The organism is Vibrio sp. 2-2(8), assembly GCF_963888495.1.
GTDB lineage: Bacteria > Pseudomonadota > Gammaproteobacteria > Enterobacterales > Vibrionaceae > Vibrio > Vibrio anguillarum.
In genome coordinates this window covers 57,672-115,342 of the sequence record NZ_CAWPJM010000001.1, presented here as the reverse complement: position 1 = coordinate 115,342, position 57,671 = coordinate 57,672, and the positions used below count along the sequence as shown (strand labels likewise).

The 57,671-nt window shown below is 43.3% G+C and carries 49 protein-coding genes and 5 tRNA genes (1 of these 54 only partly in view); 34 read left to right on the top strand and 20 right to left on the bottom strand.

Annotated features, from left to right (window positions below; genetic code table 11):
- The 7 genes in view from rmuC to tatC are tightly spaced (at most 60 nt apart) and all read left to right on the top strand, a layout consistent with a single transcriptional unit that may run on beyond the window.
- On the top strand, nucleotides 1-550 hold the 3' portion of the coding sequence (gene rmuC, locus AACV12_RS00520; protein ID WP_013855636.1) for a DNA recombination protein RmuC. The gene continues 995 nt to the left of window position 1, outside the view; the window shows 550 of its 1,545 coding nt (coding positions 996-1,545); the start codon falls outside the window, past its left edge; it ends in the stop codon at nucleotides 548-550.
- Between the two features lie 49 nt (nucleotides 551-599).
- Entirely contained in the window at nucleotides 600-1,382 is a 783-nt protein-coding gene (gene ubiE, locus AACV12_RS00515; protein ID WP_010319838.1) for a bifunctional demethylmenaquinone methyltransferase/2-methoxy-6-polyprenyl-1,4-benzoquinol methylase UbiE, read from the top strand.
- 9 nt (nucleotides 1,383-1,391) lie between these two features.
- The gene (locus AACV12_RS00510; RefSeq protein ID WP_026028263.1) at nucleotides 1,392-1,997 is read left to right on the top strand and encodes a ubiquinone biosynthesis accessory factor UbiJ; all 606 of its coding nucleotides are present in this window, start codon (nucleotides 1,392-1,394) and stop codon (nucleotides 1,995-1,997) included.
- A complete protein-coding gene (gene ubiB, locus AACV12_RS00505) occupies nucleotides 1,994-3,628 on the top strand; it encodes a ubiquinone biosynthesis regulatory protein kinase UbiB (RefSeq protein ID WP_013855638.1) in 1,635 nt (544 codons plus the stop codon). Before AACV12_RS00510 ends, ubiB begins: the two co-directional genes overlap by 4 nt.
- Nucleotides 3,629-3,679: 51 nt before the next feature.
- Complete coding sequence (gene tatA, locus AACV12_RS00500; RefSeq protein ID WP_010319841.1) at nucleotides 3,680-3,916, top strand: Sec-independent protein translocase subunit TatA; 237 nt, start codon at nucleotides 3,680-3,682, stop codon at nucleotides 3,914-3,916.
- Nucleotides 3,917-3,919: 3 nt separating this feature from the next.
- Nucleotides 3,920-4,327, top strand: coding sequence for a Sec-independent protein translocase protein TatB (gene tatB, locus AACV12_RS00495; protein WP_013855639.1), 408 nt, complete (start codon nucleotides 3,920-3,922; stop codon nucleotides 4,325-4,327).
- A 60-nt stretch (nucleotides 4,328-4,387) separates the two neighbouring features.
- Nucleotides 4,388-5,140 (top strand): twin-arginine translocase subunit TatC, encoded by a 753-nt coding sequence (gene tatC / locus AACV12_RS00490; RefSeq protein WP_010319843.1) that lies wholly within the window; start codon nucleotides 4,388-4,390, stop codon nucleotides 5,138-5,140.
- A 281-nt stretch (nucleotides 5,141-5,421) separates the two neighbouring features.
- Here the strand turns inward: tatC and AACV12_RS00485 are convergent, their stop codons facing one another.
- On the bottom strand, nucleotides 5,422-6,183 hold the full coding sequence (locus AACV12_RS00485; RefSeq protein WP_026028801.1) for a TatD family hydrolase: 762 nt from the start codon (nucleotides 6,181-6,183) through the stop codon (nucleotides 5,422-5,424).
- 188 nt (nucleotides 6,184-6,371) lie between these two features.
- On the opposite strand from AACV12_RS00485, the gene hemB reads away from it, so the two are divergent.
- From hemB to AACV12_RS18075, 4 genes are all read left to right on the top strand, one after another.
- Nucleotides 6,372-7,418 carry a porphobilinogen synthase gene (gene hemB / locus AACV12_RS00480; RefSeq protein WP_026028265.1) on the top strand — a complete coding sequence of 349 codons (1,047 nt, stop codon included), beginning with the start codon at nucleotides 6,372-6,374 and terminating at the stop codon, nucleotides 7,416-7,418.
- Between the two features lie 582 nt (nucleotides 7,419-8,000).
- Complete coding sequence (locus AACV12_RS00475) at nucleotides 8,001-8,168, top strand: hypothetical protein (protein ID WP_156117117.1); 168 nt, start codon at nucleotides 8,001-8,003, stop codon at nucleotides 8,166-8,168.
- The gene (gene polA / locus AACV12_RS00470; protein WP_170901231.1) at nucleotides 8,152-10,944 is read left to right on the top strand and encodes a DNA polymerase I; all 2,793 of its coding nucleotides are present in this window, start codon (nucleotides 8,152-8,154) and stop codon (nucleotides 10,942-10,944) included. Before AACV12_RS00475 ends, polA begins: the two co-directional genes overlap by 17 nt.
- Before the next feature lie 194 nt (nucleotides 10,945-11,138).
- Nucleotides 11,139-11,186: a hypothetical protein gene (locus tag AACV12_RS18075; RefSeq protein ID WP_438356636.1), complete on the top strand. Its 48-nt coding sequence runs from the start codon at nucleotides 11,139-11,141 to the stop codon at nucleotides 11,184-11,186.
- A gap of 510 nt (nucleotides 11,187-11,696) precedes the next feature.
- Here the strand turns inward: AACV12_RS18075 and yihA are convergent.
- Nucleotides 11,697-12,395: a ribosome biogenesis GTP-binding protein YihA/YsxC gene (yihA, locus tag AACV12_RS00465; RefSeq protein ID WP_170901229.1), complete on the bottom strand. Its 699-nt coding sequence runs from the start codon at nucleotides 12,393-12,395 to the stop codon at nucleotides 11,697-11,699.
- Nucleotides 12,396-12,562: 167 nt separating this feature from the next.
- On the opposite strand from yihA, the gene AACV12_RS00460 reads away from it, so the two are divergent.
- The 5 genes from AACV12_RS00460 to hemN all read left to right on the top strand — a co-directional run bounded on the left by AACV12_RS00460 (nucleotide 12,563) and on the right by hemN (nucleotide 16,613).
- Nucleotides 12,563-13,180: a c-type cytochrome gene (locus AACV12_RS00460; protein ID WP_013855644.1), complete on the top strand. Its 618-nt coding sequence runs from the start codon at nucleotides 12,563-12,565 to the stop codon at nucleotides 13,178-13,180.
- A 216-nt stretch (nucleotides 13,181-13,396) separates the two neighbouring features.
- Complete coding sequence (locus AACV12_RS00455; protein WP_013855645.1) at nucleotides 13,397-14,035, top strand: class I SAM-dependent methyltransferase; 639 nt, start codon at nucleotides 13,397-13,399, stop codon at nucleotides 14,033-14,035.
- Nucleotides 14,035-14,589 carry a Der GTPase-activating protein YihI gene (yihI, locus tag AACV12_RS00450; RefSeq protein ID WP_170901227.1) on the top strand — a complete coding sequence of 185 codons (555 nt, stop codon included), beginning with the start codon at nucleotides 14,035-14,037 and terminating at the stop codon, nucleotides 14,587-14,589. Before AACV12_RS00455 ends, yihI begins: the two co-directional genes overlap by 1 nt.
- A gap of 8 nt (nucleotides 14,590-14,597) precedes the next feature.
- Nucleotides 14,598-15,086 carry a DUF2489 domain-containing protein gene (locus AACV12_RS00445; protein ID WP_013855647.1) on the top strand — a complete coding sequence of 163 codons (489 nt, stop codon included), beginning with the start codon at nucleotides 14,598-14,600 and terminating at the stop codon, nucleotides 15,084-15,086.
- Between the two features lie 138 nt (nucleotides 15,087-15,224).
- Nucleotides 15,225-16,613 (top strand): oxygen-independent coproporphyrinogen III oxidase, encoded by a 1,389-nt coding sequence (gene hemN, locus AACV12_RS00440; protein WP_013855648.1) that lies wholly within the window; start codon nucleotides 15,225-15,227, stop codon nucleotides 16,611-16,613.
- Between the two features lie 65 nt (nucleotides 16,614-16,678).
- Here hemN and ilvY read toward each other — a convergent pair whose 3' ends face one another.
- Nucleotides 16,679-17,569 carry an HTH-type transcriptional activator IlvY gene (ilvY, locus tag AACV12_RS00435; protein ID WP_013855649.1) on the bottom strand — a complete coding sequence of 297 codons (891 nt, stop codon included), beginning with the start codon at nucleotides 17,567-17,569 and terminating at the stop codon, nucleotides 16,679-16,681.
- Between the two features lie 143 nt (nucleotides 17,570-17,712).
- Between ilvY and ilvC the strand changes: the two genes are divergently transcribed.
- Nucleotides 17,713-19,197, top strand: a complete 1,485-nt coding sequence (ilvC, locus tag AACV12_RS00430; RefSeq protein WP_013855650.1) for a ketol-acid reductoisomerase — start codon at nucleotides 17,713-17,715, stop codon at nucleotides 19,195-19,197.
- A 192-nt stretch (nucleotides 19,198-19,389) separates the two neighbouring features.
- Here ilvC and ubiK read toward each other — a convergent pair whose 3' ends face one another.
- The 4 genes from ubiK to AACV12_RS00410 all read right to left on the bottom strand — a co-directional run bounded on the left by ubiK (nucleotide 19,390) and on the right by AACV12_RS00410 (nucleotide 24,634).
- A complete protein-coding gene (ubiK, locus tag AACV12_RS00425; RefSeq protein ID WP_010319855.1) occupies nucleotides 19,390-19,641 on the bottom strand; it encodes a ubiquinone biosynthesis accessory factor UbiK in 252 nt (83 codons plus the stop codon).
- A 122-nt stretch (nucleotides 19,642-19,763) separates the two neighbouring features.
- On the bottom strand, nucleotides 19,764-22,886 hold the full coding sequence (locus tag AACV12_RS00420; protein WP_013855651.1) for a multidrug efflux RND transporter permease subunit: 3,123 nt from the start codon (nucleotides 22,884-22,886) through the stop codon (nucleotides 19,764-19,766).
- A gap of 11 nt (nucleotides 22,887-22,897) precedes the next feature.
- Nucleotides 22,898-24,004, bottom strand: coding sequence for an efflux RND transporter periplasmic adaptor subunit (locus AACV12_RS00415; RefSeq protein WP_013855652.1), 1,107 nt, complete (start codon nucleotides 24,002-24,004; stop codon nucleotides 22,898-22,900).
- An 18-nt stretch (nucleotides 24,005-24,022) separates the two neighbouring features.
- Nucleotides 24,023-24,634, bottom strand: coding sequence for a TetR/AcrR family transcriptional regulator (locus AACV12_RS00410; protein WP_013855653.1), 612 nt, complete (start codon nucleotides 24,632-24,634; stop codon nucleotides 24,023-24,025).
- Between the two features lie 139 nt (nucleotides 24,635-24,773).
- Between AACV12_RS00410 and rep the strand changes: the two genes are divergently transcribed.
- Complete coding sequence (rep, locus tag AACV12_RS00405; RefSeq protein WP_170901225.1) at nucleotides 24,774-26,792, top strand: DNA helicase Rep; 2,019 nt, start codon at nucleotides 24,774-24,776, stop codon at nucleotides 26,790-26,792.
- A gap of 69 nt (nucleotides 26,793-26,861) precedes the next feature.
- On the opposite strand, the gene AACV12_RS00400 is transcribed toward rep, so the two are convergent.
- On the bottom strand, nucleotides 26,862-27,269 hold the full coding sequence (locus AACV12_RS00400) for a c-type cytochrome (protein WP_088718017.1): 408 nt from the start codon (nucleotides 27,267-27,269) through the stop codon (nucleotides 26,862-26,864).
- 298 nt (nucleotides 27,270-27,567) lie between these two features.
- Here AACV12_RS00400 and AACV12_RS00395 point away from each other — a divergent pair.
- The 10 genes from AACV12_RS00395 to AACV12_RS00350 all read left to right on the top strand — a co-directional run bounded on the left by AACV12_RS00395 (nucleotide 27,568) and on the right by AACV12_RS00350 (nucleotide 35,815).
- Nucleotides 27,568-27,644: transfer RNA gene (locus AACV12_RS00395), tRNA-Arg, on the top strand.
- Nucleotides 27,645-27,687: 43 nt separating this feature from the next.
- Nucleotides 27,688-27,763, top strand: a tRNA-His gene (locus tag AACV12_RS00390).
- A gap of 149 nt (nucleotides 27,764-27,912) precedes the next feature.
- Nucleotides 27,913-27,989 (top strand) — tRNA-Pro (locus AACV12_RS00385).
- Between the two features lie 75 nt (nucleotides 27,990-28,064).
- A tRNA-His gene (locus AACV12_RS00380) sits at nucleotides 28,065-28,140 on the top strand.
- Between the two features lie 56 nt (nucleotides 28,141-28,196).
- Nucleotides 28,197-28,273 (top strand) — tRNA-Pro (locus AACV12_RS00375).
- Nucleotides 28,274-29,223: 950 nt separating this feature from the next.
- Complete coding sequence (locus AACV12_RS00370; RefSeq protein ID WP_019281822.1) at nucleotides 29,224-30,939, top strand: dipeptide ABC transporter ATP-binding protein; 1,716 nt, start codon at nucleotides 29,224-29,226, stop codon at nucleotides 30,937-30,939.
- A gap of 108 nt (nucleotides 30,940-31,047) precedes the next feature.
- Entirely contained in the window at nucleotides 31,048-32,604 is a 1,557-nt protein-coding gene (locus AACV12_RS00365; RefSeq protein ID WP_026029171.1) for an ABC transporter substrate-binding protein, read from the top strand.
- Between the two features lie 199 nt (nucleotides 32,605-32,803).
- Entirely contained in the window at nucleotides 32,804-33,781 is a 978-nt protein-coding gene (locus AACV12_RS00360) for an ABC transporter permease (RefSeq protein WP_013855660.1), read from the top strand.
- Nucleotides 33,782-33,783: 2 nt separating this feature from the next.
- Nucleotides 33,784-34,722 carry an ABC transporter permease gene (locus AACV12_RS00355; RefSeq protein ID WP_017046673.1) on the top strand — a complete coding sequence of 313 codons (939 nt, stop codon included), beginning with the start codon at nucleotides 33,784-33,786 and terminating at the stop codon, nucleotides 34,720-34,722.
- A gap of 166 nt (nucleotides 34,723-34,888) precedes the next feature.
- A complete protein-coding gene (locus AACV12_RS00350; RefSeq protein ID WP_017043951.1) occupies nucleotides 34,889-35,815 on the top strand; it encodes an SPOR domain-containing protein in 927 nt (308 codons plus the stop codon).
- A 34-nt stretch (nucleotides 35,816-35,849) separates the two neighbouring features.
- Here the strand turns inward: AACV12_RS00350 and AACV12_RS00345 are convergent, their stop codons facing one another.
- A complete protein-coding gene (locus tag AACV12_RS00345) occupies nucleotides 35,850-36,599 on the bottom strand; it encodes a chromosome partitioning protein ParA (RefSeq protein WP_170901223.1) in 750 nt (249 codons plus the stop codon).
- A 97-nt stretch (nucleotides 36,600-36,696) separates the two neighbouring features.
- Between AACV12_RS00345 and AACV12_RS00340 the strand changes: the two genes are divergently transcribed.
- On the top strand, nucleotides 36,697-37,593 hold the full coding sequence (locus AACV12_RS00340) for a response regulator (RefSeq protein ID WP_170889621.1): 897 nt from the start codon (nucleotides 36,697-36,699) through the stop codon (nucleotides 37,591-37,593).
- 189 nt (nucleotides 37,594-37,782) lie between these two features.
- On the top strand, nucleotides 37,783-38,547 hold the full coding sequence (locus AACV12_RS00335; protein WP_170901221.1) for a substrate-binding periplasmic protein: 765 nt from the start codon (nucleotides 37,783-37,785) through the stop codon (nucleotides 38,545-38,547).
- A 277-nt stretch (nucleotides 38,548-38,824) separates the two neighbouring features.
- On the opposite strand, the gene AACV12_RS00330 is transcribed toward AACV12_RS00335, so the two are convergent.
- The 5 genes from AACV12_RS00330 to AACV12_RS00310 form a co-directional block, all read right to left on the bottom strand.
- Nucleotides 38,825-39,613 (bottom strand): SIR2 family NAD-dependent protein deacylase, encoded by a 789-nt coding sequence (locus AACV12_RS00330; RefSeq protein ID WP_170901219.1) that lies wholly within the window; start codon nucleotides 39,611-39,613, stop codon nucleotides 38,825-38,827.
- Nucleotides 39,613-40,167: a non-canonical purine NTP pyrophosphatase gene (locus AACV12_RS00325; RefSeq protein ID WP_017047501.1), complete on the bottom strand. Its 555-nt coding sequence runs from the start codon at nucleotides 40,165-40,167 to the stop codon at nucleotides 39,613-39,615. The genes AACV12_RS00330 and AACV12_RS00325 overlap by 1 nt, the downstream gene beginning before the upstream one ends.
- Entirely contained in the window at nucleotides 40,168-41,145 is a 978-nt protein-coding gene (locus tag AACV12_RS00320) for an amidohydrolase family protein (protein ID WP_017047500.1), read from the bottom strand.
- Nucleotides 41,146-41,499: 354 nt separating this feature from the next.
- Nucleotides 41,500-43,005, bottom strand: a complete 1,506-nt coding sequence (locus AACV12_RS00315) for an anti-phage dCTP deaminase (RefSeq protein WP_234782746.1) — start codon at nucleotides 43,003-43,005, stop codon at nucleotides 41,500-41,502.
- Between the two features lie 136 nt (nucleotides 43,006-43,141).
- Nucleotides 43,142-43,459, bottom strand: a complete 318-nt coding sequence (locus tag AACV12_RS00310) for a helix-turn-helix domain-containing protein (protein WP_170901217.1) — start codon at nucleotides 43,457-43,459, stop codon at nucleotides 43,142-43,144.
- 102 nt (nucleotides 43,460-43,561) lie between these two features.
- On the opposite strand from AACV12_RS00310, the gene AACV12_RS00305 reads away from it, so the two are divergent.
- The 3 genes from AACV12_RS00305 (at nucleotide 43,562) to AACV12_RS00295 (ending at nucleotide 47,570) form a co-directional block, all read left to right on the top strand.
- Nucleotides 43,562-44,083, top strand: coding sequence for a hypothetical protein (locus tag AACV12_RS00305; RefSeq protein WP_017048229.1), 522 nt, complete (start codon nucleotides 43,562-43,564; stop codon nucleotides 44,081-44,083).
- A gap of 164 nt (nucleotides 44,084-44,247) precedes the next feature.
- The gene (locus AACV12_RS00300; RefSeq protein ID WP_017048230.1) at nucleotides 44,248-45,348 is read left to right on the top strand and encodes an AAA family ATPase; all 1,101 of its coding nucleotides are present in this window, start codon (nucleotides 44,248-44,250) and stop codon (nucleotides 45,346-45,348) included.
- Between the two features lie 17 nt (nucleotides 45,349-45,365).
- Nucleotides 45,366-47,570: a S8 family peptidase gene (locus tag AACV12_RS00295; protein ID WP_017048231.1), complete on the top strand. Its 2,205-nt coding sequence runs from the start codon at nucleotides 45,366-45,368 to the stop codon at nucleotides 47,568-47,570.
- Nucleotides 47,571-47,605: 35 nt separating this feature from the next.
- Here the strand turns inward: AACV12_RS00295 and AACV12_RS00290 are convergent, their stop codons facing one another.
- The 6 genes from AACV12_RS00290 to AACV12_RS00265 all read right to left on the bottom strand — a co-directional run bounded on the left by AACV12_RS00290 (nucleotide 47,606) and on the right by AACV12_RS00265 (nucleotide 55,401).
- A complete protein-coding gene (locus AACV12_RS00290; RefSeq protein WP_017048232.1) occupies nucleotides 47,606-48,034 on the bottom strand; it encodes a hypothetical protein in 429 nt (142 codons plus the stop codon).
- Complete coding sequence (locus AACV12_RS00285) at nucleotides 48,006-50,120, bottom strand: hypothetical protein (RefSeq protein WP_017048233.1); 2,115 nt, start codon at nucleotides 50,118-50,120, stop codon at nucleotides 48,006-48,008. Before AACV12_RS00285 ends, AACV12_RS00290 begins: the two co-directional genes overlap by 29 nt.
- Before the next feature lie 11 nt (nucleotides 50,121-50,131).
- Nucleotides 50,132-51,811 (bottom strand): hypothetical protein, encoded by a 1,680-nt coding sequence (locus AACV12_RS00280; protein ID WP_017048234.1) that lies wholly within the window; start codon nucleotides 51,809-51,811, stop codon nucleotides 50,132-50,134.
- A complete protein-coding gene (locus AACV12_RS00275; protein WP_170901214.1) occupies nucleotides 51,808-53,010 on the bottom strand; it encodes a tyrosine-type recombinase/integrase in 1,203 nt (400 codons plus the stop codon). The genes AACV12_RS00280 and AACV12_RS00275 overlap by 4 nt, the downstream gene beginning before the upstream one ends.
- Nucleotides 53,011-53,098: 88 nt before the next feature.
- Nucleotides 53,099-54,451, bottom strand: coding sequence for a glutathione-disulfide reductase (gene gorA / locus AACV12_RS00270; protein ID WP_026028187.1), 1,353 nt, complete (start codon nucleotides 54,449-54,451; stop codon nucleotides 53,099-53,101).
- Nucleotides 54,452-54,561: 110 nt separating this feature from the next.
- Nucleotides 54,562-55,401 (bottom strand): 23S rRNA (adenine(2030)-N(6))-methyltransferase RlmJ, encoded by an 840-nt coding sequence (locus AACV12_RS00265; RefSeq protein WP_013855685.1) that lies wholly within the window; start codon nucleotides 55,399-55,401, stop codon nucleotides 54,562-54,564.
- 205 nt (nucleotides 55,402-55,606) lie between these two features.
- Here AACV12_RS00265 and prlC point away from each other — a divergent pair, with 205 nt between their 5' ends.
- Nucleotides 55,607-57,649, top strand: coding sequence for an oligopeptidase A (gene prlC / locus AACV12_RS00260; protein WP_094125857.1), 2,043 nt, complete (start codon nucleotides 55,607-55,609; stop codon nucleotides 57,647-57,649).
- The last annotated feature ends 22 nt before the right edge of the window (nucleotides 57,650-57,671 follow it).

Here is a 57,671-nt window from a genome sequence, read left to right as displayed (position 1 = left end):
GCGTGCCCATATAAAAGGACTCGGTCAGAAAGATTATCATCAGCTCAAAGGGCTACAAAGCCTGGATTACGTGCTGATGTTTATTCCCGTCGAACCTGCATTCCAAGTGGCGATTCAAGCTGATCCCAGCTTGGTAAAAGAGGCGATGGAGCAAAATATTTTGCTGGTTAGCCCAACCACCTTGTTGGTTGCGCTGCGTACGATCGATAATTTATGGCGCAATGATCGACAAAACCAGAACGCGAAGTTGATCGCTGAGCGGGCCAGCAAATTGTACGATAAATTACGCTTGTTTATGGAGGACATGGAAGGGCTTGGTGGCGCGTTAGACCGTGCAAACCAAAACTATCAAGGGGCGATGAATAAGCTCGCGACAGGGCGTGGCAACGCACTGCGTCAAGCCGAAAGTTTTAAACAACTTGGCGTCGAGATAAAACGTTCCATAAACAGTGAATGGGTCGAACAAGCACAAAATGAGGCATGGGCAGACAGTGCGGTGGAAAATGCACCTTTAGTAGAAAGACATCACGCTGAGGATAAAGTAAACTGATCGCTCGCAGTCGCCTTTAACAAAACAGTGCTGCCCAAGAGGAACCTTCATGACGGATACCAGCGTGCAATCAAAAACAGCATTAGAGACACAAAATACCACTCACTTTGGTTTTGAAACCGTAGCGAAAGAAGAAAAAGTCGCCAAAGTCGCGCAAGTTTTTCACTCGGTTGCGGCCAAATACGACATGATGAATGACCTGATGTCTGGTGGCATTCATCGCTTATGGAAGCGTTTTACCATTGATTGCAGTGGCGCTCGCCCGGGCCAACGTATTTTGGATCTTGGTGGTGGTACGGGCGATCTAACCGCCAAATTTTCACGCATTGTGGGCGAAAAAGGTCATGTTATTCTAGCTGATATCAACAACTCGATGCTCAATGTCGGACGCGATAAATTGCGTGATAAAGGTGTAGTGGGCAACGTACATTACGTGCAAGCCAATGCCGAAGAACTGCCTTTTCCTGATAACTATTTCGACTGCATTACCATCAGTTTTTGCCTGCGTAATGTAACCGATAAAGATAAAGCGCTGAGCTCGATGTTCCGCGTTTTAAAACCGGGTGGTCGTTTGTTGGTACTTGAGTTCTCCAAGCCAGTGCTTGAGCCATTATCCAAAGTATACGATGCGTATTCGTTCCATCTATTGCCGAAAATGGGCCAAATCATTGCCAATGATGCCGACAGCTACCGCTATCTTGCGGAATCTATCCGCATGCATCCCGATCAAGAAACCTTAAAAGGGATGATGGATCAGGTTGGTTTTGAACAAACGAGTTACTACAACTTAACGGGCGGTATTGTTGCGCTGCACCGTGGTTACAAATTCTAAGGATTGGGCATGCCGTTTGAGCCTTTAGTTACCGCCGCGATTGAGACCACACTCAACACCTTAATTCAAGACGATCCTGAATTGGTGCGCCGATTATCACGCCTGAAAGGGCAAGTCATCCAAGTGCATCTCAAAGAGTTCAATAAAACGCTGACCTTCATTTTTAGCCAGCAAATTGATGTGTTAGCGGCTTACGAAGGCGAGTCGAATTGCTACCTGTCGCTCAATGTTTCCATTTTGCCCGAGCTACGTGAGCAAGCGAACATCACCCAACTGATCAAACAAGATAAGTTGGTGCTGGAGGGCGATATTCAACTGGCGCAAAAATTTGCCCAGTTGATCACCGATTGCAAGCCGGATGTTGAAGAGTGGTTGTCACGCCTGACGGGCGATGTGCTGGCTCACGCTTTAGTGCAGGGTGTGAGAGACATAGGCCAAGCGCTGCAATCACAACGAAGCAAGCATCAAAACCACCTCAGCCAAGTGTTAACGGAAGAGTGGCGTTTATTACCTAGCTCGCTCGAGGTGGCCTATTTTTGTGACCAAGTGGATGATCTCAATAGCCAAGCGGCGCGTATCGAAGCCAAAATTCAACACTTGTTGGAGCAAGCATGACGCCAACTGAACTCAAGCGGTTGTACCGAATTATCAAGGTACAATTGGAATATGGTCTAGATGAACTGTTGCCAGAACATCAACTCACCAAAGCGCCAATATTAGCGCGCAAAGGATTGTTCTGGATTAAAAATCAGCATGCGGACAAACCATTAGGTGAGCGCTTGCGCTTAGCCTTGCAAGAGCTTGGTCCAGTGTGGATTAAGTTTGGTCAGATGATGTCAACGCGGCGTGACCTGTTTCCACCGCACATCGCAGACCAACTTGCGTTACTGCAAGATAAAGTCGCTCCGTTTGATGGTGTACTTGCTAAAACTCAGATGGAAAAAGCGTTGGGCGGCGCTTTAGAAACTTGGTTTGATGAATTTGATATTGAACCACTTGCTTCTGCGTCGATTGCTCAAGTCCATACCGCCAAACTCAAATCATCTGGCCGGGAAATCGTACTCAAGGTGATTCGGCCAGATATTCGGCCAGTGATTGATGCCGATATCAAACTCATGTATCGCATGGCGAAAATTGTTGCCAAAGCATTACCTGAAGCAAGGCGACTGAAGCCCGTTGAAGTGGTACGTGAATACGAAAAAACTCTGCTTGCTGAACTCGACCTACGCCGAGAAGCAGCCAACGCCATTCAACTGCGTCGTAACTTTGAAAATAGTGAAGAGTTATACATTCCAGAGATAATTCCTGACTTTAGTAATGAAACTGTCATGGTTTCTGAGCGAATATACGGCATTCAAGTTTCTGATATTGAAGGTTTAGCGGCCAACGGCACTAATATGAAGTTGCTTGCTGAACGCGGAGTGAGCGTATTCTTTACCCAAGTGTTCCGCGACAGTTTTTTCCATGCCGATATGCACCCGGGCAATGTCTTTGTTAATCCCGCGCATCCTGACAATCCACAATGGATTGGCTTAGATTGTGGTATTGTCGGTACCTTAAACAGTGAAGATAAACGTTATTTAGCCGAAAACTTCTTAGCTTTTTTCAACCGAGATTACCGCCGAGTGGCACAATTGCACGTTGATTCTGGTTGGGTTCCACGTGAAACCAACATCGATGAATTTGAGTTTGCTATTCGTGTGGTCTGTGAGCCAATTTTTGCCAAGCCATTGTGCGAAATCTCATTTGGTCATGTGTTGCTAAACTTGTTTAACACGGCTCGTCGCTTCAATATGGAAGTGCAGCCGCAATTGGTCTTGCTGCAAAAAACGTTATTGTATGTCGAAGGGTTAGGGCGTCAGCTTTATCCTCAATTGGATTTGTGGCAAACCGCTAAACCATTTTTAGAAAAATGGATGATGAACCAAGTTGGGCCGCAAGCGTTTATCCGCGCAGTGAAAGAGCGAGCTCCGCTTTGGGCTGAAAAATTACCTGAGTTGCCAGAGCTGCTTTACGATAGCCTCAAACAAGGTAAAGCAATGAACCAAAGGTTGGATCAGTTGTACCAAGGTTATCGAGCCAGTAAGCGTCAACAGGCAACAGGAAAGTTTTTATTTGGTATTGGCGCCACTTTGGTCGTATGCTCGGCGATATTAGTGACCAGTGCTTATCAGCCGTTTGCAATAACCAGTGCGATTGCAGGTGTTGTATTTTGGCTACTCAGTTGGAGTGCTTACCGTCGTTAAGCGGTCTTTTATTTGAAATCAATTTGTTGAGAAATTCCTGAGGTGTAGAGAATGGGTGGTATCAGTATTTGGCAACTTCTAATTATTGCCGTGATTGTTGTATTACTATTTGGAACCAAGAAACTGCGTGGTATCGGTAGCGATCTCGGTGGTGCGGTTAAGGGGTTCAAAAAGGCGATGAGCGATGAAGAGCCAGCCAAGAAAGACGCAGATTTTGAACCTAAAAATATAGAGCAGCAGAAGACAGAAGCGACTGCTGAGACTAAAAAAGATAAAGAGCAGGCCTAACACGTGTTTGATATCGGTTTTTGGGAGCTGGTATTAATATCGGTTGTCGCGTTGGTCGTTCTTGGCCCTGAGCGTTTACCTCATGCTATTCGCAGTGTGGCAAAATTTGTTAGCACAGCAAAGAACATGGCGAACAGTGTCAAAGATGAATTAGCACATGAGCTCAAAATTCAAGAGCTGCAAGAAAACTTGCGTAAAGCAGAGCAAATGGGAATGGAAAATTTATCTCCAGAGCTGAAATCTTCTGTGGATCAGCTCAAGCAGGCTGCGCAAGATGTACAACGCCCTTATGCGAACTCATCGCCCTCTGAAACAAAAACAGAGCACGATGAACAAAGCGTTGAAGTGATTCCCGCTACAACGATTTCGTCGCCTGAAACGGCCGATAAGAAAGCCGACTCATCTCTGTAGGAGGAGTTATTGTTACCACTGTAACTCCTCCTCTTATGCTCTATTTATACGAGGTTCGATATGTCTTCCGTTGAGCAGACACAGCCTTTAATCAGTCACTTGCTAGAACTACGCGATCGTTTATTGCGTTCAATAGCTGCGGTGATCGTGATTTTTATCGGCTTAGTCTATTTCTCTAGCGACATCTACGATTTTGTCTCCAAACCATTGGTTGAGCGTTTGCCTGAAGGGGCGACGATGATTGCGACCGATGTTGCCTCGCCCTTTTTCACGCCACTCAAACTTACTTTGATCGCGTCCGCTTTTCTCGCGGTGCCTTTTATCCTTTATCAAATCTGGGCCTTTGTCGCTCCAGGTTTGTATAAGCATGAACGCCGTTTAGTCATGCCATTGATGTTTTCAAGCTCATTGTTGTTCTATTGCGGTGTGGCGTTTGCGTACTTTGTGGTATTTCCACTGGTGTTTGGCTTTTTTACGGCCATCTCTTTAGGCGGTGTTGAGTTTGCAACGGACATTGCCAGTTATCTCGATTTTGTGCTTGCGCTCTTTTTCGCTTTTGGTATCGCCTTTGAGGTTCCCGTCGCCATCATTTTACTGTGTTGGACGGGGGCGACGACGCCGAAAACCTTGAGTGAGAAAAGGCCTTATATCGTGGTTGGGGCATTTGTGGTGGGGATGTTACTGACGCCGCCTGATATGGTGTCGCAAACCTTGCTCGCCATTCCGATGTGTTTATTGTTTGAGGTTGGACTTTTCTTTGCTCGTTTTTATGTGCGCAAAGATGAGGAAGAGCCGGAAGATGAAAGTCATTAATACATGAAAAAAGCGGCGAATAGCCGCTTTTTTTTGTACCTATGATAGTGGACTATTTAATCTTCAAAAGATAACCGCACTGAGAGCATCGATAGACTTCCTTGATGCCCAGAAGTTTTTGCCAGAAGGTTCGATGTTGACGTTGTAAGTGATTACCATGTTCACACATATTAGCCACGTTTATGTATTAAAATTTTGCCGCATACTATAGTGTTTGCATAATTATTTTTGTGATATAGATCACGCTGATGTGTATGTCACTCTATCTATAGTTCTATAAATTATAATTTAAACAGTGAGTTAGCATTAGTGTTTGTAATGTTATTCACTTCAACCAACGAGAGTTCGGTGAGTTCTGCGATGCGTTTGGCAACTAGCGTTGTGTAAGCTGGTTCGTTGCGCTTACCTCTGTGAGGGACAGGGGCTAAATAGGGACAATCTGTTTCTAGCAGAACAAAGTTCATATCGAGATGCGGTAATACTTTATCCATGCCGCCATTTTTAAACGTTGATACACCACCAATCCCAAGATGAAACCCTAGCTCATTAATTGCTTTAGCTTCTTCAAGCGTGCCGCCAAAACAGTGGAATACACCGCTAAGTGAGCCATTTTGCTCTTTTTCCAGCAGTTGTAGAGTTTGAGTGATGGAATCACGGGTGTGGATGACAACAGGCAAATCGCGCTCTTTGGCCCAATTAAGTTGAGTGACGAAAGCCATCTCTTGTTCGGCCTGAAAGGTTTTGTCCCAATATAGATCAATGCCAATTTCACCAATGGCGATAAAGGGGTGTTTATCTAGCCAAGATTCGATAACCGTTAGCGTTTGCTTCACATTTCCATCCACATAGCATGGGTGCAGCCCCATCATCGATCGGCAAAGTTCAGGGTAAGCCGCTTCGGTTTTAAGCATAGGCTCAATGGAGGCAAGATCGATATTGGGCAACAAAATAGCCTCAATGCCTTGCGCCTTAGCGCGTTGCACGACCTCATCTCGATCGTGATCAAATTCAGCGGCATAAATGTGAGCGTGAGTGTCAATCATGGTATGTCTCGATAAACAGAGAATGGGAGAACAGTATACGGAAGTGTGAGCCTGAGGTCATTTTTCTGATTTTTGTCGATTGGCGCTAGCGTCAAAAAGCGAGAGTGATATGATTTCGCCACACTTGAGCGATAGCGGTAGTGAAGAAAGAATGCTTTCTCACACCGCGTATAAACAAGGAGAAGAGAGTGTCAGTATCCATTCAAGGTCAGTTCCCAGGGCGTCGCATGCGTCGCTTACGCAAGCATGATTTTAGCCGCCGTTTGATGGCTGAGAATCAGTTATCGGTTAATGATTTAATTTATCCCATGTTTATTTTGATGGGTAAAGATCGCCGCGAGCCAGTGGAGTCTATGCCCGGTATTGAGCGTCTCTCTATCGACTTAATGCTCGAAGAAGCGCTGTATTTGGCTAATCTCGGCGTGCCAGCCATCGCACTTTTTCCAGTGGTTAACCAAGATGCTAAAAGTTTGTGTGCTGCTGAAGCGCATAATCCTGACGGCTTAGTGCAACGTGCGGTGAAATTATTAAAAGAGCATATACCACAAATGGGTGTCATTACCGACGTCGCGCTGGATCCTTTCACGACCCATGGCCAAGATGGCATCATCGATGAAAGTGGCTATGTGATGAATGATGAGACCACCGAGGTGTTGATCAAACAAGCGCTGTCTCACGCTGCAGCCGGTGCCGATGTGGTTGCCCCTTCCGATATGATGGATGGACGAATTGGTAAGATCCGCGAAGCGCTTGAAGAGGCGGGTTTTATTCATACACAGATCATGGCTTACTCTGCGAAATACGCGTCATGTTATTACGGCCCATTCCGCGATGCGGTTGGTTCCTCTTCGAACCTGAAAGGGGGAGACAAGAAAAACTATCAGATGGATCCGGCCAACAGCGATGAAGCCATTCACGAAGTGGCGATGGATATCAATGAAGGGGCTGACATGGTGATGGTGAAGCCCGGCATGCCATACCTTGATGTAGTGCGCCGCGTGAAATCTGAATTACAAGTTCCTACGTTTGCGTATCAAGTGTCTGGCGAATATGCGATGCATAAAGCGGCCATTTTAAATGGTTGGCTTAAAGAACGTGAAACCGTAATGGAGTCATTATTGTGCTTTAAACGCGCTGGGGCAGACGGCATTTTAACCTATTTTGCTAAAGACGTTGCGCAGTGGCTGGCAGAAGATAACGCCAAAACGGCACAATATTTACATCAAGATAACTAAGTTGTGAATTTAGGCTGGGGAGCGATTTTTCTATCTATTTGAAAATCAATTAAAAAAAGATTTCATGAAATAGATGGGTAGGTGTTTTTAGCATGATTAGAAAATAAATGAGATTTTTTCTCATTTAGGGGTTGATAATTAAATGAGAATCATTATTATTAACCATGTCTTAGGGAATGGCGAAGTTCACAAGGACGTCGAGTTTACGATTAACGAATTGCTAGGTGTTAAAAGTAACAAGACAAATTGGCGACGAACTTGCGCAAGTTCTTTTTGACACGACATTGCTCACATTGCTTCCAGTGTAATTTATAGCTTTATCGTAAGGCTGAATGAATCACTTCACTTAGTTTTACCTGTTTTTGCTAGGCGACATCCTCGGGTGTCGCTTTTTTTATCGCTCATTTTCAAGAGGATGCTTTTGTTGTGAATAAAAGGCCATCGATAGTCTTTTCCACAATCAATGATCGTAAAAAGATCATGATAGGAATGTTCGATCTTTGTTTTATTCATTTATAAACAATAAGTTAATGCCATTGTTTTCCTCGTTAATCACTGTTTAATAACCAGTGGATAAAAACTATGAACAGAGTTATCCACAGAATGTCATTTGCGGTGGTGGACAAATCAGCAAAATGTTTCGTTGCTCAAGGTGCATTGGCGTGGAATCCTCAAGACAGTCATGGCATCCTTAGTCATTACATTTCGTACTCGCTTTGGATTGCAAAAGACTATGGCTCGCATACCTGACAACCCGTTCATTCTGATTGATGGCTCTTCTTACCTTTACCGTGCATTTCATGCCTACCCAGGCACCATGAGTAATGGCGAAATTCCAACTAATGCTGTCTATGGCGTGGTCAATATGCTCCGTAGCATGATGCGCCAGTTTTCCGCTGAGCGTATGGTGGTTATTTTTGACGCGAAAGGAAAAACCTTCCGCGATGATATGTACCCACAATACAAAGCTAACCGTCCACCAATGCCTGATGATCTACGTTGTCAGATTGAGCCGTTGCACAATGTCATCCGTGCGATGGGACTACCGCTGATATCGATTGAAGGTGTCGAAGCCGATGACGTGATTGGTACGCTAGCCTCTCAAGCATCACAAGCCGGCATGCCAGTGCTGATCAGCACTGGTGATAAAGACATGGCACAGCTGGTGGACGAGAATGTCACCTTGATCAATACCATGACGAATGTGGTACTTGACCGTGAAGGGGTGATTGAAAAATTCGGTATCCCTCCTGAGCTTATCATCGATTATCTGGCCTTGATGGGCGATAAAGTCGATAACATTCCTGGTGTACCGGGTGTCGGTGAGAAAACAGCGATTGCGTTACTACAAGGCATTGGCAGCCTAGAGCTAATTTACGATAACCTCGATAAAATTGCGCAATTGGGTTTTCGCGGCTCTAAAACCATGGCGCAAAAACTGGCGGATAACCGTGAAAAAGCTTTTCTCTCTTACCAATTAGCCACCATCAAGCTGGATGTCGCTTTGGAAGAGAAACCAGAAACCTTGTGCAAAACCCAGCCCAATATTGATGAGTTGATTAAACTTTATGGTCAGCTCACGTTTAAATCTTGGTTAACAGAATTGCTGGATGGTGGTAATGGGGTGATTGACGCTGATGAAAAAGTGGGTGCGGTAAACACTTCTTCTTCACAAGCAAGGGAGATGGATACAACCGCCGCCACGATTGATCGCAGCCAATATCAAACCATTTTAGATGAAGAGACATTTAATACTTGGTTAGAAAAACTGAAAGCGGCAGAAGTGTTTGCGTTTGATACGGAAACCGACAGCCTCGATTATATGGTAGCGAATTTAGTTGGCCTCTCTTTTGCGACCGAAGAGGGCGTTGCAGCGTATGTACCTGTTGCGCATGACTATCTTGATGCACCAAAGCAACTGGACCGTGATTGGGTACTCGCCCAACTTAAACCCATTTTAGAAGATGAAAGCCAAGCCAAAGTGGGGCAGAACCTAAAATACGATGCCAGCATTGTTGCGCGTTACGGTATCAATATGAAAGGCATCAAGCACGATACGATGCTCGCATCTTATGTGTACAACAGCGTCGGTGGCAAACATGATATGGACAGTTTGGCGCTACGATTCTTGCAACACAGCTGTATTTCATTTGAACAGGTGGCGGGCAAAGGTAAAAACCAGCTGACCTTCAACCAAATTGAACTTGAGCAAGCGGCACCGTACGCTGCGGAAGATGCTGATGTGACTTTGCGACTTCATCACCGTTTGATGAGTCATATTGAGCAAGATGAGAAGCTCAATCGCATCTACCAACAGATAGAAGTACCTCTTGTTCCCGTGTTGTCACGTATGGAACGCACAGGCGTGATGATTGATGATATGTTGCTTGGCGCGCAATCGCATGAAATCGCTGCTCGTTTAGAGCAACTAGAACAACAAGCGTTTGATATCGCAGGTCAACCTTTCAACCTAAGCTCACCAAAACAGCTGCAAACCATTTTGTTTGAACAGATGGGGCTACCGGTGATTAAGAAAACGCCAACAGGTACACCTTCCACCAATGAAGAAGTACTGCAAGAGTTGGCACTCGACGGTTATCCTCTGCCTAAAGTGATCATTGAACATCGTGGTTTAGCTAAGTTGAAATCAACCTATACCGATAAACTGCCTAAAATGATCAACCCAACCACAGGGCGAGTGCATACCTCGTATCACCAAGCTGTAACCGCCACTGGTCGTTTGTCTTCAACCGATCCAAATTTGCAAAACATTCCGATCCGTAACGAAGAAGGACGCCGGATCCGTCAAGCCTTTATCGCTCCTCATGGCTGGAAAATTCTGGCCATCGATTACTCGCAAATTGAGCTGCGGATTATGGCGCATTTGTCCGGCGATAAAGCGCTGCTTGAAGCATTCCAGCAAGGGAAAGATATCCATGCAGCGACCGCGGCTGAAATTCTTGGAGTGAGTATTGAGCAAGTCAGCAGTGAGCAACGTCGCCGTGCGAAAGCGGTTAACTTTGGTTTGATTTACGGGATGAGCGCCTTTGGTTTAGCCAAGCAGCTCGGCATTCCTCGTTATGAAGCCCAAGAATATATGGATAAATACTTTGAGCGTTATCCTGGTGTGATGCAATACATGGAAGATACACGCTCTACGGCTAGTGAACTTGGCTATGTTGAAACTTTATTTGGTCGCCGTTTGCATCTGCCTGAAATTAAATCGCGTAATGGGATGCGCCGCAAAGCCGCTGAACGTGCTGCGATCAATGCTCCAATGCAAGGTACGGCTGCGGATATCATCAAAAAAGCGATGCTATTAGTCGATGCTTGGATTGAGGAGCATGGACAGGGACGCGTTAAACTCTTGATGCAAGTGCACGATGAACTGGTGTTTGAGGTGCAAGAGACGGCTTTAGCCGAAATTGAAATTAAAGTACAACAATTGATGGAATCAGCGGCAACGCTAGCGGTGCCATTGGTCGCGGATACTGGTCATGGAGACAACTGGGATCAGGCGCATTAGTTGTTTTTTGAGCAGAATTAGCTAATTTATATGAGCCGACGCACAAATGTCGGCTTTTTTATGGCCTAGAAACAAGTGTTCTTGATTTTAAACTTTGTGTTGTTTAATAAAATTTTCATGAAAAAAAACTACAAAAATAGTTTTCATTTCTGACCATTTGTTATACATTAACTCTCGTAGGGTACAGAGGTAAGATGTTCTATCTTTCAGACCTTTTGTTTCACGTTATTGGATTAGGCTGATTCAGCCGCCCCAGTCAGTATTTGACTGGGGCGTTTTTTATTGGGCCAAAGAAAATATTCATCACTGTTTTTTACGAGAATTTAGGTGATAAAAACACACTATTCTATTGCTGAGTAGTTACTTTATTTCTTTTATAAACACCCAATTCTGTAACTGGCTAACAGTCACACTTTGATTATTTCTAATGAGAAATCAAGTTCGCCTCAAACACAAAGAATATGTTTAAATATCATTAGTATTCATTATGTTATGTTGATTTTATTGGGATGAGCCAGAGGAGTGTTCTGTGGGTGAGTGAATTGATGACTCTTTGACCTATTGAAAAGTTGGAGGGATTAAGGAATGCTTAGCAAAACAATAATAAATTACCTCCTACTTCTCTCCCGTTGCCCCACCAGGATGGTGGGGATTTTTCTCTTTGCCGTTCGCATTTGGATTTAAAGCCTATAAAAAAGCCCCACGATTAGGTAGGGCTCTGTTGGAGTCACGATTTTTAGTGTTCTTCAGAATTAGTGTTGTGCAGAATGGTCTGGATTCTCTTCTAAGTGAGTTGAGTCACACTCATCCATCTCTTCCACTGCTTCTTGCTCGGCTAAATGTGCGAGTGCGGGTGCAAACCACGTATCCAATTTGTTACGCAGCACATCGACGCCTAAGCCTTTCAATGATGAAAAAGCATCGACAGTGACATCGCCGCCAAAAGAGCGTGCCTCTTCACGAATTTTTAACACTTGAGCTTTACGTGCGCCACTTTTTAGCTTGTCCGCTTTAGTCAGTAGTACTAGTACTGGGATGTAGCAATCGACAGCCCAAGAAATCAATTGTTGGTCGAGATCTTTCATCGGATGGCGAATGTCCATTAGCACAACCAGCCCTTTTAAGCTCTTGCGCTTTTGTAGGTATTCACCTAATGATTTTTGCCATTTTTTCTTTAGTTCCAAAGGAACTTGAGCAAAACCATAGCCCGGTAAATCCACAATATGACAACCTTCAGTGACTTTAAATAGGTTGATCAGTTGGGTTCGACCCGGAGTTTTACTGGTTTTAGCCAAGCTCTTCTGATTCGTTAAGCGATTCAACGAACTCGACTTACCTGCATTGGAGCGTCCTGCAAACGCAATTTCGATCCCTTCATCATCAGGTAGATGACGAATGTCAGGCGCACTGGTAATGAAATGCGTGTTTTGATAATGAATTTTTACGCTCACTGTTAACTCCATCTCGACTTTGTGTAGTCGATTGATTACTTTTTTGTGAAATTGTGTAAAATAACCGTGCTCGGCATAAGGTCGCCTATTGTACCATGAGTCGCCACTGAGAGTGAGTAGCAACTGCAAAGTGGTACTGGAAGCTTGATAATTATAAATGGAATGTCATGAAGAAATTAGCGCTAATCTTGAGTCTTTTAGCCAGCTGCTCAGTGTGGGCCCAAGGCAGCATTGAAGCTGGTAAAGCAAAATCCCAAACGTGTGTTGCCTGTCACAGTGCTGATGGCAATAGTCTACTTACAATTTATCCTAAAATTGCTGGTCAGCATGAGAAATACATAGAGAAGCAATTGCATGATCTCAAGCTGGGAATGACAAGCGGTGGCAAACAAGGTCGTTACGATCCCGTAATGAGTGCCATGGCGATGCCTCTTAGCGACGAAGATATAGCTGATCTTGCAGCGTATTTTGCATCACAAACTATTTCAGCGAACTCAACGCCTGAAGACGTTGCAGTGAAAGGAAAAGCACTTTATAGCGCAGGTGATGCAGAGCGTGGTTTAACCGCTTGTATTGCGTGTCATGGTCCACGTGGTAATGGTACTGAGCTTTCAGGTTTCCCTAAAATTTCTGGTCAGCATGCTGACTACATCAAAGCTCAACTGCAAAAATTCCGCGATGACGCTCGTAATAATGATATGAATGCCATGATGCGTGATGTCGCGAAAAAGCTCAGCGACACTGACATCGAAATACTTTCTAAATACGTTGGCGGCCTTCACTAAACCCTACACCGTTCGAGCACTGTTGTTTGAAAACGCCTTAGCACTGAGCTAGGGCGTTTTCTTTTGTGCTGAAGAAAACGTAATTTTTTGCTCAATGATCGGCTTACCTATCGCTTTTTTTATCTTTTTTTGCCTAGCTGGTGAAAAAATACGCGCTGACTCTCCACTCTAATGCCACTTTCTGGTATGTTGCGCATCCCTGTTTGAGGATGTTACATGCACATTTGCCCATTATGTTTTAGTGAACAAATAGTTCCTTATTTTGCCGATAAAGTTCGCCCTTATCTGCAGTGCCAACACTGTGCACTTGTGTTTGTTAGTCCTGAACATCGTCTTGACGAAAAAGCGGAAAAAGCATTTTATGATTTGCATGAAAATAACCCGCAGGATAGGGGTTATCGCCAGTTTTTGTCACGCGTTTGTGCGCCGATGTTGGAGAGGCTTTCTCCGGCATCTAACGGGTTAGATTTTGGTTGTGGGCCGGGGCCAACCTTATCCATTATGTTGGAAGAGGCTGGGCACACAATGTCGTTATACGATATCTTTTTTCATCCAGATGAAAAGGTGTTGCAGGCGACCTATGATTTTATGACTGCCACTGAAGTGATTGAGCATTTACATAAGCCGCACCAAGTTTGGCAGCAATGGTTAAATTTAGTTAAGCCAGGAGGCTGGATTGGGTTAATGACCAAACTAGTCAAAGACGTGGAGGCGTTTGCTGGGTGGCACTACAAAAATGATCTCACACATGTGATCTTTTTTAGTCGTGAAACCTTCCAGTACTTGGCCAAGCGGGATGAGCTTGAACTTGAATTTATTGGTAATGATGTAATTTTACTGAGGAAACCCCAGTAATGAGCCGTAGTAAAAAATCGAGAAAACCGGGTTCAGCCGGTGAAGGCGACGTGATTGTCACGCGTAATCGCAGTGAGGCAGATGTTGAAGGCCGTTTGCGTAAGCGAGTTAAAAAACAGAAAGGTCTGAAAGCGGGTAGCCGCCATTCCGATGGTTCAGATCAGCAGCAGCGAGAAGCCGCTAAAGCGCGCGATCCACGTTTAGGCAGCAAGAAAAAAATTCCTCTGGTGGTTGAGCCAGCGAAGAAAATGACCAAGCAAGAGCGTCGTTTGTCGGCTGAGCAAGAGCTCGAAATGCTGGAAAATGATGCGCAATTGAACGTGTTGCTCGATCGTATTGATAATGGCGAAAACCTAGGTGCCGGCTTGCAAAAATACGTTGATGAGAAACTCGATCGTATTGAAGCACTGATGAAGCAACTTGGTCTGTATGCTGAAGAGCAAGAAGATGTTTTCGAGCCAATCGTGACTGGCGGTAGTGTCAAAAAATCACGTTCAGATGATGATTTATTATCAGATTTTGAAGGCTTCGACCTAAATGATTTAAAAGGATAGAAAGTGCCATGAATGTAACCTTGTTAGCCATTGCTGGTGGAATCATTATTCTCGGCTTAGCGTCTTACGCTGGTTACCTTCTGCTGCAACTGAAAAAGCAAAAGGATTTGCAGCTTCAACATCAAACATTGGCCATTGAAAAACGCAATGCAAATATTTTTGATAGCGTAAATACGCTTTGCATGGCTGGGATTCAAGGCCAATGTGATCTCTCCGAGATCAGCATCCGTGTCTACTGCATTATGGATTATGTTCAAGGCGAACAGAGAATCGACTTTGATAGTTCGTATCCCGCTATTTCCGAACTGTATTATATAGTGAAGGATATGCCGCGTGGCGAAGAGCGCAGCCAACTCGCTAAACAAGAGCGAATGAAGCATAACTTAGTGCGCCAAAAGGCGGAGGCCCGTTTAATGGATGCGATTGTTGAAGAGTTAAAAGTTCTGCAAAAACGCATTGCCCCTTTGAATAGTCAAATTCCGATTCAAATGATGTAATGGCTCGACTGCCTCTTTCGAGTGAGTGATCGCGTTAGCAGTTTAGAACATTTATACACAAATTTCGTTTTGTCACCCGACGTCCATCATTGTCATGTGGCAAAATAGCCCGTCAAAGTTTCGAACGGAAAGCACAGCATGTCTTCGCAAGTCGTACCCAGCCAACAGATCGTATGGGATCAAGCTGTTTTAGATAAGTATAACTATTCAGGCCCGCGTTATACCTCTTATCCTACAGCACTTGAATTCCATGAAGCATTTACTATTGCCGATTATGATATGGCGTGTGCCCAATACCCTGACAGGCCACTTTCGCTTTATATTCATATCCCGTTTTGTCACAAACTTTGTTACTACTGTGGTTGTAATAAGGTGATTACCCGTCATTCGCATAAAGCCGACGACTATTTGGATGTGCTCGAACATGAGATTCGCCAACGAGCCTCTTTGCTGCATGGCCGTAGAGTCACACAACTGCATTTCGGTGGCGGCACACCAACCTTTTTAACTCAATTGCAAATTAGCCGTTTAATGGCCATTTTGCGTGGTGAGTTCCGCTTTGAAAATGACGCAGAAATCAGTATTGAAGTTGATCCGCGTGAAATTGAGTTAGAGATGCTTGATCACCTGCGCAGCGAAGGATTTAACCGCCTGAGCATCGGCGTACAAGATTTCAACAAAGAAGTGCAAAAGCTGGTGAACCGCGAGCAAGATGAAACCTTTATTTTTGCTATGGCGGAACGAGCTAAACAACTGGGTTTTCGCTCAACCAACCTTGATCTCATATACGGCTTGCCTAAGCAGACTAAAGGCTCTTTTGCTAAAACATTAACGCAAGTGTTGGAGATGAAGCCGGGTCGATTGTCGGTATTTAACTACGCACACATGCCGCAGCTGTTCGCTGCGCAGCGTAAGATTAAAGATGAAGATCTACCTACGGCGGAAGAAAAACTGGCCATATTACAAGACACGATCGCGACCTTAACGGGTGCTGGTTATCAGTTCATTGGCATGGACCATTTTGCTCTGCCCAATGATGAGTTGGCCGTCGCGCAGCGTGAAGGCATTTTACATCGCAACTTTCAAGGTTATACCACGCAAGGTAACTGCGACTTAGTTGGCTTTGGTGTCTCAGCCATTTCAATGATTGGGGATGCGTATGCGCAGAACCAAAAAGAGCTGAAAAAATACTATGAGCAAGTCAATGAGTTACGTCATGCACTCTGGAAAGGGGTGGCACTGGATAGTGATGACTTACTTCGTCGTGAAGTGATCAAGCAGCTTATCTGCAATTTCAAATTGGATAAAAGCCAAATTGAAGCACAGTTTAACGTGACGTTTAATCACTACTTCAAGCAAGATCTTGAGTTACTACAAACTTTTATTGATGATGAGTTAGTGGAAGTCGATGAAAAAGAGATCCGCGTTACTTTGCGCGGGCGGTTGTTGATCCGCAACATCTGCATGTGCTTTGATAAATACTTGCGTGTGCGTGCTCGTCAGCAACAATTTTCGCGGGTAATTTAATGCCCTTACCATGAATCAAAAAGCCACTGCTCGTCAGTGGCTTTTTCTTTGAAAAGAGGGATGAGTTATGGCGTCAGGTATTTATTCGCTGCAACATCCCACAATGCTTTGATTAATGGGTTATCAAGCTGTGAGCGTTTGCAGCACACACCGAGCTGAAATGGTTTTACGGGGGCTAATTTAAGGCGCTGGATCTTATCTCTCACCGGGCTATTGTTGATCACCACATCTGGCGCAATGCCGATACCACAACCGAGCGCGACCATGCTGACAATCGCTTCATGCCCTGAGCTCTGCGCGTAAATATTGGGTTTGATCTTCATTTTTTTAAACCATGCATTGGCTCTATCTCTTGCCGTTCCCGCTTCAGGAACAATAAAAGGGACAACTGACCAATCGGGTGTGTCATTTTGCAGTTGTTCGATAAAGCTACTGATCCCGAGCGGCGCGATCACCGATAAGGGTATTTCACCAATCGTTTCAAATTCAACGCGAGCTGGTAGCTGTTCGGGCATGGCTGAAATGGCAATATCCGCTTCATCATTCAAAATCTTATCAATCGCTTGAGCAGGATCGCCAGTCAAGAGTTTGAACTCAATATACGGATGACGAACTCGAAAATCGGACAGTAACTGAGGCAGGTGACTATAGCTGGCGGTGACTGAGCAAAACAAACGAATTTCCCCTTGTAATACGCTGTTTTGGTTTTTCATTTGTACGTTATATTGCTGCCACTCTGTAATGATTTTGAGTGCAACAGGAACCAGTTTACTGCCTGCTGGCGTTAGCTCAACGCTACGATTATCACGCACAAATAAGCTTTGGCTAGTTTCTTCTTCCAGCTTCTGGATCTGCCGGCTGAGCGCGGATGGGCTGATGTGCATCGCGGCGGCAGTCTTACTGAAGTTTTTACTCTCACACAGATGGATAAACATCTGCAGGTTTTTAATGTTCATAAGTTAATCACATCACGTTGCATAAATTGCAATAACTAATTGTGAATATATCACTTTAAGCAACTTGATGTCTGCTTTAGTATCAGTTTATTCGGTTCTAGAAACCGACCTGATGGAAAGAATCTTTAAAGGAGAGCGCTAACATGGCTAACTATTTCAATACCCTAAATCTACGCCAACAACTTGACCAACTTGGTCGTTGCCGCTTTATGGATCGCTCTGAGTTTGAAAGCGAAGCCGAGTACCTCAAAGGTAAAAAAGTAGTGATTGTCGGTTGTGGTGCACAAGGTTTAAACCAAGGTCTAAATTTACGAGACTCTGGCCTTGATGTCTCTTATGCATTGCGTCAAGCAGCGATCGACGAACAGCGTCAGTCCTATAAAAATGCTAAAGAGAACGGTTTTGAAGTGGGTAGCTATGAAACGCTTATCCCTCAAGCAGACTTGGTCATTAACCTAACGCCAGATAAACAGCACAGCAATGTTGTCGAAACCATCATGCCGCTGATGAAAAAAGGTGCAGCATTGGGGTATTCTCACGGCTTCAACGTGGTTGAAGAAGGGATGCAGATCCGTAAAGACATCACGGTTGTGATGGTGGCGCCTAAGTGTCCGGGAACCGAAGTGCGTGAAGAGTATAAGCGTGGTTTCGGCGTGCCGACTTTGCTTGCTGTTCACCCAGAAAATGACCCTCAAGGTGAAGGTTGGGATATCGCAAAAGCTTGGGCGGCGGGAACGGGCGGTCATCGTGCTGGCTGTTTGGAATCCTCTTTCGTTGCCGAAGTAAAATCGGACCTTATGGGCGAGCAAACCATCTTGTGTGGCATGCTACAAGCGGGTTCGATTGTGTGCTATGAGAAGATGGTAGCAGAAGGTATTGACCCAGGTTACGCAGGTAAACTACTGCAATACGGTTGGGAAACGGTAACCGAAGCGCTGAAATTTGGTGGCATCACTCACATGATGGATCGCCTATCAAACCCAGCAAAAATCAAAGCGTTTGAGCTGTCTGAAGAGCTTAAAGACTTGATGCGCCCACTGTACAACAAACATATGGATGACATTATTTCTGGTCATTTCTCTAGCACTATGATGGCTGACTGGGCCAACGATGATGCTGATTTGCTGGGCTGGCGTGCTGAAACCGGTGAAACTGCGTTTGAAAACTACCCACAGTCTGATGTACAGATCACTGAGCAAGAGTACTTCGACAAAGGTATTTTGATGATTGCCATGGTTCGCGCTGGGGTTGAGCTGGCATTTGAAGCTATGACGGCTTCCGGTATTGTTGAAGAGTCAGCTTACTATGAATCTCTGCATGAGCTGCCACTGATTGCCAACACAGTAGCACGTAAGCGTTTGTATGAAATGAACGTGGTTATTTCTGATACAGCAGAGTATGGTAATTACCTGTTTGCCAATGTCGCAACACCGTTACTGCGCGAAAAGTTCATGCCAAAAGTATCTACTGATGTGATTGGTAAAGGCCTTGGTGAAAGCTCGAATTTCGTTGATAACGCGACCTTGATTGAAGTGAACGAAATTCTTCGTAACCATCCGGTTGAGTACATCGGTGAAGAGTTGCGCGGTTACATGACAGATATGAAACGCATTGCTGTCGGTGGCTAAAGGCTAATTAACCTTCCGGTGGTTAAGAAGGGGCCGAGAGTTCGCCCCTTTTCAATGACGAGAATGATGACGTAAAGCTCCAGACTGACTGGAGAGAATAAATACAAAAGCAAACACAATATAAAACAAAAGGCTTGGTCGCCGTTGACCAAGCCTTTTTTATTGGGAAATTTTTATCTCAACCGGGCAATATTATTTGGCGGTGATTTTCGCTTCTAGCTCGGCCAATTTTTGCTCCATTTCAGTGAGCTTTTGGCGAGTACGCATCAATACTTGAGTCTGTACATCAAATTCTTCACGGCTCACCACGTCCAATTTATTTAATTGGCCTTGGATCACTTGGCGGATTTTTTGATCAACGTCGGCACCCAAATCTTTTACGGGTTGAGGCATTGAATCGTGAATTTGTTTGGCAATTTGCTCAAGTTTTTTAGGGTCAAACATAGCGGCTTACACTCCTGTCAGTTTGTCTCCATTCTAAGCAATTGAGCTGAGAATGTCGTTATTCAAGGTAAGAAAAAGGCCACTGAGGTGGCCTTTTTTGAAGCAGTCTTAATTATATTGTGTTATTTATTTTCAGCGAGTCGGCGTTGTGCTGCTTTGGCCTCGTCAACTCTGGCTAGCTTTTCGAGGTCTTTATCCTCAACAAACACAGGCAGTGGCTTATGTTTTTCGGCTAGATAGCTGTAAATCACAGGCAGTACGAATAGCGTAAATAGTGTACCAATCGCAAGACCTGCCACAATCACAATACCAATACTAAAGCGCTGAGCTGCACCTGCACCCGTTGCGTACATCAACGGGATCAAACCTGCAATCATCGCTGCTGTCGTCATTAGAATTGGGCGAAGACGCACTTTGGCTGCCTCCATCACCGCTTCGATGCGAGACTTGTTATGGTGTAGCTGCTCTTCTTTCGCCACTTCACAAATAAGAATACCGTGCTTGGTGATAAGACCAACCAGTGTAATCAACCCTACTTGCGAGTAGATGTTCATGGTTGCTGCGCCCCAAGCTAGTGCAATTAATGCTCCGCAAATGGCGAGAGGAACAGATACCATGATAACCAATGGATCTTTTAACGACTCAAATTGAATCGCCAGTACCAAGAAGATGATGGCGAGTGCCAAACCAAAGGTTGCGTAGAGTGCGCTTCCCTCAGTCACGTATTGACGTGCTTCACCCATATAATCGTGGTTGTAGCCAGCGGGCAGTTTAGTCGCGGCAACATCCTCAAACCACGTAATCGCATCACCCATTGCAACTCCTGGGCCCGGTACACTTCCGACGGTTGCCGAGTTTAGCTGGTTAAAGTGCGGCAGTGAGCGTGGCTCTGCAATCACATCAATGGTAATTAGGCTCCCTAATGGGATCATTTTTCCGTCAACGGCACGCACAAAGTAGTGATTCATCGATTCAGGGTTGAGGCGATATTTACGTTCAACCTGCGGGATCACTTCATAAGAGCGGCCATTGAGATCGATGCGGTTGACATAGCCATCCGCCATCATGGTCCCTAATGTCGTGCCAATATCCTTCATCGTGATGCCATAAACCCCAGCTTTATCTTTGTCGATATTAATTTTCATCGTCGCAGAATCGTAATTGAGGTCTAAATCGGAGTACACAAACATCGGGCTTGCTTTCACTTCTGTTAGCACTTCAGTGGCAATCGCAAACAAACTTTCAAAGCTATTGGGTGTAGTGATGACAAATTGAATTGGCAATCCAGAGCCTGCGCCGGGAAGTTCAGGCATTTGGAAGGCCGTCACGGCCATGCCTGGAATATCTTGCACTAAGGTGCCGACTCGAGTAGCAACCTCAGCTTGGCTTGCCTGGCGTTCACTCCAAGGTACCATCGAGGCAATACCAAACGCTTGGTTGGAGCTTGGAACACCGGTAAAGACTTGAGCAAACTGAACTTCTGGCTGTTCAGACAGAATCGTATTCACGTCATTCATGGTGTTTTGTAAATAGTCCAAGTTCGCATTCGAAGAACCCGTACCAATTAACATGACCACGCCTTTATCTTCAGAAGGGGCAAGCTCACTTGGAATGAATTTGAACAGCATAGGCAGGCTGGCAAACACGATCACCGCAAAGGCAATCACGACAGGACGGCGCTGCATTACTTTCTCGAGTAATTTCGCGTAGCGGTTACTCATTGAATCAAGTAATCCATGCACTTTTTGTTCAAACTTGTTGGGCTCTTCGTGCGCTTTAAGCATTTTAGAACACATCATGGGTGAAAGTGTCAGTGCAACAATACCTGAAACAAATACAGCACCAGCCAGTGTGAGTGCAAACTCTTTAAAGAGTGAGCCTGTTATGCCACCCATCATCGCTATCGGTGCATAAACGGCGCCCAGTGTCAGCGTCATCGCAATTACCGGAACGGCGATTTCACGAGTACCAATAATCGCGGCACGAAATGGTGATTCACCCAGCTTAATGTGGCGGTCAACGTTTTCTAGTACAACGATTGCATCATCCACCACAAGGCCGATAGCCAATACCATCGCTAGCAGTGTCATCAAGTTCCATGAGAAGCCCATTCCCTGCATTACCATAGCAACACCAACTAAGGAGAGTGGAATGGTAACAATCGGGATGATAACGGCACGTAAAGAGCCTAGGAATAGGGTAATGACGACAAGTACGATCAAGGCGGCTTCAGCGATGGTTTTTATGACCTCGTGGATCGATTCATTGATCGCCACCGTGGAGTCATACATCACGTTCATTTCGATGTTACTTGGTAGATTACGCTTTAACTGCGGTAACAGATCCAGCACATCTTGAGCAATGTTGATTGGGTTTGCGCTAGGTGCTGCGTTGATGGCTGCTACAACCGCTTCTCGGCCGTTTGCACTTGCGCGGTAAACATCATGGCTTTTTTCTAGCGTGACGTTTGCAATATCACCTAGGCGAATAACATTGCCGTCGCCCGTTTTAACCACCAGGTTTTTCAGCTCATCGACATTTGACACTTGCGTATCGGCACTACCGTTATACAGCACGAATTCGCCAGTGGCTTGTCCTGTTGCTGATTGATAGTTGTTGGCATTCAGCACGTTCATCACATCGCCCGCAGTGAGCTGTAGTCCTGCCATTTTTGCTGGATCAAGCCAAATGCGAAGGGCGTATTTCATGCCACCATACAAGTCAATCTTAGAGACGCCGTTGACGGTGAATATTTGAGGGTTAAATACACGCTCAAGATAGTCAGTAATTTGGCTTGAACTAAGTTCATCACTAGTGAAACCAATATACAGCACCGCGGTGGTTGAGCCGGTAGACATAGTTACCGTCGGATCTTCGGCCTCTTTAGGAAGCTGTGAGCGTACCGAGTTCGTTTTTGCTAACACATCTGAAAGTGCAGCGTTGGGATCGGTATTGAGCTTCATCGTTACGGTAATCGTTGATTTACCCAATACCGAAGAAGAAGTCATATAATCAATGTTGTCGGCTTGTGCGACTGCTTGTTCCAAAGGTTGAGTGATAAAACCTTGGATTAAGTCGGCACTTGCACCGTAATAGCCTGTACTCACTGTAACAACGGTATTCGTCATTTCAGGGTATTCACGAACCTGCATTTTGAAAATAGCTTGAAAACCAAGCAGAGCTATCAAAAAGCTGATCGATACCGCGAGCACTGGACGTTTTATAAAAACATCAGTAAAACGCATGATTCCTCCAATTACAGCATCGGTGTTTCAGCAGGTGGTGTAGTCGCATTACTTTCGACTACCCGAACTTTCGAATGGTTACTTAAGCGCACTTGACCTGAAGTGACCACGATGTCTCCATCTTGTACACCCTCTAAAATATGCGCCACAGCACCTTTGCGTTCACCTACTTTTACAACGCGCTGCTCTACTCGTTTAACGCCATCTTCTTCTTTCAACACGTAAACATTATCACCATACAGGGTGAAGGTAATGGCGGTTTGAGGAAGCGTGACTTGGTTTTCTAATTTCGGCAGGATGATGTTGGCACGAGCAAACATACCGCTGCGTAGTTTACCGTCACTATTTGGAATATCGGCTTGCACTTGGATTAAACCACTTTGAACGCTAACGGCAGGCTCAATCGCAGTAATGGATCCTGTAAACGCTGCATTAGGATAAGCATCGATAAAAATATCCACTTGCTGGCCTAATGAAATACGTGAAATATCCGTTTGTGGAACGGTAAAGCGCAGACGCATTACACTGGTATCTTCCAAGCGAACAATATCGGTGCCTGGCTGTAGGTATTGGCCTAAATACACATTACGGATACCCACCACACCAGCAAAGGGAGCTTTGATTTCACGACGATCAATGGAAGCTTTTAAACTTTCAATATCTGCAGACAAAGAGTAGTAGTTTGCTTCGGCGTCATCATAAGCTTCTTTTGAAATCGACCCTTTAGCGAATAGACCTTTATAGCGTTCGTATTTCGCTTTTGCAGCAGGTAGGCGAGCTTGTGAGCTTTTTAAATTCGCTTTCTCAACCGCAGAATCAAGCAAAACTAAAGGTTGGTCTTCCTCAACTTGTGTCCCTGATTCAAATGAAATCTTATCGATCACGCCGCTGGTTTCAGATGTTAGTGTCACGCCTTGATTGGGTTCAATAAAACCAATCGCTTCAATCACTGGGATCCAATCAACAGGAGTTACATCAGTCACTGTCACTGGAAATTCAGGTTCAGGACGGTTGGCCATGAATTCGGCAATTTTTTGTTGTTTAAACAGATTAAAACCTATCACGCTACCAAACAGTAGGAAGGCGATAAGTAACATAAAGAATGTCCACTTTTTCATTCTAGTCAGAACTCCAAGTTAGTGTTGAGTAATTGCATCCCAACTGGCGTCAATCACAGCACTGAGTGCGCTGTCATCCAGTTGATAACATTCCATCGCTTTTTTACGGGCAAGGGCGACCGTTGTTTCGAAGCTTAAAGCAGACAAAATCTGATTATCCAACGGCTTGAATAATCCCTGCTCTTTACCTTGATCAAATAGTAAATCCACTTTGGCAAACATTTTTCGCTCAAGTTCCTTAACATTGCAACTGATTGTTGTTGGCAATGATTCATATTGAACTCGGTTGCTGAGTGTTGCACTGCTTGATTGTGCTAATTCCCAGATATTAAGCCACATCATTTTAAAGCGTTCTTTCAAAGGCATCTCATCATCAATATTGGCTTGCACCGCGTCAGCAATGTGCTGACAAACGTGTAAGCGAACTGTCACGAGAAGATGATCTTTGTCATCAAAGTAACGGTAAATTGTTCCCGTTGCGACACCGGCTTCTTTGGCTAATTTGTGCATCGATAAGCCTTGAAATCCAGATTCAGCGATCAGCTTTTCAGCGGCCACCAATATCTGCTGGTACTTATCCACGTGAATACAGTTAGACATGCTGACATCCCACAGTGAATGAACGTTCATTCATTATAGACCAAACTATAGCCCCTTATGCAATACACTAGTGTAGTAAAATGACAAAAATCTTATGGTGAATGACGTAGTAATCAGTAAAGCGCGGCATTATCATAGACGGCCCAAATAAAAGTGATACGAGTACCTCATGAAGCTGAATCCAAGACAAGACGAAGCCGTCAAATATGTATCGGGCCCATGTCTAGTATTGGCGGGGGCTGGCTCGGGTAAAACGCGCGTAATTACCAACAAGATCGCTTACTTGGTTCAACAGTGTGATTATAAAGCGCGCAACATTGCTGCCGTTACATTTACTAACAAAGCCGCTCGAGAAATGAAGGCGCGGGTAGCACAAACGCTTGGAAAAGCTGAGTCAAAAGGGCTGCTCGTTTCCACATTTCATACTTTAGGCCTCAATATTATCCGTCGGGAATATAAATTTTTGGGCTTGAAAGCGGGGTTCTCTCTGTTTGACGACCAAGATCAGCTTGCGCTGCTCAAAGAGTTGACAGAGAAACAGCTCGAGGGCGATAAAGATCTGCTGCGCCAATTACTCAGCACCATCTCCAACTGGAAGAACGACATGTTGACGCCAGAGCAAGCGAAAGGTTTTGCTCAAGGTGAACAACAACAGCTGTTCGCTTACTGCTTCGATCTTTATCAAAAGCAAATGAAAGCGTATAACGCGCTCGATTTTGATGATCTTATTTTAATGCCGGTGCTGTTATTGCAAAACAACGCCGAAGTTCGTCAGCGTTGGCAAAACCGCATTCGCTACTTGCTGGTGGATGAATATCAAGATACCAATACCAGTCAATACGAGTTAGTGAAATTGTTGGTTGGAGAACGTGGCCGTTTAACTGTGGTGGGTGATGATGATCAATCCATCTATTCTTGGCGAGGGGCGAAACCGCAAAACCTCGTGTTGCTGGGGCAAAATTACCCAAATCTTAAACTGATTAAGCTTGAGCAGAACTACCGTTCAACCAGCCGTATTTTGAGAGCGGCCAATATTCTGATTGCCAACAACCCACACGTGTATGAGAAAACGCTTTTTTCTGAGATCCCTGAGGGTGAAAAACTCAAAGTTCTGCTAGCGAAAAATGAAGATCATGAAGCGGAGCGGGTCACTGGTGAACTGATTGCGCATAAATTTCTCAATCGCACCGAATATCGTGATTACGCGATATTGTACCGCGGTAATCATCAGTCACGCTTAATTGAAAAATCGCTGCTGCAAAACCGTGTGCCTTATAAGTTATCCGGTGGAACGTCATTTTTTGCCAGAGCCGAAATTAAAGACATCATGGCTTACCTCAAAGTGTTGGTGAACCCTGACGATGACAATGCTTTTTTACGCATTGTGAACACGCCAAAACGAGAAATTGGCCCAGTCACGTTGGAGAAATTGGGGAGTTACGCCAATATGCGTGGCAAAAGCTTGTTTTCGGCCAGTTTTGAACTTGGCTTAGAGCATCATTTGTCTGGAAGAGGGCTAGACAACTTGCGTCAGTTTACGCAATGGTTAGTGGCTATCTCAGATCAAGCTGAACGAGGCAATACCGTTGAAGCGGTGCGATCGTTAGTCCGAGATATTCATTATGAAGATTGGCTGTATGAAACCTCTTCCAGCCCCAAAGCGGCCGAAATGCGTATGAAAAACGTCTCTGATCTCTATTCTTGGATTGTGGCCGACCTTGAAGGTGACAACTATGACCAACAAGAAAAATCGCTCAAAGAAGTTGTACAGCGCTTAACCCTACGCGACATGATGGAGCGAAGTGAAGAAGAGGATGAGAGTGATGCCGTTCAGTTGATGACATTGCATGCATCGAAAGGCCTTGAATTTCCTTACGTTTATTTGATTGGCACTGAAGAGGGTATTCTTCCTCATCAAACCAGTATCGATGAGGACAACGTCGAAGAAGAACGTCGTTTGATGTATGTCGGGATAACTCGCGCGCAGCGAGAACTGACTTTCACTATGTGTAAAGAACGTCGTCAATACGGGGAACTGCTTAAACCCACACAAAGTCGCTTTTTGGATGAATTACCCTTTGACGATGTTGAGTGGGAACAGAGTAAAAAGCCAGTAAGTCAAGAAGAGCGCATGGCTAAAGGACAAAGCCATATTGCTAACTTGCGCGCTGCCATGTTTAAGAAATAGTGCTTAAAAAATAATAAAAACAAAGGCTTGGAATTAAAGCCAACCCTTTGTTTTATAGGAATTAATGTATTAAAGACCTGCAATCATATGCTCAATGGCGGCAACGATTTCGTCGTCAGAGCAATCCATACAGGTTCCTTTAGCTGGCATGGCATTAAAGCCTTGCAGTGCATGATTTTTCAATACATCTTTACCTTGGGCGATACGTGGAGCCCACTCTTCGGCATTGCCAATTTTAGGTGCGCCACTGATGCCTGTAGAGTGGCAAGCGATACAGAATGTACCATAAACTTGCGCGCCATCACGAGGGCCTGTCGGCTCTGCCGCAACGGGTTCACTACCCGCTAAGTAAACATCACCTACAGGTTTAATGCGATCAGCAATGGCATCGTATTCAGCTTGGCTGGTTGCCAATGCAACACTAGAAAAGGTTAAAGCAGCGAATAACACGCTTATGATTCGTCGAGACATATCCATTAAACTCACTTTATATTCCAAAGGTAAGTTCATGCTTACCTATTTATACTTAGATTTAGAGTGTGGCTGATTTAAAAGCCATTCAAGCTGTTAAATCAATGTAAATATTGGGTGATTATATCCCGATAAGTTGTTGCAATAAACAACAAGTTGCGATCTTCAAGGGGTGAGTCACATCCTTATTATAGAGGTAATAATGGTTATCTGATGAAAAAGGCGTCAAACGATAAAAAAAGTTGAAAAAGTACTAGACGCCCTAGTGTGAACTCCGTATTATTCCACTCCGCCGATAGGGCATGCGCCCGTAGCTCAGCTGGATAGAGCGTTGGCCTCCGGAGCCAAAGGTCGAAGGTTCGAATCCTTTCGGGCGCGCCATCCGGATGCTTATGTAAATAAGTAGCAAATTGGCAAAACAGTGGTGGCTATAGCTCAGTTGGTAGAGCCCCGGATTGTGATTCCGGTTGTCGCGAGTTCAAGTCTCGTTAGCCACCCCATTATTTGGTAACTTCGGTTTCCTTTCTTGGTGAAAGTCGAGAAAAAAAGATTTACATCGATGAATAGACTAGTTTGATAGTGCATCATGATGTTAGGAATAGCGGAGCAGAGAGTTCTCTCTCGTTTATTCCAAAAAATGAATTTGTATCGGTGAATAGCGCAGCTTGGTAGCGCATCTGGTTTGGGACCAGAGGGTCGGGGGTTCGAATCCCTCTTCACCGACCACTTTTCTTTTCTTCTCATTGGTTAAAAATGAAAAGAAAAATAACGGCAAGCAAGCGGTTATTGCAAAGTTTGATGGTGGCTATAGCTCAGTTGGTAGAGCCCCGGATTGTGATTCCGGTTGTCGCGAGTTCAAGTCTCGTTAGCCACCCCATTATTCGGTAACTTCGGTTTCCGTTCTTGGTGAAAATCGAGAATAAAGAGATATATCGGTGAATAGCGCAGCTTGGTAGCGCATCTGGTTTGGGACCAGAGGGTCGGGGGTTCGAATCCCTCTTCACCGACCACCTTAATAAGCCTCAGTCGAAAGACTGGGGCTTTTTAATATCTGATGTTTGGAGCCTTAATCAAGGTAATGAGAGCCAAAGTGGGGTTCGTCTGATTTTCAAAACTGGGCTCTTCACCGACCACCTTAAAAAGCCTCAGTCGAAAGACTGGGGCTTTTTAATATCTGATGTTTGGAGCCTTAATCAAGGTAATGAGAACCAAAGTGGGGTTCGTCTGATCTTCAAAACCGGGCTCTTCATCGACCATCTTAAAAAGCCTTGGTCGAAAGACTGGGGCTTTTTAATATCTGATGTTTGGAGCCTTAATCAAGGTAATGAGAGCCAAAGTGGGGTTTGTCTGATTTTCAAAACCGGGCTCTTCACTGGCCATCTTAATAAGCCTCAGTTGAAAGACCATTCTCTCTATTCAATGTTCGATTCCTTATTGACTCCTATCTCATTAAGTCAGTGAATTATCATGTTTAAAGGCTAAACCCTAAATTTTCTGTTCAGATGAATTCACTGCTTTTCTGCCTTTTCATTAGTTTTTAGTCTGGCATTTTGTTGGTTATTCTGGTTTTTGTTTCTAATGTGTTACGTGATATGCCGCAATATAATTTGAAATTTTATTCTGCATTCTTTTTTAGAATGCATGGTAAATTGGCGTTTTCTTAGGCTTAACGTCTATGTTTTGGGGTGTATTACTGTGTGCTAGAATATTGGTCATACCAATGATTAATGCATATGTGGTGCATAAAAATACGATGTTACTGCTTTGGTTTGATTTGATATCGACTTTTTATCCTATCGATGTTGCTTTTCTGTGAAATATTTGCCAAATTGATGGCCTTGTTAATTACCAGAATATTGTACTGGTATGAATGGATTCATTTTTACTGGCTTTGAACGCTTTGTTGTTCAAAGGTAGTTACAGACAGGGCACAACACTGCCCAAGTCGTAGAGGTCTGGGATGTCACTTTTAGAAGTAAAAAACCTGCGTATTGAATACCCATCGCGTCATGGTGTTCACGTTGCTGTGAAATCGCTTTCGTTTAATATCGAGCGGGGTGAAATTGTTGGGGTTGTGGGAGAATCAGGCGCCGGAAAATCGACCGTAGGTAATGCGGTTATCGATTTATTGAGCCCACCTGGTCTCATTGCCAGTGGCGATGTGTTCTTAGATGGTGAGAAGATTTCAGGCTTATCGCCTGAGCAGATGCGCCAAGTTCGCGGCTCTAAAATTGGTTTTATTTTTCAAGACCCAATGACGTCGCTTAATCCACTATTTACGGTTGAACATCAACTGACAGAAACCATCCACGCCAATATGAAAGTGACTGAGGAAGAAGCGTATCAGCGTGCACTTTCTTTGATGAAGCAAGTGGGTATTCCTCAGCCTGAAAACCGTTTGAAGCAGTACCCACACCAATTCTCTGGTGGCATGCGTCAACGTGTTGTGATTGCCATTGCGCTGGCGGGTGAACCTGATCTTATTATTGCCGATGAACCGACCACTGCATTAGACGTTTCTATTCAAGATCAAATCTTGAGCCTCATCCGCGAGCTATGCATTAAAAACAATGTTGGTTGTATGCTGGTCACCCATGATATGGGTGTGGTCTCGAATGTGACGGATCGCGTCGCGGTGATGTATCGCGGTGACTTGGTTGAATTTGGACCGACAGCTAAAGTGTTGGGCGCTCCGGATCACTCCTATACGCGCAGTTTGATTTCCGCCGTTCCTCGCTCAGATAAAAAACTCGATCGCTTTCCGCTGGTGAGCTATATCGAAGAGGCAAGTGAGTTAAAACCATTGGATGTTAAAAACCATTGGTTGGGTCAGAGCCAAGATAATCGCCAATACACAGGCCCACTGCTGACAGTAGAAAACGTGAATTTACGCTTTACGACCAAAGACTCATTGTTTGAAAGTCGCCGTGAATATGTCCAAGCTTCAAATGACGTCAGTTTTGAGGTGTTTGAAGGGGAAACTTTTGGTTTGGTTGGGGAATCAGGTTCCGGTAAATCAACCATCGCACGCGTGATTGCGGGTCTGTACGCTCCAAACTCAGGCAAAGTCTGTTTTGAAGGAATTGATCTTACTGCGCTGAAATCGGAAAACGAGCGCCGTCCGATGCGCCGCCAGATGCAGATGGTGTTTCAAAACCCTTATACCTCAATGAATCCGAGAATGAAGATTTTCGATATCATTGCCGAGCCGATTCGTTTTCATAAATTAACCCGTAGCGAAGCGGAAACACGGCAAATTGTGCATGATCTTTTAGAGCACGTAGGCCTAGGTAAGATGGCGGGAGTGAAATATCCGCACGAGTTTTCCGGCGGTCAACGTCAACGTATTTCGATTGCTCGCGCACTCGCCACGCGTCCTCGCTTATTGATTTGTGATGAACCTACGTCCGCGCTCGACGTGTCTGTGCAAGCGCAGATCTTAAACCTATTGAAAGATCTGCAAGATGAGCTCAATTTGACCATGCTGTTCATCAGCCATGATTTACCTGTGATCCGCCAAATGTGCGATCGTGTCGGGGTCATGCAAATGGGGACCTTACTGGAGGTCGCCCCTACAGAGCAGTTGTTTAAGTCACCTCAACACCAATACAGCCAGCATTTGATTTCTTTAATGCCTGAGTTTACGGGCTTAAGAGAAGATGTAGTAACGGCGTAAGCCAAAAAAGTTACAGATAGAGATATCATGACCAAGCGTGCTTGGAATGAATAAACAGAAGCAATTACAACAACTAGGGATTTGGATTCCCGCATAAGGAGTTATGCAATGAAAACCATGAAAAGCAAACTAACAGTAGCTTTGATGGCGGCAGGCTTAAGCTTTGCAGCTAGCGCGGCCAATATTACCGTCGCTTATGATGCTGACCCAGTGTCACTTGACCCGCATGAGCAGCTATCTGGTGGTACGCTACAAATGTCTCACATGGTGTTTGATCCTCTCGTTCGTTACACCCAGACATTTGATTTTGAACCTCGCCTTGCTGAAAAATGGGAACGTGTCAACGATACAACGTTCCGTTTTATGCTGCGCAAAGGGGTAAAATTCCATTCTGGTAACGAAATGACGGCAGACGATGTGGTCTGGACGTTCGATCGTTTACAAGATTCTCCTGATTTCAAAGCTATTTTTGAACCGTATGAAAAGATGGTCAAAGTAGATGATTACACCGTCGAGATCGTATCCAAAGGCGCTTATCCTCTGGTTCTGCAAACCGCAACCTACATCTTCCCTATGGACAGCAAGTTCTATTCGGGCAAAGCGGCTGATGGTAAAGAGAAATCTGAAATTGTGAAGCACGGTAACTCGTTTGCTTCGACCAACGTTTCTGGTACTGGCCCATTTAGAGTGACTTTCCGCGAACAAGGCGTAAAAGTGGAATTTGAACGCTTTAAAGATTATTGGGATAGCGCATCAAAAGGCAACGTAGACAAACTGACCCTAGTGCCGATTAAAGAAGATGCCACTCGTGTTGCGGCGCTCCTTTCGGGTGATGTGGATATGATTGCACCTGTTGCGCCAAACGATCATAAACGTGTGGAAGAAGCCAAAGGTATTGATCTTGTGACCTTGCCGGGTACGCGCATCATCACTTTCCAAATGAACCAAAACAGCAATGAAGCACTGAAAGATGTTCGCGTGCGTCAAGCCATTGTTCATGCCATCAACAACCAAGGTATCGTTGACAAAATCATGAAAGGTTTTGCGACAGCAGCTGGCCAACAAGGCCCAGCGGGTTATTCTGGTTATGACGCGAACCTTGTGCCTCGTTTTGATTTGAAAAAAGCGAAAGAGCTGATGAAAGAGGCTGGTTATGAGAAAGGGCTGACGCTCACCATGATCGCGCCAAACAACCGTTATGTGAACGATGCGAAAGTTGCACAAGCTGCAGCGGCGATGTTGTCGAAAATTGGTATTAAGGTTGATCTTAAAACCATGCCAAAAGCGCAATATTGGCCTGAGTTTGATAAGTGCGCCGCGGATCTGTTAATGATTGGCTGGCACTCAGATACTGAAGACTCAGCAAACTTCACCGAGTTCTTAACCATGACACGTAACGAAGAGAGTGGTAAAGGCCAGTACAACTGTGGTCACTACTCAAATCCAGAAGTGGATAAGTTGGTTGAAGCGGCAAACGTAGAAACCGATCCTGCGAAACGTGCACAGATGCTGCAAAAAGTCGAAGTGACTTTGTACAACGACGCAGCATTTGTTCCACTGCATTGGCAAAACCTAGCGTGGGGGGCGAAATCTACTTTAGATATCAAACCGATTGTTAACGCGATGGAATTCCCTTATTTCGGCGACCTAGTCGTTAGCGAGTAATTACTTAAGTTGGCCGCTCATGTCATGTGGGCGGCGCTTAAGTCACTCAAGGCATCCGCTTGGATGCCTTATTAAGATCTCTGCACTTTGCTTTATTTCAGTCGGGTCGAGTGTCATTTTTTAGGCTGAATTTTTTCGTTCCTATTAAAGTTAATTCAATTTTAAAAAGAACCATCATGGATAGTTTAAGGGGCAAGGAATGTTTTCGTTTCTGGTCAAGCGCCTGTTTCAGGCACTGATAGTGATGTTTGTGATCAGTCTGGTGGCGTTTGCCATTCAGGATAACTTAGGCGACCCATTGCGTGAGCTTGTTGGGCAGTCTGTTTCAGAAAGCGAGCGCCAAGCGCTGCGCGATGAACTTGGACTGAATGATCCTTTCATTGCCAAATATACTCGTTTTATTACGGCCGCGGTGCAGGGTGATTTAGGCACGTCCTACTTTTTCAAACGTCCTGCGGTAGACGTTATTCTCGATAAATTAATCGCAACGTTAGAGCTTGTGCTCGGTGCGACCGTAATCATCATTGTCTGTTCCATTCCATTAGGGGTTTACACAGCCATTCATCCCAAAAGCTTCTTTACCAAAGTGGTGATGGCGGGCAGCAGTATTGGTATTTCTATCCCAGTGTTCTTAACTGCGATTATGTTGATGTATGTTTTTTCGATCACGTTAGGTTGGTTACCGTCGTATGGACGAGGGGAAACCGCCAATTGGTTGGGTTGGGAATCTGGCTTTTTCACGGCTGATGGCTTAGCACACTTGGTGCTGCCTTGTGTTTCACTGGCGTCGATCATGCTGCCGCTGTTTATTCGTTTAGTGCGTTCTGAAATGTTGGAAGTGCTGAGCTCGGAATACATCAAATTTGCTAAAGCTAAAGGCTTGGCATTGAACAAAATTTACTACCAACATGCCCTTAAAAATACCATGTTACCGGTGCTAACCGTCGGCGGTGTACAAATTGGGACTATGGTGGCCTACACCATCTTAACCGAGACTGTTTTTCAGTGGCCGGGTACGGGCTTTCTTTTCCTTGAAGCGATTAACCGAGTTGATACTCCGCTGATCACCGCTTACGTCATATTCGTGGGCCTGATTTTCGTTGTCACCAACACCATTGTCGATCTGTTATACGGTCTGATTAACCCGACTGTGAACCTTACTGGAAAAGGAGCTTAATCATGAGCCAATTTGCTGCTGCTCCATCTCGTTGGGAGCGTTTTAAACAGTCTGATTTTTTGTACTATTTCTTGCGTGATAAAGTGGCGATGACCAGCTTCGTCATCTTTTTGGTATTCTTAACTTTGTCTGTCGCTGCGCCACTGATTGCCCCCAGTAACCCGTACGACCTATCATCGATTGATCTGATGGATGCAGAATTACCTCCCTCTTGGATGGAGGGAGCCGATGAGCGCTTTGTTCTCGGCACAGATGAGCAAGGGCGCGATATTTTGTCGACCATACTGTATGGTTCGCGTCTATCACTGACGATTGGCTTTTTGGCGGTTGGTTTACAGTTGCTACTTGGTATCGTGATTGGCCTTTCTGCTGGCTACTTTGGTGGACGTATTGATAGCTTTTTGATGCGTTTTGCTGATGTACAGCTATCGTTTTCAACCATGATGGTGGCGATCATTGTTTCGGCAATTTTCAAAGCCAGTTTTGGGAGTGAATTTTATAGTCAGTATGCGGTTGTGATGTTGGTGGTGATTATCGGTGTGGCTGAGTGGCCACAATACGCGCGGACAATTCGTGCGTCCGTGCTCGCCGAGAAGAAAAAAGAGTATGTGGAAGCGGCTCGTGTGATGGGTTTTAAATCGCCACGCATCATGTTTCGCCATATTTTACCTAACTGTTTATCGCCTATTTTGGTTATCTCAACTGTACAAATTGCCAATGCGATCATGTCTGAAGCGGCACTCTCTTTCCTAGGTTTAGGTTTGCCAGTCGATCAGCCATCATTGGGTGCTTTGATTAGCATGGGCTTTAACTACATCTTCTCTGGCGCTTGGTGGATTACGGCTTTCCCTGGTTTTGTACTAGTCACATTAGTGTTGGTGATCAATCTGTTGGGTGACTGGCTACGCGATGTTTTTAACCCAAAAATTTACAAAGGGTGATGTGGCAATTGATTTTTGCTAAAGAAAATCCCTAAACTAAAAGCCGCCGTCAAATGCGGCTCTTTTTTTGCTAGTATTTTTGTTATACCCAACCCAAATCCATTGAACTAGGGAACATTGAATCGGTAATGTTGTCACTACTATTAAGCAAGTATATGGACTCAATATGATGACCCTGATGCGGAAAACGACCCTGTGTGTGACATCAAGCCTAACGGTGTTGGCGTCGCTGGCTTTATTTCAACCCGCTTGGGCGGAAGATTTTCTTTGTGATGCGACTCAAGCTTCTGTCGATCAGTTGCCCATTCTTGATAAAGCATGCCCAATAGGGCAAGGTTTATGGGGAAAGAAAAAGCCCAAAGGGCAATCATCCACTTTTTGGATTCAGTGTGGCGTGTTAAATAAGCCATTATCTTTGCTGAAAGCCAAAGCGTTTTATACCCATATTTCTACCGATGTATGGCTAAAACCAGAAGCGAAAACGTATCGTTGCTTAATCGGTCCTTATACTGATTATGAGCAAGTAAAAAAAGAACTGCCTCTTATCCAGCAAATCCCCGGTTACAAAGAAGCTTTCATTCGTGAGGTTGTCAAAGGGCGCGCACAGTCTAGCTCGCCGATAAAAAAGACAACTTCCGCTCAAGCAACGTCTGCCGCAAAACAAATCACCAAAAAGTCTTTACCGAAACCACAAGTGGAAATGGCGAGTTCGCCATTATCAACGAAACCATCAACCAAAGCGCCAGCTCTTAATGTTCCGCCAGCGGTTGAAATTCGTTTGAGCACCACCGCAAACGGTTTGCAGTTTGTGGTGCCTCATTTACGTTCGAGTGATGAACAGTTCTATATGGAACATGGCCTAGCATGGAGCCGCCTAAACTATGAGGTGGCAGAAAAAACCTGCCAAAAAATGGCTATGCGCTTGGTAACGGAAGAAGAGTGGCAACGCCTTTTGGATTCAAAACAGATGGACAGTAACCAATGGCCAATGCACTTACCTTATTGGGGATGGTCGCAAAAAGGGCTTTTTACCAACGGTAAAGTCAGCCAACTGAAAGGTTCCTCATTACTCAATGTGATTTGCGTTAAATAAGTGTCTCAGTTTGCCGTCAGAAATGGCGGCAGCGCTACTCTTTCTTTCCCTCTTCGAGTAACTGTAGATAGCGTTGTTCGATAAAATCTTTTTCTTTACTGATGTGATACAACTGTTTTTTCATCGCTTCGACATCGACAGAAGTGCCACTTTGTTTGGCTTGCTCTTTGTATTTCTCAATGGTCTCTAGTAGTTCTTTTTTCTCGGCTTGATAATTTTTTGCCATTTCGTAGAAATCACCCGCTTTACTGATCTTGATGTATTCCGCTTCTAACTGTTCAAACTCTTTTTCGATGGTGGCTTTTTCTTCTTTCAAACTGTCAACGGTATCAGTTTGAGCAAAGAGTTTTTTACGAGTCACTCGTAGCCCTTTCACACTTTTATCGAGATCGCCTTTCAGTTTGCGGATCAACTTATGCGATTTACTCAATTTCTCATTGAGTTCATCAATTGAAGCCTGATCTTCGGCACTAATGCCCTGAGAAGAGGAATTTTTGATGAGAGAAACCTGTTGCTCGAGCGCTTTTTGAATGATGATTAAATCATTCAGAGTCGAGCTATGCTCTGCGGTGTAGTTCAACGCATTTTCAACGGATTGTTGGCATAAATGAAGCGTGTCTTCATCGCTATTACTTTTATTACGAGTAAAACCATGCGCAAATTTCCTAAATTCACGCAGGATCAGCAGTAGGATAAAAAACCAAGCCAACAAGATAATAAGCCCGAGATCGATCGCTAAGAGCGATAAAACCTTTTCGGTGAGGAACTCTTGTATTGGCATCACATAAACCCACTTTTGTTGCTGTATTTTCAGGTAAGTTTAGTTGTTGTAAAAAAATGTGCCTATACTTTGAACAAGTTAGGTCATAGAAAAATATGCTGTGAAGATTCTCATTGTTGATGACAGTAAAGCGACACTTGAAATAGTCAGACGAGCCTTAGAGGCGTTTGGCTACCGACGTTTGTCCATTCAAAAGGCAGACAATGGTAAGGCCGCACTCAAGCTGATTGGCAGTTGGCAGCCGGATATTGTCTTAACAGATTGGCACATGCCCGGCATGACGGGGCTGGAGCTGACACAAGCGATAACCAAACGTAAGCTCGGGATAAAAGTGGCAATGCTCACCACGGTGGCCGATGAGCAACAAATCAAACAGGCGCTTGAAGCTGGAGCGTCGTTTGTGTTATCGAAACCGTTTGACGATGGTGAACTGCACCAAAAGTTGCTTCCTTTAGTGCAAGGAGCGGAAGAGAGCTGCATTGAATTAGATGAAATGGTCGAGCTGCAAGATGAGTTGGCTTTACCAAAGCTTTCGCAGCTAGAGAAGCTGCTAAAAAGAGCGGTAGGTGCTGATATCGTGCTGAATAATATTCGTCGCCAATCGTTTGATGAGAGTAAAATTCCTTGTTTGATGGCAGTCTATGAAGATGGCGAAACGCAAAAGCCGCGCGCGGTGGCACTGCTTGATATCTACGCCGTTTGTGTCTTTGCTAAAGGCAACCCCAGCATTACCAAAGAGCAACTACAACAAGCGGTACACAGCAAAATGGTCAGTAAAGATATTCTCGATACTTGCCAGAAAGTATTAAGTACTTCCGCATTAGCGTTTCTTGATAATCAAACCCGCAAAAGCTTGAAGTTAAAAAATATCAGTTTTATCCCTCAATCGTTTGAAAAGCTCGAAACCCTATTTGCCAAAGAAGCGGATAAACGGGTCGATTTTTCCTGCCAAATGGGGGCGTTAGCCCAAGGGAAAATTACTTTGGTGGGATTTTAATCATCTTTAAGAGCATATTCTGAGGTTATATTTATGACAGGATTATTTTTGCTATTGGGTATATTCTTAGATGATATTGATGAGCCATTATTCATGAGATATAAGAAAAATTGCCACTTAGTGACTATACTGAAGTTATTCCTAAAAGTATTTAAAATTAGGATTAATTGATTAATTAAAGGAAGCGATATGATAAAGTTTATACGGATATTCATCATTGGTTGCTTAAGCCTATTTATGTCAGCCCCACTTTTAGCGAATGTTACGTGGGAGGGGCATTGCCGAGATAGAAAGCCCTATCTTTATTTTGAAAATGGTGAGTGTAAAGGCCCTGGTGGCGATGTGATTAACCAGGTTATTCTTAAGTTGGGGCATAAAGTCCATTGGACAAAAGTTCCTTGGGCAAGAACCATTGGTGTTGCACCACAGGGTGGAGTTGATCTTATTCCTCTGCACTCTATGGATGAAGAGAGAGAACAGTTTCTTCACCCATTATTAATGGGGTATGGTGAAAGAGAGGTGTTTTATTTTACTCGGACGAACTCGAATATTGATGCAAATAGTTTTGATGAAATTGTCAGCCGAGGTTTTGTTATTGGTGCACTCAATGGCAGTTTTTATAGTGACCAATTCAACCAAAATACAGACAAATTAAAAATCAGTTTTGTCACTAGCGTAGAACAAATTATTAATATGCTAGAGGCTAGTCGAATCGATCTTGCTATCACCTCTGAACAGCATGGGCTTAATCTTTTTGAAAATGACCCTAAATTAAAGAAAATAAGTTATAAAAACATTTACCTAAATGGTCGTTTTTTTAGTGTGCCTAAACGATCGGCGAACTATCAGTATATCGATCAGCTAGAGAATATTTTAGCTGAAATGCGTCGTTCCGGAGAGATTACTAGGATATACGAATCTTATAACTTAGAAGCCCCAATTCAGAAAGAGTAGATTGAGGAATATTACTTTTTATTTTTATATTTCATTGCGATATATCTATTCGTAATTTAAACAGCAGCGAGGCGGTTTATGACTCGCTGCTATTTTACGATAAAGAATATATTTAGTTTCTCATGGTACATCCATACTCTTTATTTTCGACTCTGGAGGTTATCTGGAAACTTTCTGATAGTAGGTACTACGGGCAGTTTTCCAGTAAAAACAAAAAATGGGTTAATTTTTTAGAAAATGGAAGTCTGGAAAATAGATTTTCCAGACTTCTTAAGTATTACACAAACTGTTTTAAAAACTCTTCAAGCGCTTTACCTGAGTCATCAATTTCTGAGTTAATCATATTGATACCCCATTGTTCAAGAACTGCTTCCTGTATGGGATTTGGACGTGAGGAGAAAACGTAAGACTTAGGCTGAGCTCCTCCACAATCGTTATCTTTCCATAGCTTGGACAATTTATAGAATAGCAATCTTATGTTGATATCAGATAGACTATAACCAATGAAAAGAACTGTTTTTCCAAGCACATCTGCTCTAAGTTTGAGGTCGAGAGGTGATTCGAACTCTAGTCGTTCAAAATAACTTGTTTCATCAAGGACAATCGACTCATCATCATCAAAGTCTCCGTGAAACTTAATGACTTGTGTTTGGTCTCTTTTTATCTTGGTCATGTCAGATACAGACGCTATTTTTATAAACTCTTTACCGTAATATTTTAGCGATTTCTCAATCCATCGGTCGTAGTTTGTCGTATAGATAAGAGGAAAATTTGCTTTAGCGATGTATTCATGAATCTTGGATTTTTCTAGCTCTACATCTCCAGAGTGCCATTCTGTGTCCATCCAACTACGCAATGGGCCTATTCTTCCTTTTTGGATTCGATAATACTCGGCCAGTGCAAGATCATTTCCAAATGTTTTATAAATGTCTGGATCATAGCCTAGTTCTTCGGCGATATGGTTGATAAGTTCAGACCATGAAGGGAGACCAAGGTTCATTGATACACCTGCGCCAACGAATAAAATGACGTTCCCCTTTTTGTAGGCCGAAAATAGCTGTTCCATTAATCTTTCCTTTTCTGCAAAAACTCTTTGAACTTGTCAAAAGCTAACTTTCTCATTGAAATTTCATTCTTTTTGTCACCCATTTCTGAAAACGTTAGGTTTTTCCCTTCTGGAATGAAAATGCAGTCCCACTGAAAGCTACGATCTCCCCTAGGTTCATGGGCTATTGTTCCTTTTATTTCACCCGTAAAGGTGTGGATTTTCATTGAGTCACAATAACCAATAATTGTTTTTGCGATAACTTTAGTATTGTCACCATTACCAAATAACGTAGAAAACTTATCAGCTTCAAGCTTATCCCAGAAAATCTGGGTTAAGCCGCCAGGAAACTCGTTTAGATTATCAATGTATAAGCCGGTATGCTCTACGAAAACTGGACGCCCTACAATTTTAAATGCTTTTAGTAGTTTGTCTTTAACTAGGAGGTCAACGTCATCGGTTTGGATTTCATTTATAGAATGTTTCGCTGCCACTACTTCTACACCGATGCCGTCTAAAAGTTTGTTTACTTCTTCGATTTTACAGTCGTTTTTTGTAATGAATCTAAGTTTCATTTAATCATCCTTAATGAAAGAATATTTCTTTTGAGTCGAGAGCATATTTTTAATTAGAAGAACATTATTCGTTTCTTTATAGAGCTCAAAGTAGTCATTGCTTAGAGTAGAACCGTGTATAGAAGGGTTGTCTGAACAGATAACGAAAGGTACTTCATGCTTAACCATTTCTCTAACAGGGTGAGGTTCATTCTCTGCGACAGCATTTGTTAGTCGATTACTTACAGGGCACACCTCGACACAGACGTCCTTTTCCTTTACTAACTCAATAAGTTTTGGGTCTTGAACAATTGCTGTTCCGTGACCAATTCTATCGGCGGAGTAGTTGATGATGGCATCTTCTATATTCTTGTGCTTCCCAGTTTCACCTGCATGAATTGTAATAGACAGTCCTTCTTCATCTTTAGCTGTTCTAAATAAATGCGCCGTCTCTGGGGGAGGTGATACATCCTCGTTCCCAGCTAGGTCTAATCCGATAACTGACTGGGGGCGGCCAAGAGATTTATAGGCATTTACCAACGCTCGCAAGTGTTCTGGGGCATACTCTCCGCGTGTGATAGTTAGAAGTAAGCCTGCTTTAATATTGTAGCGACTCGAGTACTCATCTATGTCTTGTAGGAGCCATTCTAATGCTTCTTGAACTGTAATATTATTTAGGAGGGATATGTATATGATACTGTTGCGTAGTTCTACAAATTCAACATTATCACTTTTGAGTTCGAAGAATGCACTATCTACAATTTTAGATAAATCTGCTCTACTTTGTGGTACTAACCTGAGTGCTTGCCAAGGTTTTAAGTATTCAGACAGAGAGCGAGCTGGAGTACGCCTTGTTAAATCGTGGTATAAGTTGAAATCAGATGGAAGCTCATTACTACTTGCTTGTAAAAGTGATCTTATCAGATGAGTATTTGCTAATCCGTTCAAGTGTACATGTAGTTCACCTTTAGGCATCATTTTAATTTCTTTGAATTCCATTAAAAGCCTCGAATGATAGCTGGGATAGAGAGTTAGGGAAACGTTTCTACTATATTGTTTAAATTGTAATTTATTGATTAATAGAAATAAATTACCTAGCAGCTTGAGGCGCTATAAGGTTGTGGCACTGCTTCTTTCAAAATTTAGTCAATAAAAAATCCGGCATTAAATAACCGGATTCTTCTAAACAAGGAATGTTATAGTTCCAATACTTCTGGCTGGCGCGTTTGAGAGCTTTGGCTTGACGTTGGTTGGTCAGATTTCGCTCTTACTTGTGTGCCAGATTGCTCCTGTTTCCAAGTCGGCCATGATTCTACTCGACTCTTAGATTTTTGAAGATGTGCAACTAAGGTACTATTTTGTCTCATTGTATTTACTCCGGTAATCACCCACTGCAGATGCTGCGGCCGTTTCTCTTTCTATGTAAGAAGTAGATAGCATTTGCATTCGCAAAACTGCTTCACTTTCTTTCCATTTCACAGCATTTCCGTCAGAGTCTTTTCTTTTTATAGGGTGGCCAGCCCCTAGGTTTGTAGAGAAAAGGTCGTAAAATGATCTAGGACCAACTCCGACAAAGGGTTCGAATCGTACACTCTTTCCATCATTTGATTCTAGTGTTATTGAGTCAGAATGAAAGTCTAAAGCTTTACTTTTTGGGTACGGCTCAACATAAACAACTCTTTTTATTCCGGAGGCAACAATGTGTTTTGCGCAGTTGTGGCAAGGGAAAGTAGTACAATAGAGATCTGCATCCTTTGTGCTTATATCACTTCTTGCACAAGCTAATATAGCTTCCATTTCAGCATGAACTACACGGCCATACTCTGTAATATCTTTTATCCTTGATGAGTTAAGTAACTTTCTCAGGGGTTCTTTTAGTTCATCGTCAGGTAAGGTTTCGAGAATTTCATTTATTATTATCTTCTTTTCACGAGCGTTTGAATCATATCCTCTTACCCAGTCTCGTCCATCTTCTTTATCAACTATTTTTTCGCCTTTAGAATCGTAGTCTGGCCAGTACAAGCCACCTCCGGCTTGAGGAATATCATTGGCTCCAGTTGCGATTATATTCTTGTTTTTGGTCATAACAGCCCCTACTTGACGAGAAAGGTCTGCAGATCTTAAAGATGAAGAAAAAGCCATGAACATAGCAAACTCGTCAAATGTTGGAGTTACAAAAGGTTTGCCGAACATAAGATCAAGTGTTCTCCAAATGTCATACTGAGCCTTATGTCTATTGGATCCGTAATCAATGAAAAAGTCTGATAGATGATAAGTGTCCCTTGTGTGTTGACCGTGCTTGTCTGATTCATCAGCATCCCTCTTAATTAGACGGTTTGCTTCATTTTCAGACATGCCTTTGTTTGCTATCAAGAAGTCACGTCGGCTAATTTCACTTGAGTGAATGCCTATTAAATAAAAACCTCTAGAATAGATTGTACGTAGTTTCTGTACTTCTGCAGGATGTTTTAGAGAACTTATAATAAATGCTTTGCGCCTTAATGGTTCTAGGTCATTACTTGTAGAGCATTTCTCTCTTATACAATTAATTTGTGATGCGGCCGCGAGAGCAAGAATTGAGTTATCCCCACTCTTTTTACGAATAGTATTACCAGCAGACATCAAAGTATTGGCTTTTTGATAGTTGCTTAATTCATCAGGTATTTCTTCAAACAAACAGATAATATCTCGTGATATACGAATTTCTTCACAAGAATAATTAAACGTCTCAAGACGATCTGTAATTATTTTTTTTATTTCAGCTAGTTCGGTACCAACAGCTCCTACCAACCCAATTACTATCTCAGAGTCTGAATAATTTCCATTAAGATGTTCTTCATGAAGAATACTTTCATCCATTTCTTTAGTTACCATAGATCAGACATATTAATATTGAAGTTGTTGAATATGTTATCAGCTACATTCGGATATTGCTTGTCTTATACAGAAATGTGAGATGTAGGTAGCAAGGAGTTTTACTGAAAAGCGGGGGGAGTTAACTTTTCTGGATTGCTATTTTTAATGACTCTAAAAGAGTTTTCCTTTCTTGATCTGGAAGTTTACTAATCAAAACGGCTAATTCGGCTGAAATCTCATCCTCACAGAAAAAGTAGTTCAAAGGTACGCCTAACTTGTCCGCTAGTAACTTCAATGTCTGGACGTCAGGAGTATGCTTCCCCTTTTCGTATTGATTCATCCTAGGACTAGCTGAACTTTCATCCATACCTATGCGAACTCCCAACATTTTTTGTGAGATTTTGGCTCTTTTACGCGCTTCTTTGAGGCGTATTGGTATTGGATTTTGGAATGACACTTATGGCTCATATCTTAAAACTCAAGTTAACTAAGATTTTCTTAGTTTTGCTGATTTCTGTATACTAAGCAATCCTTAGTTTTTGGTTGCAATGAGTGGGAAATGAAACGTTCTAGGAAGATTAACGGGATAATGTACAAATTATTGATTGAGAGAGGAATTGATGGTTTTTCAGTTGTAGAGTTGAGGAACGCCTCTTTATCAATGGACGATATGACTTGGGATCCAAATGAAGCTCGCAAAAGGTTATATCGTCAAATTTATCACTTTGAAAAAAATGGATGGCTCGTTTCAAAAGGTGATGGGCGTAATAAAAGATATTTTGTGTCGGATATCTTTAAAACGATGAGTATTGAGCCTAAAAAGAGGTTTTGTCTAGTCCAGGATGATAGCTTACAAAGTGAGAATTATTCAGTTTTAGAGTCAGAGTTAGTTCAGCATAATCGCAATTTGGAAATTGTGCTTGGAGAAATAGAAGAATATCAGTCGTTATGCGTTCGATTTCCCAGCCTTAACAAGCCTGTTTCTGTAATGCTTCAAAAGGCTCGTAGTCGCTCAGCGCATCTTATTGGAAAAGTGAATGTTTTAAGGAATGTCCTTGGCACAATGCAGCAACAAATCTAAGGTTCAAATTCAAAGGTGACTAGTTTTATTTTTTTTATTTAAATCTAGTCACCTTTTTTCCCTGTTATAGCTGGATTTTTTATATGAAGTGACTAGAATGGTGTTATTATTATTTTATTGGTCATTTATTGGTCATTTATTGGGTTGTTTGGGATGAGAGAACAATGATTAGTTCAAATGAACTACTGGCACTGTCTAGGTTAGCTTTATCAGGTAAAGAATCTGACGTCAGACTCTATCTCGCGAAAATGGTTCGAAAATTGAGAAAAGTAGATTCTCAATTAGGCTCAGAAATCGAAGCGTTACTTAAATCTCAACCTGCGAGATCTGGTGGTATTTTACGTCGTGACATTCGAAAAGAAGAAGATGGTTTGTTTGAGCCTAATTCTGATAGTGCGATTCCTTTGCTTAAATCGTTCGATAGCACTTTTTCTGGTGAAGAACCGCTATTAGATAGAAACTTAAAACACACATTAGAGAACATTCTTGAAGAAAGGAATTCCAGTGAACTTTTGGCTGCAAGTGGTTTAAGTCCTGCAAGCTCTATTATTTTTCAAGGGCCTCCTGGAGTCGGTAAAACAATGACTGCAAGATGGTTAGCTAAAAAACTAGGCTTACCTTTTTATGTTCTTGATTTAACAGCTGTGATGAGTAGCTATCTTGGTAAAACAGGTAGTAACCTTAGGAAAGTTATAGATTTCGCTAAGTCACATCCTTGCGTGTTATTACTTGATGAAATAGATGCCATTGCAAAACGAAGAAGTGATGAGGCAGATGTAGGTGAACTAAAACGTTTGGTTACAGTGATGCTTCAAGAGTTGGAAGAGTGGCCTACTGGTGGTCTTCTTGTCGCTGCCACTAATCACCCTGAATTAGTCGATCCTGCGTTATGGAGACGATTTGACGTAGAGGTTACTTTTGAAAACCCTAGTCAAAAATTAGTCAAAGAGGCTGTTACAAACTTCCTTGAATCAGATGTTGAAGAGTTCTCTTCTTGGATTGATTTAATTCAATTAAGTTTGTCAGGAACATCGTATAGTAATATTCGAAGAGTTGTATATAAGCTTCGTAAGATGCGGATCTTAAATCCTAAAGGATTCGAACAGAATATTATTGATTCTGTTTTTCCCGATATTGAATCCAAATCTAGAGCAGAACGGATTGAACTAGCTGTTAAAGCTGTTTTAGAAACAGGAATGGCGCAGCAAAAAGCGGCCAAATTGTTTGGATGTAGCCGAGATACTATTCGTAAGCGACTGAATTAAAAGTCTAAGGAAAGTGCATGCCGAAGAAAAACTATATTATTGGTAAAGCTGAAGAGCTTACTAGTTTTACTCCTCCACCTAAAATGAATCCACCTAAGGGTGGGTTATATACAATAGAGGAGTCGATTCAACGGCTTGCACCTCAATTTGAACAGGTAGTCGAGGAAGTTAATCAATATGATGATTCTCTATGTCCGAAAGACTATGTCGTTACTAAGCTAACCCTACACCCATCATATATTGCGAAAGGTCACTTTCCTAAACGTCTGTTGAGAGAAGTTGGCGTCCGCTCTATCGGTAGTCGTGCTGCGGAAGTTAAGCCAGATCGTTGGGCCAAAAAAGGTGAACCAGAAGTTTCGCCTACTACGGCTTTATATATTACAGGTAAGCGAGAACAGATTAAACAGTTTGGTCAAAAGCTAAAAAAATTTTCGGAAGATACACCTGGGGCGGATGATCTACAGAAAGTTTGGAGTATTGAAACTGTTGACCCTGAGTCAAAAATTAAACCGGGGCTATTACAAGACAGCAAAGTTTTCGAAATTGGAATTCAATTAATACCTGGAAGTTCTAGTGATTTTATAAAATCTTCAGTGATGGATTATGCCCGTTCGATTGGTTTTGAACCTGATGAAGATATTTCTATATCAGTGTCAAATCTTTGGTTTGTTCCAATGATTGGTCTAGGAAGCAATTTATCTAAATTAGCAAAGCATCCATTTGTTCGAGTTGCTAGACCTATGCCAATGCTAAGAGCATTTCAGCCGATGGTTCGCTCTATGTCTGTACCTTCACCTGTTAAGTTACCAATAGAGCCACCAATTGCAGATGATGTCCAAGTGGCCATTTTGGATGGTGGATTACCTTCGAACCATTCATTAAGCCAGTGGGTTCGTGATTATAGACTCTCAGATGCTACTGCGTCGGACTGTGAGGGGGGGCCAGAACATGGAATCGGAGTTTCGTCGGCATTTTTATTCGGGCCAATTGATCCTGCAAAAACGGCTAACCGACCATACTCATATATAGATCACCATAGGGTTTTGGACTCTTTTATTGAGAAAGAAGATCCGTTCGAGCTTTATCGTACTCTTGGTCATATAGAAGATATTCTTCTTTCTCGGCAGTACGAATTTATAAATTTGAGTTTGGGGCCTGACTTAGCTATTGAAGACGATGAAGTTCATGCTTGGACTTCTTTACTTGATAGCTATTTAGCTGATGGTGATACATTTTTAACTGTCGCTGCAGGTAATAACGGTGAAGCGGATCATGAGACTCAGTTAAATAGAATTCAAGTCCCTTCAGACAGTGTTAATGCTGTAGCGGTTGGGGCTGCTGATTCTTTGAGTGCCGATTGGTCTAGAGCTTCATACAGCGCTATTGGGCCGGGAAGAGCTCCCGGTCGGGTTAAACCAGACTTATTGGGCTTTGGTGGGTCACCTAAAGACTATTTTCATGTAATAGCCTCAGGTATTCAACCACGGACTGTTCCTGTCCAAGGGACAAGTTTTGCTTCACCATATGTACTAAGAAAAGCTGTGGGTATTAGGGCGATCATGGGGCATGGTTTGTCTCCACTTGCAATAAAAGCTCTTTTAGTTAATGCCGCAGATAGTAAGTCTCACGATGTATCCGAAGTGGGGTGGGGGAAAGTACCTGATGACATTGAACAGTTAATCGAATCTCCTGATGGAGTCGCACGTATTTTGTATCAGGGAGAGTTGAAGCCTGGTAAATATATGCGTGTGCCACTACCGCTTCCGGATTCAGGTATCAATGGCAAGGTCACTATAAGTGCAACCTGTTGTTTTTCTACTCCTGTAGATCCTCAAGATTCATCCATGTATACAAAGGCTGGGGTTGAAATCAGTTGGGCTCCAAAACAAGGAAAACCAAAAGAAGGATTTTTTCAACAAGTTAAGATTGCAACAGAAGCTGAACTTAGACGAGATGCTGCCAAATGGGAGTCGGTTCTTCATGCAAAGAAAAATAAGTTAGGCAGTATACTTGATGAGCCAGCTTTTGAGCTTCATTACATGGCAAGGGATGGCGGGGGGGAGATAAATGGCGCAAAAGCACCGACAATTAAGTATGCATTTGTTGTTACGTTAGAAGCTCCTAAACACAAACCGCTTTTTACGGATATTATGGCGGCTTATGCTCATATTCTTACCGAAATCGAACCTAGAATATCAATTACTCCGCAAGTAAGAATTTAGCTAACATAATAAGTGGTGCTCTGAATGAGTGCCACTTATTTGTTTTTTATATCTTGAACTACAGTCGACTCTAGCTCAGCAAATTTGTATTGATACTGCTGAATCATTAAGGCCAATTGGTTATGCTGACTGGCCATTTCACTTAACTTCTCTTTGTAGTCTTCAGCTTGCTTGTAGTACTTTTCTTTCAATCGCTTTTCATTAGCCAGGCGCTCTCTAAGGTTTGAGATTTTTTCTTCGTAGATGCTCTGCTTTTTGGCTTTTGGTGAGTTATTGATCGCCGTCTCTTTTATCGTTGAGACTATGTCTTTGTAGTAATAAGCGGATCCATCACCCAATCCTGCTTCTTCTTCTACGGCTTTGACAGAAATTTTTCTATTTGGATCTATACGTTCGGTTTGCCCACTTAGAATACGCTTTAGCGCATTTTCAAGCTCAACCCTCGTAATTTGGGACTTGCTCATACTGGTCGCTTCCTATGTCGAACTTTTCGAATGGAATTTTAAATCGGTGCAGTACTTTTTCTGCCGCTCTAATCTGGGTTATGAAATGAGAATACATCGAACTTGTTAATGTGCCGCTAGCATCCATATCTTTAACTTGTTGAGAAACCCAAGCATGACGTTTTTGCCAACTTTCAACTTGCTCTTGGCCTATGAGTTGGTTTTCACAATTCATGCAGTTCGCGGGCGAACTTATCTTATGCATCTGGCACTCATATCCAGCCATGCAATATGAGTGTAGTGTACCAACGAGATTTAGACGACCGGCTTTAACGTGCTCATTTATCGCATCCCAAGATTTATACTTTTGAGGAAGGGTCAGCCGATTCTTATTGATAGACCCAGCCATATGCCCCATAAGATTGTTCGACTCCTTCCCTTCGTACCATTCATGGATTTTTTGTGTTGTAGATTCTTGAATAACATCGTTCAGAAAAGACTGCAGTTCAGTGTCTATTTGTAGGGCTTTAATTTTACTAGCGAGCCCGCCTTCGCCATACCATTCTGTTGTAGGTAAGTCTAAATGTTTAAACTGTTGTTTAATTGCGATATCGCTGCAAAGATTGTGGCGTTTTGAAAATACAGCAAAAGTGCGACGAAGTTGATGGGTCGTTAATGGCCATACGCAACCTTCAGCAATCCTTTCGTCGGCATGATTAGGTTCTCTATTTGGATTTATAACTTCAAATTCTATCAAGTCTTGGGCTGTAATAATTGCGCCGGCATCCTTACATAATCTGTTGAAATGTCTACGCATACTTCCGTCTTGACGAATAATTGGTTTTTGGGCTTTTCTTCCTTGCCCTAACCACAAGCAACTTGAATCATAGTTGCTCATGGGATTATCGTCTTCTAATAACTGAATCCTCATATATCGAGAAATGGCTTCTGCAAGTTCGATTGCTTTTCGTGCTAAAGGCGTTGTTACCCACTCAGCACTCTTTCCTAAACCTTGGCTAAATTTATGCTGTTCAGACTGAAGAACGCTATAAGTACGTCCATATACTTCTTTTTCTTTATAGCTGTTTGAATGAAGGCAGAATAACTCTGAGCGACGCATCCCTGTTAGTGCACCGCATACAATGTAGCAAGCAGTTTGTAACTCAATTACTTTTCCTTGAACTTTTACTGCGTGTTTTGGTAACAACTTCGCTAGTTCAGATTGTTCTAGGTGAGCTTGAAAAATACTACTATAGCTAAAAGGCTGATGTTTATTGACCTCTACTCGATAATCTGGCGAGGATTCGTCCAGCCAGCGCCAAGTACCGGCTTTAATTTTATCATCAACCCTACGCTTACCTTCTTCGTAGTTTTGTCTCATATCATGTAGCAACTCGTGTAATGCTTCTTTGTGTGGATAGTACTTTTCGATCAATCCAAAGCAATGACTATATATCTTTTCCATTAGGCGAGTGGGAATTGCGTAAAACTGATTCTTACTGTCTTGTCTAGTTTTTCCGGTTGTCTCTCTAGAAAAGGTAGTTTGTGTGTAACCATCTGGAAGAACTAGGTTGATGGGCAAATATCTTGCTATTTTTCCGGCATGCATAATTGCATTAAATAAGCCTTCCACTTGAGCGACACTGTAATTCTGGCTTCGAACGAATATACAAAACTGGCTAAAGACCAAATTAGAAGTAAGGCTCCCTATAGACGTATAACCTTCGCTATCTAGAAACTTATATACAATGCATAGCTTTGAATAACGAGCAATGAGAGTTGATGGCTTTATTACAGCACCTTTTCTATGGTGACCAGCGATGTACAACCATGAGAAACAAATTAGCTTCATCTCTCTAGCTAAACTGTCATCTTCGATTTTGGAAAATACGATAGTTTTTTTATAGGTGACTCTTGCATCAAGATAAGCTTGAAAATTCCATTCTTCATCCCCCATGTAACTTTTTGTAGAACCATCATAATTTTTGGTGACAACAACGCTTTCTAGCTCTCGGTATTGTTTGTCTACATAAAGCTGAATTATTCTTTTGTACTCAGAAATGTTTTCTTGCAGGATGTTTTTTGGTAGCTCAAAAAGAGGTGTCATGATGTACTCTCCTAGAAGTCAATATTGATACCGTCTGGCCAAAGAGGATGACGGCCTTCGTTTTCAAGCTTTTTCTCTGCGAGCCTTTTGACTTTAGGGTGAATTGTGAAGATTATGCGATTAATTGATGCGAGGAGGGCGGAGTAATTGTTGGAAAAATGCTGTTCGTCTAAATGATAAACTTTTGAGTCCTTGATTGATTCTCGATAACTTAAAAGGCACCAGATGTCTTCGACACTCTCTATTATTACTTGGTTTTCGCAGTTGAAGCAGTTGTGGATGTCCGAGCACGCTAGATGATCAACAACAAAGTCCTTTGGATTAAAATGATTTCTTCTCCGATATTTATCGACACGTGCAGAGAACACATTCTTACACCCAGTACCAAGTACGGTTTTTTGACCATTAGACTCAGAATATTTGTTTAAAAACTCTTCATATGGGAGAACCTCAATACCTAGTTCTTTCTTTGCATATTCTTTTGCTTGATTAATATCAGAACACTTTGCTATTCCTTCTATTGTGTATGTTGCTGCCAGAAGCTGTTTTTCATTTTCTACAGTATTGCCCGATGCGTAGTGTTTATTGAATGTGCGTGGAGTGTTTCCCAATAAAAGAGATGTCTCTACTGCGTTGCCAGTCTTTGCTAAATATCGATAGCTACCACTAGCTCGGAATCTCGATGCTGTTGGTCTTAGTGGTTTGTTATCATCGGTCATCAGAGAAAATGTTTGTTGCAGCCAATTTGAGAATGTTTGAATATGACCTTGTTGCAATGGTGCTGCTTTTCCTTGATATAGCAAGTGAGAATCGGTTGATATTGACGCGCTAAGTTTAAGAAGTTGCTCAAAAAAACGTAGAGCTATCTTGGGGACGTGGTAAGTGCCATTGTCACCAATTGAAACTGATATAAACTTATTTGCTCTAGGTTTCAATACACTTTGCTCAAACCAAGCTCCGCCTTCATAAATTTTTTCTTTTGGCTTGGTCATGTTTAGTAGCACGGTTGTGTTTCCCCATGTGTAATACGCTAGTAAGAAATAAGCTGCGCTAAAACATTTTGTTATGGGGGATGCAATATCATGGGTAAACCCTTGGTATATAAAGGTTCCAATACGTTTATTGGTTGTAGCTTGAAGGAATTTTTCTGGTTCATCTAAGATTTGTTTTGATAGCTGGTTAAAAAAACGATAGATGACTTTTATAAGAACACTTAACTCTTGATCGGAATAACTTTCGGTTGGGTTTATTTCAGAGCGAAACAAGGTATAAGGCGAGAACCAAGTTGAGCTAGGGTTCCCCAGTCTTTCTAAGCATTTTTTAACACATGAAATCTGCTTTCTCGCGGAATTCACATTCATTTTTTCAATTCTAACTTGCTCTATTAAATGCCTTTCTAAAGACTCAACTGCTTCCGGGCTCTCAGGTCGAAGGTTCTTTGAATCACAATAACGAACAAAGAGAGCAAAGTCTCGAAGGTAGCTTTGCTTGGTAAGATCCGAATATTCATTAGTACCATTAAAAAATCGGTACCAACGCAAAACATCATCATCACGGTTTGCTGGCCTTGCCGATTCAAAGCTCCTTTTAAAGGCTACACCATGATAAAAAAATCGAGTGAAATCATATGTAAAATACTGATCAATACCGGTGCGCATTCTTATGGTCAAAGTAGGGGGAGAATAGCTCATTTAAGAGACTCCTCTAGAATCTGATCAAGGAGAACCATCGCTGATTGATTAGCTTTCTCTTTGCGAAGGTATTTAAGGTATTTCCATGTTGTTTTGTCATCCTTGTGACCCATCCAAGCCATTACTAGCGCTAGCGCATCACCAACAGCTAGATGATCTAAAAGAGCATCTAGCCGGTAAGTTCCATACGTTGCTCTCAAGTCATGTGTTCTATGAGCGAATGATGTTTGAAACCTGTTCTTAATATCTTCTCGTAGACGGCGAAAGTACTGTTGAATATTATTGCTACATAGGGGTATTCCACGATTATTGAGTAAAAGGGTAGAGTGCTCTTGGTTGGTTTTTTGGGCTCGATTGAATCGACGTTCTGAGACGCTGTAATAGTACATTCTTTGCATCAGTGAAAATGGAACTTCTACCTTTCTGGTTTTCTTAAATTTTGTATGCACCCCATTGGAAGGACCGATTTCTACTTCGAATCTATTTGAGCTAGGGTCTGGTTTTACTACGGAAGCAATAGAGAATGTGCATGCTTCTTCGACTCTTAACCCTGACTGAAGTTGTAGTAGTTGATGGATGATGAACTCTTCTGAATAACCTGTTAAGCAGGTTGCAAATTGAGCAAGTTCTTCTTTTGATAAAGGATTAAGTCTTTGGTTTTCGTTCTTGGCTGGTTTCCTAATTCTTAAATCTGTGGAGCGAACAACAAACTTAGGGCTATTGTGGTTCATCATCCCTGTATTTGCGATATGAACTAATTGATAGTTAAACGGTTTATTATCTTCCGTAAAAGTTATAAAACGTTCGTGAGCCGCCCATTCATAAAACTTAATTACTTGCAGCATATATAGCGATGCAGTTGAGTATGCTATCTCTCCCTTTTTAGCTGACTTAAGTAAGTTATCGTTTCTAAACCTGTATGTAGGCTTGAGGTAATCTGTGGGAGGAAAAGCATTCCAAGCACACCCTGTATCTTCAAGAAATTGCCAGTACCTTTTCATTGCTCTAACGCAACAAGAAATGTCAGATATGCTTCTGATGTTTTGAAGATAATTTAGCCAGAGATTGACGGGAAGAATGTACTCATTTTCGCTTGAGTAGAAAGTTGGAAAGCCTTTTAATAAGAAAGCCTTTGAATTTTTTGACGCGGGAAATATGCGAGGAACATTAAAATCTTTTGAGTGGATAATCGTAACCATACTAGCCTCGCAGAGTGTTGAACTCTATTGAGGCTAGTATGGTTTCCAGATATTACAAATCTACAGGGTGGATTTTCCAGACCATGATCTACATAGTAACAAACTCTTCACTACCCGTTGGGTGTATTGCCACAACTGAATCAAAATCGGCTTTGGTTGCACCCATTTTCATGGCTACGCCAAAGCCTTGAATCATTTCATCAACCGCAAAACCGATGCCATGTAGGCCAACAACGGTTTCTTCAGGGCCAGCGCATACCAGTTTCATTTTGCATGGTTGACGGTGGGAGGTGACGGCGGTGTACATGGCCGTGAAGCTAGAGGTATATACTTTGACATTCTCTTCGCCATATTGCGCTTGGGCTTCTTGCGTGGTGAGGCCAATTGTGCCGATTGGCGGATGGCTAAAGACCACGGTCGGGACCAGTTTGTAATCCATCTTCGCATCGGTTTTGCCATTAAACAGGCGCTCTGAAAGTTGACGGCCTGCTTTGACGGCAACTGGTGTGAGCTCGATACCGCCTTCCATGATATCGCCGACACAGTAAATGCCCGCGACGTTGGTTTGCTGGTACTCATCAACCTTAATATAGCCTTGTGCATTAGTTGCCACACCCGTTGCTGCTAGGTTTATCGCATCGGTTGCTGGGTGGCGGCCGATTGCCCAAATGAGCGTATCAACGTTTTGGCTTTGGCCATTTTCAAGGTGTAGAGTCAGGCTGCCATCGGCTTCTTTGATCACTTCTTTTGGCACTGAATGAGTATGTAATGTTGGGCCTTCCGCCGCCATGACTTCAGTGAGTGTTTCGATGATCATGGGATCAAAGCTGCGCAGTGGTGATTCTTTGCGCACGTAAAGGTGCGTTTCAGTGCCGAGTGCGTTGAGTACGCCCGCGATTTCAACCGCAATATAACCTGCGCCCACAACCGCGACGCGTTTAGGCTGTTCGGTCAAGTCAAAGAAACCATTGGAATCAATGCCGTATTGTGCCCCTGGGATCGCCGGAATCGTTGGGCGTCCGCCAACGGCAATCAGGATATGATCTGCCGTGTAGTGTTCACCGTTTACCTCTACGGTTTTTGCATCAACAAAGCGTGCGAAACCGCGGATCACTTCCACTTTATTATTGCCCAATACGCGGTCGTATGATTGATGAATACGGCCAATATACGCTTGGCGGCTCTCGATCAGTTTTGACCAATCCAATCCTTTGACATCGACATCGAAGCCGTAATCTTTGGCATAAAGGTGCATTGCTTCAGCAATTTGCGCGCCATGCCACATCACTTTTTTCGGAACACAACCGACGTTGACACAAGTGCCGCCAAGGTCTTTGGCTTCAATCAGTGCGACTTTCGCACCATACATTGCCGCGCGGTTCGCTGAAGCGATACCACCAGAGCCACCACCGATACAGATATAATCAAAATGCGTTGTCATTACTTTCTCCATTATTCTTTTTTCATCCTGTTTGACCTTGGTTTTGTACGGTGTTGGCAACCATAGCAAGGCGAAAAAGGTTCTCTACTTCTTTGATAGATTGGGTCAGTTTATTCTGGTACAACCCATTCGACTTTAAAATGACCGGTTACCGGGGCAATCGCTTGCTGAAGAAACGGTAAAATTTCCTGCATTTGCCCTTCTAGTGTCCACGGTGGGTTAATCACTATCATGCCTGAAGCGGTCATGCCACGTTCATGGGTGTCTGGCGACACGCCCAATTCAATTTGTAAGATTTTGCGAATACCGAGGCTTGCCAGCCCTTCAAGCAAGTCATCAATGGTGTCGCGATTCACTACGGGATACCAAATGGCGTAGATACCCGTCGCCCAGCGCTTATAACTTTGGGCAATGGCTCTTACGACATCGCTGTACTCTTTGGCCAATTCGTAAGGGGGATCGATCAACACTAAGCCGCGACGCTCTTTCGGTGGCAGGCTACCGATTAAGCGTTGGAAACCATCTTCTTTGTAAATCGATACCTGACGATCTCGGTGGAACTCTTGCTCGAGCAAAGGGTAATCGCTCGGATGCAATTCAGTGAGCACCATACGATCCTGCGCGCGTAGATGAGCACGCGCTACGCGCGGTGAGCCGGGGTAGTAGCGTAACTCTTCGCTTTCATTGAGTGCTTTTACTGCCTCAAGGTAGCTTTGAATGGCGGGTGGCGTTACATTTTGTTGCCAAATACGAGCAATCCCTTGTTTATATTCACCGGTTTTTTCTGACCATTCATGGGTCAAGTCATAACGGCCCACGCCAGAGTGGGTGTCATGATAAACAAAAGGCTTCTCTTTTTGCTGTAATGCATTGAGGATAAGGCTTTGTACGATATGCTTTAATACATCCGCGTGGTTGCCCGCGTGAAAACTGTGGCGATAACTTAGCAAAATAGGCTCTCAAAACACCCCAAATGGAGTGTGTTTCATCAATCAAACGTATTGGCTGATTATACGCCACTATTGAAAATTGCTGAACCTACCTATATTTACTATTTCAGATAAACAAAATCGACGGTTGCCGTGAAACAATCAGTGACTGTTGCAGAGAAATGCATCAACGTGCAGGCGCGTCTTAACTTAAAAGGAATGTTTTATGTCTAATCCACTTCTCACTTTCACGGATTTACCGCCGTTTTCCGCCATTAAGCCAGAGCATGTGAAGCCTGCGGTTGAGAAAGCGATAGAAGATTGCCGCACCGAAATTGAAAAACGCCTTGCTGGCAATAGCACCCCAACGTGGGAAAACTTGATTGCACCCATTGAAGAGGTGGATGATCGCTTAAGCCGCATTTGGTCGCCAGTGAGCCACCTTAATTCCGTGCTCAATAGCGATGAACTGCGTGATGCGTACGAAAGCTGTTTGCCGCTGCTGTCTGAATACGGCACTTGGGTTGGGCAACATAAAGGCCTGTTTGAAGCCTATAAGAGCATGAAAGCCAGCGATACTTTTTCCTCGCTCTCTCAAGCGCAGCAAAAAACCATCAATGATGCACTGCGTGATTTTGAGCTATCGGGTATCGGCTTGCCATTGGCAGAGCAAAAACGGTACGGCGAGATCAGTAAACGTCAATCTGAGTTGGGTTCTAAGTTCTCTAATAACGTACTGGATGCCACGATGGGCTGGACCAAGCACATTACCGACGCCAATCAATTAGCGGGCATGCCAGAATCGGCGTTAGCAGCTGCACAAGCGGCGGCGCAAGCCAAAGAGCTCGATGGTTATTTATTAACGCTCGACATTCCTTCTTATCTGCCAGTGATGACTTATTGTGATAACCAAGCTCTGCGCAAAGAGCTTTATGAAGCGTATGTCACGCGTGCCTCGGATCGCGGGCCAAATGCGGGCAAGTGGGATAACAGCGAAATCATCGCTGAGAAGCTCAAACTACGTCATGAAATAGCCCGTATGCTCGGTTTTAATACCTACAGTGAAAAATCACTGGCGACTAAAATGGCGCAAACGCCCGATCAAGTGTTAGGGTTTTTAAATGATTTAGCCACCAAAGTGAAACCGCAAGGTGAGCGTGAAGTTGAAGAGTTGCGTCAATTTGCGCAGCAAGAGTTTGGCGTGACCACGCTAGAGTTGTGGGATATCGCTTACTACAGCGAAAAACAGAAACAGCACTTGTTTGATATTTCAGATGAAGAGCTGCGCCCTTATTTCCCAGAGTCGAAAGTGGTGAGCGGCCTATTTGAAGTGCTCAACCGCGTATTTGGCATGAGTGTCAAAGAGCGCTCTGGGGTTGATATTTGGCATCCATCGGTGCGTTTTTTCGATATTTTTGATGCGAAAGGATCACTGCGTGGCAGCTTCTATCTCGACCTGTATGCGCGCGAACATAAGCGTGGTGGCGCGTGGATGGATGATTGCCGTGGCCGCCGTATCACTCAAAATGGCGAGCTACAAACCCCAGTGGCTTATTTGACCTGTAACTTTAATCGCCCAATCGGTGATAAACCTGCGTTATTTACTCATGATGAAGTGGTCACTTTGTTCCATGAGTTTGGACACGGGATCCACCACATGTTGACTCAAGTTGAAGTGGGTGCGGTATCTGGCATCAATGGTGTACCGTGGGATGCGGTTGAACTGCCAAGTCAGTTCCTTGAAAATTGGTGCTGGGAAGAAGAGGCGTTAGCGTTTATTTCAGGTCATTACGAAACGGGTGAACCGCTACCGAAAGAAATGCTCGATAAAATGCTCGCGGCGAAAAACTTCCAGTCAGCGATGTTTATTTTGCGCCAACTTGAATTTGGTTTGTTCGATTTCACCTTGCACACTACTTACGATCCCGAAGTAGGCCCGCAAGTGTTGGAAACTCTCGCTCAAGTGAAAAAGAAAGTGGCCGTGTTACCAAGCCTTGAATGGAACCGTTTCTCACACAGCTTTAGCCACATCTTTGCTGGCGGTTACAGCGCAGGTTACTACAGCTACTTATGGGCAGAAGTGCTTTCGGCGGATGCGTTTTCTCGCTTTGAGGAAGAGGGAATTTTTAACCCACAGACTGGGCAAAGTTTCTTGAATAACATCCTTGAAATGGGTGGTAGTGAAGAGCCGATGGAGCTATTTAAACGCTTTAGAGGCCGCGAGCCGCAAATTGATGCGTTGCTGCGTCATGCGGGGATCGCCGCGTAGTCACGCTCTTAAAATGCGATGA

Coding starts and splice junctions, on each gene's coding strand:
- AACV12_RS00295 (WP_017048231.1), top strand. CDS start 45,366: ATGCCGAAGAAAAACTATATTATTGGTAAAGCTGAAGAGCTTACTAGT.
- ubiK (WP_010319855.1), bottom strand. CDS start 19,641: ATGTTTGACCCTAAAAAACTTGAGCAAATTGCCAAACAAATTCACGAT.
- tatA (WP_010319841.1), top strand. CDS start 3,680: ATGGGTGGTATCAGTATTTGGCAACTTCTAATTATTGCCGTGATTGTT.
- AACV12_RS00280 (WP_017048234.1), bottom strand. CDS start 51,811: ATGAGCTATTCTCCCCCTACTTTGACCATAAGAATGCGCACCGGTATT.
- tatC (WP_010319843.1), top strand. CDS start 4,388: ATGTCTTCCGTTGAGCAGACACAGCCTTTAATCAGTCACTTGCTAGAA.
- ubiB (WP_013855638.1), top strand. CDS start 1,994: ATGACGCCAACTGAACTCAAGCGGTTGTACCGAATTATCAAGGTACAA.
- gorA (WP_026028187.1), bottom strand. CDS start 54,451: ATGACAACGCATTTTGATTATATCTGTATCGGTGGTGGCTCTGGTGGT.
- AACV12_RS00370 (WP_019281822.1), top strand. CDS start 29,224: ATGTCACTTTTAGAAGTAAAAAACCTGCGTATTGAATACCCATCGCGT.
- AACV12_RS00330 (WP_170901219.1), bottom strand. CDS start 39,613: ATGGAACAGCTATTTTCGGCCTACAAAAAGGGGAACGTCATTTTATTC.
- rep (WP_170901225.1), top strand. CDS start 24,774: ATGAAGCTGAATCCAAGACAAGACGAAGCCGTCAAATATGTATCGGGC.
- AACV12_RS00355 (WP_017046673.1), top strand. CDS start 33,784: ATGAGCCAATTTGCTGCTGCTCCATCTCGTTGGGAGCGTTTTAAACAG.
- ilvC (WP_013855650.1), top strand. CDS start 17,713: ATGGCTAACTATTTCAATACCCTAAATCTACGCCAACAACTTGACCAA.
- AACV12_RS00365 (WP_026029171.1), top strand. CDS start 31,048: ATGAAAACCATGAAAAGCAAACTAACAGTAGCTTTGATGGCGGCAGGC.
- AACV12_RS00335 (WP_170901221.1), top strand. CDS start 37,783: ATGATAAAGTTTATACGGATATTCATCATTGGTTGCTTAAGCCTATTT.
- AACV12_RS00460 (WP_013855644.1), top strand. CDS start 12,563: ATGAAGAAATTAGCGCTAATCTTGAGTCTTTTAGCCAGCTGCTCAGTG.
- AACV12_RS00300 (WP_017048230.1), top strand. CDS start 44,248: ATGATTAGTTCAAATGAACTACTGGCACTGTCTAGGTTAGCTTTATCA.
- AACV12_RS00455 (WP_013855645.1), top strand. CDS start 13,397: ATGCACATTTGCCCATTATGTTTTAGTGAACAAATAGTTCCTTATTTT.
- ilvY (WP_013855649.1), bottom strand. CDS start 17,569: ATGAACATTAAAAACCTGCAGATGTTTATCCATCTGTGTGAGAGTAAA.
- AACV12_RS00275 (WP_170901214.1), bottom strand. CDS start 53,010: ATGGTTACGATTATCCACTCAAAAGATTTTAATGTTCCTCGCATATTT.
- AACV12_RS00350 (WP_017043951.1), top strand. CDS start 34,889: ATGATGACCCTGATGCGGAAAACGACCCTGTGTGTGACATCAAGCCTA.
- AACV12_RS00400 (WP_088718017.1), bottom strand. CDS start 27,269: ATGGATATGTCTCGACGAATCATAAGCGTGTTATTCGCTGCTTTAACC.
- AACV12_RS00410 (WP_013855653.1), bottom strand. CDS start 24,634: ATGAACGTTCATTCACTGTGGGATGTCAGCATGTCTAACTGTATTCAC.
- AACV12_RS00360 (WP_013855660.1), top strand. CDS start 32,804: ATGTTTTCGTTTCTGGTCAAGCGCCTGTTTCAGGCACTGATAGTGATG.
- AACV12_RS00305 (WP_017048229.1), top strand. CDS start 43,562: ATGAAACGTTCTAGGAAGATTAACGGGATAATGTACAAATTATTGATT.
- AACV12_RS00320 (WP_017047500.1), bottom strand. CDS start 41,145: ATGGAATTCAAAGAAATTAAAATGATGCCTAAAGGTGAACTACATGTA.
- AACV12_RS00325 (WP_017047501.1), bottom strand. CDS start 40,167: ATGAAACTTAGATTCATTACAAAAAACGACTGTAAAATCGAAGAAGTA.
- hemN (WP_013855648.1), top strand. CDS start 15,225: ATGTCTTCGCAAGTCGTACCCAGCCAACAGATCGTATGGGATCAAGCT.
- AACV12_RS00415 (WP_013855652.1), bottom strand. CDS start 24,004: ATGAAAAAGTGGACATTCTTTATGTTACTTATCGCCTTCCTACTGTTT.
- prlC (WP_094125857.1), top strand. CDS start 55,607: ATGTCTAATCCACTTCTCACTTTCACGGATTTACCGCCGTTTTCCGCC.
- ubiE (WP_010319838.1), top strand. CDS start 600: ATGACGGATACCAGCGTGCAATCAAAAACAGCATTAGAGACACAAAAT.
- AACV12_RS00510 (WP_026028263.1), top strand. CDS start 1,392: ATGCCGTTTGAGCCTTTAGTTACCGCCGCGATTGAGACCACACTCAAC.
- polA (WP_170901231.1), top strand. CDS start 8,152: ATGGCTCGCATACCTGACAACCCGTTCATTCTGATTGATGGCTCTTCT.
- AACV12_RS00420 (WP_013855651.1), bottom strand. CDS start 22,886: ATGCGTTTTACTGATGTTTTTATAAAACGTCCAGTGCTCGCGGTATCG.
- AACV12_RS00445 (WP_013855647.1), top strand. CDS start 14,598: ATGAATGTAACCTTGTTAGCCATTGCTGGTGGAATCATTATTCTCGGC.
- AACV12_RS00315 (WP_234782746.1), bottom strand. CDS start 43,005: ATGGATGAAAGTATTCTTCATGAAGAACATCTTAATGGAAATTATTCA.
- AACV12_RS00475 (WP_156117117.1), top strand. CDS start 8,001: ATGAACAGAGTTATCCACAGAATGTCATTTGCGGTGGTGGACAAATCA.
- AACV12_RS00285 (WP_017048233.1), bottom strand. CDS start 50,120: ATGACACCTCTTTTTGAGCTACCAAAAAACATCCTGCAAGAAAACATT.
- AACV12_RS00485 (WP_026028801.1), bottom strand. CDS start 6,183: ATGATTGACACTCACGCTCACATTTATGCCGCTGAATTTGATCACGAT.
- yihI (WP_170901227.1), top strand. CDS start 14,035: ATGAGCCGTAGTAAAAAATCGAGAAAACCGGGTTCAGCCGGTGAAGGC.
- AACV12_RS00290 (WP_017048232.1), bottom strand. CDS start 48,034: ATGAGCAAGTCCCAAATTACGAGGGTTGAGCTTGAAAATGCGCTAAAG.